The organism is Lysinibacillus boronitolerans JCM 21713 = 10a = NBRC 103108 (assembly GCF_000772935.1).
Taxonomy (GTDB): Bacteria; Bacillota; Bacilli; order Bacillales_A; family Planococcaceae; genus Lysinibacillus; species Lysinibacillus boronitolerans.
Genome location: NZ_JPVR01000054.1, coordinates 1 through 53,204, shown reverse-complemented (window position 1 = coordinate 53,204; position 53,204 = coordinate 1). Strand labels below are relative to the sequence as shown.

General features: G+C 37.2%; 48 protein-coding genes and 2 riboswitches. Of the genes, 13 read left to right on the top strand and 35 right to left on the bottom strand.

The window, feature by feature from the left end:
• The first annotated feature begins 173 nt into the window (after nt 1–173).
• A complete protein-coding gene (locus CD31_RS23205; RefSeq protein ID WP_016993446.1) occupies nt 174–311 on the top strand; it encodes a hypothetical protein in 138 nt (45 codons plus the stop codon).
• 94 nt (nt 312–405) lie between these two features.
• On the opposite strand, the gene CD31_RS02100 is transcribed toward CD31_RS23205, so the two are convergent.
• The 6 genes from CD31_RS02100 to CD31_RS02080 all read right to left on the bottom strand — a co-directional run bounded on the left by CD31_RS02100 (nt 406) and on the right by CD31_RS02080 (nt 4,793).
• A complete protein-coding gene (locus CD31_RS02100) occupies nt 406–1,365 on the bottom strand; it encodes a methyl-accepting chemotaxis protein (protein WP_244905106.1) in 960 nt (319 codons plus the stop codon).
• 131 nt (nt 1,366–1,496) lie between these two features.
• Nucleotides 1,497–2,681: an NAD(P)/FAD-dependent oxidoreductase gene (locus tag CD31_RS02095; RefSeq protein ID WP_036075433.1), complete on the bottom strand. Its 1,185-nt coding sequence runs from the start codon at nt 2,679–2,681 to the stop codon at nt 1,497–1,499.
• Nucleotides 2,682–2,726: 45 nt separating this feature from the next.
• Nucleotides 2,727–3,155, bottom strand: a complete 429-nt coding sequence (locus tag CD31_RS02090) for a helical membrane plugin domain-containing protein (RefSeq protein ID WP_016993443.1) — start codon at nt 3,153–3,155, stop codon at nt 2,727–2,729.
• An 83-nt stretch (nt 3,156–3,238) separates the two neighbouring features.
• Nucleotides 3,239–3,370, bottom strand: coding sequence for a hypothetical protein (locus CD31_RS23925; RefSeq protein ID WP_280522788.1), 132 nt, complete (start codon nt 3,368–3,370; stop codon nt 3,239–3,241).
• A gap of 311 nt (nt 3,371–3,681) precedes the next feature.
• Entirely contained in the window at nt 3,682–3,978 is a 297-nt protein-coding gene (locus CD31_RS02085; RefSeq protein ID WP_016993442.1) for an AraC family ligand binding domain-containing protein, read from the bottom strand.
• 194 nt (nt 3,979–4,172) lie between these two features.
• Nucleotides 4,173–4,793 (bottom strand): TetR/AcrR family transcriptional regulator, encoded by a 621-nt coding sequence (locus CD31_RS02080; RefSeq protein WP_036075431.1) that lies wholly within the window; start codon nt 4,791–4,793, stop codon nt 4,173–4,175.
• A 123-nt stretch (nt 4,794–4,916) separates the two neighbouring features.
• Between CD31_RS02080 and CD31_RS02075 the strand changes: the two genes are divergently transcribed.
• The 3 genes from CD31_RS02075 (at nt 4,917) to CD31_RS02065 (ending at nt 9,294) form a co-directional block, all read left to right on the top strand.
• A complete protein-coding gene (locus CD31_RS02075) occupies nt 4,917–7,103 on the top strand; it encodes an MMPL family transporter (RefSeq protein WP_036075430.1) in 2,187 nt (728 codons plus the stop codon).
• A gap of 140 nt (nt 7,104–7,243) precedes the next feature.
• Complete coding sequence (locus CD31_RS02070; RefSeq protein ID WP_036075428.1) at nt 7,244–8,104, top strand: PucR family transcriptional regulator; 861 nt, start codon at nt 7,244–7,246, stop codon at nt 8,102–8,104.
• A 107-nt stretch (nt 8,105–8,211) separates the two neighbouring features.
• Nucleotides 8,212–9,294: an ABC transporter ATP-binding protein gene (locus tag CD31_RS02065; protein WP_036075425.1), complete on the top strand. Its 1,083-nt coding sequence runs from the start codon at nt 8,212–8,214 to the stop codon at nt 9,292–9,294.
• Between the two features lie 135 nt (nt 9,295–9,429).
• Here the strand turns inward: CD31_RS02065 and CD31_RS23735 are convergent, their stop codons facing one another.
• The 12 genes from CD31_RS23735 to CD31_RS02005 form a co-directional block, all read right to left on the bottom strand.
• Nucleotides 9,430–15,507 (bottom strand): InlB B-repeat-containing protein, encoded by a 6,078-nt coding sequence (locus CD31_RS23735; protein ID WP_081977443.1) that lies wholly within the window; start codon nt 15,505–15,507, stop codon nt 9,430–9,432.
• A 48-nt stretch (nt 15,508–15,555) separates the two neighbouring features.
• Nucleotides 15,556–16,080: a phage tail protein gene (locus CD31_RS02055; protein WP_016991772.1), complete on the bottom strand. Its 525-nt coding sequence runs from the start codon at nt 16,078–16,080 to the stop codon at nt 15,556–15,558.
• Between the two features lie 18 nt (nt 16,081–16,098).
• On the bottom strand, nt 16,099–16,599 hold the full coding sequence (locus CD31_RS02050; protein WP_036075422.1) for a phage tail protein: 501 nt from the start codon (nt 16,597–16,599) through the stop codon (nt 16,099–16,101).
• A gap of 12 nt (nt 16,600–16,611) precedes the next feature.
• Nucleotides 16,612–17,118 carry a phage tail protein gene (locus CD31_RS02045; protein ID WP_016991770.1) on the bottom strand — a complete coding sequence of 169 codons (507 nt, stop codon included), beginning with the start codon at nt 17,116–17,118 and terminating at the stop codon, nt 16,612–16,614.
• A gap of 483 nt (nt 17,119–17,601) precedes the next feature.
• A complete protein-coding gene (locus CD31_RS02040; RefSeq protein ID WP_176408539.1) occupies nt 17,602–18,489 on the bottom strand; it encodes a MurR/RpiR family transcriptional regulator in 888 nt (295 codons plus the stop codon).
• A 51-nt stretch (nt 18,490–18,540) separates the two neighbouring features.
• A complete protein-coding gene (murQ, locus tag CD31_RS02035; RefSeq protein ID WP_016991768.1) occupies nt 18,541–19,446 on the bottom strand; it encodes an N-acetylmuramic acid 6-phosphate etherase in 906 nt (301 codons plus the stop codon).
• A gap of 21 nt (nt 19,447–19,467) precedes the next feature.
• Nucleotides 19,468–20,466 (bottom strand): N-acetylglucosamine kinase, encoded by a 999-nt coding sequence (locus CD31_RS02030; RefSeq protein ID WP_081977442.1) that lies wholly within the window; start codon nt 20,464–20,466, stop codon nt 19,468–19,470.
• Entirely contained in the window at nt 20,453–21,280 is an 828-nt protein-coding gene (locus CD31_RS02025; RefSeq protein WP_052125300.1) for a carbohydrate ABC transporter permease, read from the bottom strand. The genes CD31_RS02030 and CD31_RS02025 overlap by 14 nt, the downstream gene beginning before the upstream one ends.
• 12 nt (nt 21,281–21,292) lie before the next feature.
• Nucleotides 21,293–22,240: a carbohydrate ABC transporter permease gene (locus CD31_RS02020; RefSeq protein ID WP_036075415.1), complete on the bottom strand. Its 948-nt coding sequence runs from the start codon at nt 22,238–22,240 to the stop codon at nt 21,293–21,295.
• An 87-nt stretch (nt 22,241–22,327) separates the two neighbouring features.
• Entirely contained in the window at nt 22,328–23,641 is a 1,314-nt protein-coding gene (locus tag CD31_RS02015; protein ID WP_176408538.1) for an ABC transporter substrate-binding protein, read from the bottom strand.
• Nucleotides 23,638–24,657, bottom strand: a complete 1,020-nt coding sequence (locus CD31_RS02010; protein ID WP_036075413.1) for a serine hydrolase domain-containing protein — start codon at nt 24,655–24,657, stop codon at nt 23,638–23,640. The genes CD31_RS02015 and CD31_RS02010 overlap by 4 nt, the downstream gene beginning before the upstream one ends.
• 161 nt (nt 24,658–24,818) lie before the next feature.
• Nucleotides 24,819–26,333, bottom strand: coding sequence for a DHA2 family efflux MFS transporter permease subunit (locus tag CD31_RS02005; protein WP_036075412.1), 1,515 nt, complete (start codon nt 26,331–26,333; stop codon nt 24,819–24,821).
• A gap of 157 nt (nt 26,334–26,490) precedes the next feature.
• Between CD31_RS02005 and CD31_RS02000 the strand changes: the two genes are divergently transcribed.
• Nucleotides 26,491–27,396, top strand: coding sequence for a TetR/AcrR family transcriptional regulator (locus CD31_RS02000; RefSeq protein ID WP_036075411.1), 906 nt, complete (start codon nt 26,491–26,493; stop codon nt 27,394–27,396).
• A gap of 96 nt (nt 27,397–27,492) precedes the next feature.
• Here the strand turns inward: CD31_RS02000 and CD31_RS01995 are convergent, their stop codons facing one another.
• Both CD31_RS01995 and CD31_RS01990 read right to left on the bottom strand, forming a co-directional pair.
• Entirely contained in the window at nt 27,493–29,136 is a 1,644-nt protein-coding gene (locus CD31_RS01995; RefSeq protein ID WP_036075408.1) for a sensor histidine kinase, read from the bottom strand.
• Nucleotides 29,133–29,834, bottom strand: a complete 702-nt coding sequence (locus CD31_RS01990) for a response regulator transcription factor (protein WP_036075405.1) — start codon at nt 29,832–29,834, stop codon at nt 29,133–29,135. The genes CD31_RS01995 and CD31_RS01990 overlap by 4 nt, the downstream gene beginning before the upstream one ends.
• Before the next feature lie 103 nt (nt 29,835–29,937).
• On the opposite strand from CD31_RS01990, the gene CD31_RS01985 reads away from it, so the two are divergent.
• The 3 genes from CD31_RS01985 to CD31_RS01975 all read left to right on the top strand — a co-directional run bounded on the left by CD31_RS01985 (nt 29,938) and on the right by CD31_RS01975 (nt 32,260).
• Nucleotides 29,938–31,083, top strand: coding sequence for a DUF418 domain-containing protein (locus CD31_RS01985; RefSeq protein ID WP_036075402.1), 1,146 nt, complete (start codon nt 29,938–29,940; stop codon nt 31,081–31,083).
• 223 nt (nt 31,084–31,306) lie between these two features.
• Nucleotides 31,307–31,846, top strand: a complete 540-nt coding sequence (locus CD31_RS01980; protein WP_425319331.1) for an SLOG family protein — start codon at nt 31,307–31,309, stop codon at nt 31,844–31,846.
• Nucleotides 31,847–31,945: 99 nt separating this feature from the next.
• Entirely contained in the window at nt 31,946–32,260 is a 315-nt protein-coding gene (locus tag CD31_RS01975) for a hypothetical protein (RefSeq protein ID WP_036075397.1), read from the top strand.
• 47 nt (nt 32,261–32,307) lie between these two features.
• On the opposite strand, the gene CD31_RS01970 is transcribed toward CD31_RS01975, so the two are convergent.
• The 4 genes from CD31_RS01970 to CD31_RS01955 all read right to left on the bottom strand — a co-directional run bounded on the left by CD31_RS01970 (nt 32,308) and on the right by CD31_RS01955 (nt 36,339).
• A complete protein-coding gene (locus CD31_RS01970; RefSeq protein ID WP_036075395.1) occupies nt 32,308–33,702 on the bottom strand; it encodes an L-cystine transporter in 1,395 nt (464 codons plus the stop codon).
• Between the two features lie 295 nt (nt 33,703–33,997).
• Nucleotides 33,998–34,441 carry a hypothetical protein gene (locus CD31_RS01965; protein ID WP_036075393.1) on the bottom strand — a complete coding sequence of 148 codons (444 nt, stop codon included), beginning with the start codon at nt 34,439–34,441 and terminating at the stop codon, nt 33,998–34,000.
• Nucleotides 34,442–34,529: 88 nt separating this feature from the next.
• Complete coding sequence (locus CD31_RS01960; protein WP_036075391.1) at nt 34,530–35,480, bottom strand: GGDEF domain-containing protein; 951 nt, start codon at nt 35,478–35,480, stop codon at nt 34,530–34,532.
• The gene (locus CD31_RS01955; RefSeq protein WP_036075390.1) at nt 35,458–36,339 is read right to left on the bottom strand and encodes an EAL domain-containing protein; all 882 of its coding nucleotides are present in this window, start codon (nt 36,337–36,339) and stop codon (nt 35,458–35,460) included. The genes CD31_RS01960 and CD31_RS01955 overlap by 23 nt, the downstream gene beginning before the upstream one ends.
• Before the next feature lie 294 nt (nt 36,340–36,633).
• On the opposite strand from CD31_RS01955, the gene CD31_RS01950 reads away from it, so the two are divergent.
• The 4 genes from CD31_RS01950 (at nt 36,634) to CD31_RS01935 (ending at nt 40,535) form a co-directional block, all read left to right on the top strand.
• Nucleotides 36,634–36,819 carry a hypothetical protein gene (locus CD31_RS01950; RefSeq protein WP_009373346.1) on the top strand — a complete coding sequence of 62 codons (186 nt, stop codon included), beginning with the start codon at nt 36,634–36,636 and terminating at the stop codon, nt 36,817–36,819.
• The gene (locus CD31_RS01945; RefSeq protein WP_036075384.1) at nt 36,809–38,227 is read left to right on the top strand and encodes an amidase; all 1,419 of its coding nucleotides are present in this window, start codon (nt 36,809–36,811) and stop codon (nt 38,225–38,227) included. The genes CD31_RS01950 and CD31_RS01945 overlap by 11 nt, the downstream gene beginning before the upstream one ends.
• Nucleotides 38,228–38,374: 147 nt before the next feature.
• Nucleotides 38,375–39,535: a PucR family transcriptional regulator gene (locus CD31_RS01940; RefSeq protein ID WP_036075381.1), complete on the top strand. Its 1,161-nt coding sequence runs from the start codon at nt 38,375–38,377 to the stop codon at nt 39,533–39,535.
• A 103-nt stretch (nt 39,536–39,638) separates the two neighbouring features.
• Nucleotides 39,639–40,535 (top strand): DMT family transporter, encoded by an 897-nt coding sequence (locus tag CD31_RS01935; RefSeq protein ID WP_016991752.1) that lies wholly within the window; start codon nt 39,639–39,641, stop codon nt 40,533–40,535.
• 33 nt (nt 40,536–40,568) lie between these two features.
• On the opposite strand, the gene CD31_RS01930 is transcribed toward CD31_RS01935, so the two are convergent.
• Complete coding sequence (locus tag CD31_RS01930) at nt 40,569–41,138, bottom strand: YitT family protein (RefSeq protein ID WP_016991751.1); 570 nt, start codon at nt 41,136–41,138, stop codon at nt 40,569–40,571.
• 181 nt (nt 41,139–41,319) lie between these two features.
• Here CD31_RS01930 and CD31_RS01925 point away from each other — a divergent pair, with 181 nt between their 5' ends.
• The gene (locus CD31_RS01925; RefSeq protein ID WP_036075376.1) at nt 41,320–42,609 is read left to right on the top strand and encodes a DUF2252 domain-containing protein; all 1,290 of its coding nucleotides are present in this window, start codon (nt 41,320–41,322) and stop codon (nt 42,607–42,609) included.
• Nucleotides 42,610–42,659: 50 nt separating this feature from the next.
• On the opposite strand, the gene CD31_RS01920 is transcribed toward CD31_RS01925, so the two are convergent.
• The 10 genes from CD31_RS01920 to CD31_RS22650 form a co-directional block, all read right to left on the bottom strand.
• Nucleotides 42,660–43,181, bottom strand: a complete 522-nt coding sequence (locus tag CD31_RS01920; protein WP_004227692.1) for a DUF2179 domain-containing protein — start codon at nt 43,179–43,181, stop codon at nt 42,660–42,662.
• 306 nt (nt 43,182–43,487) lie between these two features.
• Complete coding sequence (locus tag CD31_RS01915; protein WP_036075370.1) at nt 43,488–44,786, bottom strand: nucleobase:cation symporter-2 family protein; 1,299 nt, start codon at nt 44,784–44,786, stop codon at nt 43,488–43,490.
• On the bottom strand, nt 44,786–45,370 hold the full coding sequence (locus CD31_RS01910; RefSeq protein ID WP_026023439.1) for a xanthine phosphoribosyltransferase: 585 nt from the start codon (nt 45,368–45,370) through the stop codon (nt 44,786–44,788). Before CD31_RS01910 ends, CD31_RS01915 begins: the two co-directional genes overlap by 1 nt.
• 135 nt (nt 45,371–45,505) lie before the next feature.
• Nucleotides 45,506–45,607: riboswitch (purine riboswitch) on the bottom strand.
• A gap of 164 nt (nt 45,608–45,771) precedes the next feature.
• Nucleotides 45,772–47,595 (bottom strand): APC family permease, encoded by a 1,824-nt coding sequence (locus CD31_RS01905; RefSeq protein ID WP_036075366.1) that lies wholly within the window; start codon nt 47,593–47,595, stop codon nt 45,772–45,774.
• A gap of 118 nt (nt 47,596–47,713) precedes the next feature.
• Nucleotides 47,714–47,863, bottom strand: a riboswitch (cyclic di-AMP (ydaO/yuaA leader).
• A 212-nt stretch (nt 47,864–48,075) separates the two neighbouring features.
• On the bottom strand, nt 48,076–48,600 hold the full coding sequence (locus CD31_RS01900) for a PepSY domain-containing protein (RefSeq protein ID WP_244905105.1): 525 nt from the start codon (nt 48,598–48,600) through the stop codon (nt 48,076–48,078).
• A 90-nt stretch (nt 48,601–48,690) separates the two neighbouring features.
• On the bottom strand, nt 48,691–49,362 hold the full coding sequence (locus CD31_RS01895) for a PepSY domain-containing protein (protein WP_036075364.1): 672 nt from the start codon (nt 49,360–49,362) through the stop codon (nt 48,691–48,693).
• Entirely contained in the window at nt 49,359–50,654 is a 1,296-nt protein-coding gene (locus CD31_RS01890; protein WP_036075363.1) for a sensor histidine kinase, read from the bottom strand. The genes CD31_RS01895 and CD31_RS01890 overlap by 4 nt, the downstream gene beginning before the upstream one ends.
• Entirely contained in the window at nt 50,644–51,339 is a 696-nt protein-coding gene (locus CD31_RS01885) for a response regulator transcription factor (protein WP_016993547.1), read from the bottom strand. Before CD31_RS01885 ends, CD31_RS01890 begins: the two co-directional genes overlap by 11 nt.
• A 117-nt stretch (nt 51,340–51,456) precedes the next feature.
• Complete coding sequence (locus CD31_RS01880) at nt 51,457–51,741, bottom strand: hypothetical protein (protein WP_036075361.1); 285 nt, start codon at nt 51,739–51,741, stop codon at nt 51,457–51,459.
• A 98-nt stretch (nt 51,742–51,839) separates the two neighbouring features.
• Nucleotides 51,840–53,204, bottom strand: a 1,365-nt coding sequence (locus CD31_RS22650; RefSeq protein ID WP_176408537.1) for an InlB B-repeat-containing protein, incomplete at its 5' end; no start/stop codon positions are given.

The following is a 53,204-nucleotide window of genomic DNA, read 5'->3' as shown; positions in this document are numbered from 1 at the left end:
GATTGCATGTGGATAGTGCGTTTAAAGAGATGCCTGTTATGATTGATACATTGATTAAAAGTTTATTTTAAGTAAAAAGGAGCTTTATTCTATAACTGATTTTCACATCCTCCTATTTGTTACCTATTAATCTGGGATGACAAATAGAAAATGTTGTTATGTGGAGTATATCTTTGTATAGGACCGATGCTGCCTATATCGAGTCAGCGTTAGCACAGTGGAGGACCGTTCAAGGTGTTCAAATCATGGAAAGATGCGGTATGAGAGATGGAAAATTGATGAATGAAATGACTGAAGTTGACTTTTTGTAATAATTAAAAGAACCCTGTAGTAGTCACTAAGAAGTTGAAAAGTTGCTGCTATGCAGGGTTCTTTTTAAATTTCCATAGAATGAAGTTAGATTATCTATCTATCAGTTGGGAAATGCTTTACTTGATCAACTGCCTCTAATAATTTTTTCGTTACAATTTCTGATTCATCAATATGGCTTGTTAGAACGCGATTTGTTTCCTCAAATAAGGCTGTCGTCCTATTAAATTTATGCATAACATCTTCGTTTGATAGCTTCTGATCTTTAATTGAAGCTAATAGCTCATTTATTCCCGTTTGCACATTTGTCATAATGTGCAGCAATTGATCCATTTTCACAGATGTTTTAGCACTTTTATCAATGCCTTCCGTTACTAGCTGCATATTATTTTTATTATCCTCGTAAGCAAGTCCAATTTGTTCTTCTATTTTCTTTGTTAAATTAGCAATATCTTCTGTGCTTGTTTTCGTATTTTCAGCTAATTTGCGAACTTCCTCAGCAACAACCGAAAAGCCTTTACCATGCTCCCCTGCTCTTGCTGCCTCAATAGATGCATTCAAAGCTAGTAAATTTGTTTGATTTGAAATTTCCCCAATAACATTTACAATTTCCGCTATTTGCTTTGAGCGCTCACTTAAATTACTCATGCTTAAAGACGTTTTTTGAGACTGCTCTCCTAACGCATCAATCAAATGCTCGACTTCCTGAACAGCCTGCTTGCTTTCAACCGATAATGTCATCATTTGATCCGAGGAAGAGATTAATAAGTTCCCTTTATCTAGGGCATTTTCAGAAATTTTATTGGATTGAATTGTGCTATGCTCAACTTTATTAAACTCTCCTACAATATCTGCGACCATTTCTCCTAAAATAGTATGCTGGTCATTTACCTTGTTATGTTGTTCAATAGTTTCAATGATTTCCTTATGTAACTCGTTTAAAAAAATTTGAAATTCATGATCTTTCTTATCCAGCTTTGCATTCAGTTCATCAATTTTAGCCTTAAATTGCGCTATATCCACTTTTTTTGATTGAAACATTGTTAACACAGCCATCACCTCAGAAAATAGAATATTGAATATGTATTTATTTTACTGGATTTAAAGTAATTAATATACATCTTTAGAAAAAAACAAACACTCACTACTAACAACGACATAGCATGATAGTAGTGAGTGTTTTGTTTTTAATAGGCTAAACCAAATAAAGCTTTAATATGTGTCAAGTAACGAATATTAGAAGCTTCTTTCATTAATGTTGCAGGAAGGCCTTTAAGCTCTGTGTTGCTCGCACCAATTGTAGCAACAGCATCTTTACGACCTAAGCTTGCAAGTGTACCAGAGTTTACAGCTGAGAATGGTTTCATGTCTTGGTTTTTGTATTGTGCAAATACATTATAACCAGCACATTCACCCATTTGCCATGCAACTTGTGCTGTTGGAGCGTATAGTGGACGACCTCCATCAGCTGGTAGTGCAACAGATGCATCACCAATAACAAAGACATCTTCGTGAGATGTAGATTGTAAGAATTCATTAATCGTTGCTTTACCACGATCAGCAGCTAGACCTGACTCGCCTACGATTGGAAGTGGAGCTACCCCACCTGTCCAAACAAGTGTATTTGCAACAATTGGTTCACGGTCTTTTAAAGAAATAACGTTGCCGTCAACACCTGTTACTGGTGTACCTGTAATAAATTCTACACCACGTTTTGTTAAGCTTTCAGTAGCGCGCTGGATAAGTGTATCTGGAAGAACTGGCAAGATTTTCGGACCAGCTTCAACAAGTTTAATTTTAAGATCAGCAAAATTAACACCGTGTTTTGCAGCGATTTTCGGGAAGTTGTCCACAATTTCACCAACAAGCTCAACACCTGTTAAACCGCCACCACCAATAACGATTGTTGCATCTGCTTCATCTTTAGATTGTGCATATGCTTTAATGCGGTCTTCAATATGTTTGTTAATTTTATTAGCATCATTTACTGATTTAAGAACCATAGAGTTTTCTTCTAATCCTGGGATACCAAAGAATCCAGTTTGGCTTCCTAAAGATACTACAAGTGTATCGTAAGTTAATGTATAACCATTATCTAGATCAACTTTTTTAGTATCTACATTGAATTTTGATACTTTCGCAATGTGTAGATCGATATCTAAACCTTTAAAGATTTTTTTTAGTGGTAATGCAACAGCACCTTCTGCAATTGTACCACCTGCTAAACGGTGAAGCTCAGTGATAATTTGGTGTGTTGGGAATTGGTTTACTACAGTAATTTTAGCTTCATCAGCTGATAGATACTTACGTGCTGTTAATGCAGTTAAAACGCCAGCGTAACCTGCACCTAAGATGACGATTTCTTTTGACATGATTAATTAATCCTCCGTCCTAACGAATTGAATTTACCTTGAGTCTTATTTAGCTTTGCGTTCTGCGTTAACTTGTAAGAAAGCATTAACAAAACGGAAAACATTTTGAACTTGAGGGTCTTTTAACATTTTCACAAGACCGAATAAACCAATTACTTCATGGCTTTCAGATGCACGGTCTTTCGCTTCAATTGCAGTTGCTGCAAGGTTTTTCGCAGAGCCAACTACAGGACCAGCGATTTCTGTTACTGCTCCAACAGTATCGTTTTTAAGCACTTCGTCTGTTGCAACAGCTTGAGCAAACTCATATGATTTCGTTAATAATGTCATCATTTCAGTTAACTTCGGTAATTGCTCAACTAAAGTTGTAAGTGATTCTTGAACTTCAGGCTTTAATAATTGATCTAGTACATCTAATTGCTCTTTACTCACAGTTACTTGTTCAGCCTGTGTTTGGTTATTCGTTTCTGACATTTTGAACTCTCCTTTGCCATCACTAGTACTATTTTTTATTGCTTACATGTAAAAAAGACCATTAAGGTAAAACTTAACAGTCGTTACAGCGTATATCTTACACAATCACCAGTCACAAGGGCTGGATAGCGATTCGTATGACTTGTTATTACAATGTTTACTTTAAATCGCAAAAAGCTCATCATAATACCATCCTTATCTTGTCTTGGTGACATTACAACCTTCATTATAAGACTGTTTGTACATTATTTCAATGAGCTATATCACAATTTCGACAATCTTTTCAAAATTCATTGATTTTATCAACTATTAACTGTCTTGCTATAATAAATTTTCCAGCGCATCATAATTTTTAATAGATAATTCTTTTTCCTATCATCTCTATTTACCCTTCTTTTTGGAATAGAGATAAACGACGACTTAAGGTTTCTCTTGTAGTATTCAATAAGAAAGCTAGATTTTTTTAGTGTCAATAGAAATGTGTACTATTGTCTAACGGGGCTTTCCCAAAGCTCAAGATTATTCTTTATTTTAATTTAATTACAATAACACGAGCGTCTGTAATTGCTTCTAAGCTATGCTTTTCAGATGGTTTTAAAGTTAAAATTGTATCTTGTGTTAAAATTTCCTCCACACCTTCTACAAGAAAGCGAACTTCACCAAATTGAACAATAATTAGCACTTCATTGTCCGCATGATGCTCAGGAATTCTTTCACCTGCACGCAATTGAATGTTCAAAATATCTGCACCAGCGATACTCCCTAATTTACCAATATGTTTTGTCTTTTCTTCTAACATTGCTTGAATTGGTATAATTGTCATTGTCATTCCTCCATTACACTGTTGTCCCTAGCTTTAGGCTACTATAGTTTCTTTTTGATTTACGATGTTCCTCTACTTTCTTGGCCACACCTCCACTATAATGAAGAATCGCTCTGATTGCCTGTGACTTACATCACTTAAAAAAAGAAGTATCCCAAATAATGAGATAACTCCTTTTACAAACCTATTTTGTATTAACGTTTTTCAACAGAAAGCCAAAAGAAATTTGTTACTTCCTTTGCCGTCAAATCTACTGAGCCTAGTAAGGTTTTACCATCGCCATCTTTAAAATACCCTACAGTCATCAATGCCATAAAGTTATGAGCGAAAAACTTTGCATTTCCTTTTCGAATTGTGCCCTTTTCCATCTCTTTTTGCATAGCCTGCTCTATTGTTTGATACATACCATTTTCGGATGCTTGAACTTGTCTCAGCTGCATTTCCGATAAATTGATGGTAGCCTCTTTCATAAAATTCTTCATATCAATATCGATAGTGGCTGATAAATGAACTTCAACGAGCTGTTCGAGTCGTTCTTTAAATGGTTTAGGCTGCTCTAAAATTTGTAGAATAGATAGCTTGATACGATCCATCATAGCGATTAAAGCAGAAGTATATAAATCCCCTTTAGTTGGGTAGTAGTAATAGATAGTCGCCTTTGTTACGTTACAAGCTTTTGCTACATCATCCATTGAAATATTTTTGTAGCCCTCTTTAATAAAAAGTCTTGTGGCCGTTTCAAGGACAATATCTTTTGTAGGTTTCGCATTTTCATCATGGCGAGGTCTCCCGAGAACACGCGGTGATTGTTTCAACAAGTTCGCCTCCTTAATTAAGCATTCTTTTTACACATATTATAACATATTAATATTTATGGATTGATTAATTAACCTTCTAGTATATATAATTAAATCACTTACACGAAATGGGGGTCTTTTATGAATAAACATCCACTTGAGCAATGGGGCTCAATGGTTGCAAGTAAAAAGGGACGATTATTAGCACTAGCTTTTTGGGTGTTATTAGTAGTTGTATTGTCATTTGCTTGGCCACAAATCAACAGTATAGAAAGTGAGTCAGGCAAAAACCTACCTGATACAGAAATGTCTGAGCAAGCTGCGTCCATTATTGCAGAGCAATTTCCTAATGATGCCGGAACACCTCTATTGTTGGTTTGGCATCGTGAAAATGGCTTATCACCTGATGATTTTTCGGCTATACAAGGCGTATACAGCGAGCTGCAAGCAAAGCCCTTAGCCCATCAAACAATGGTTCCACCATTTGATCAAATGCCACCTCAGGCTTTAATGGCTTCCGCTTCCGAAAATGGCACAACAATTGTAACGCCTGTGTTTTTTGAAAAAGGTGTCGCAACAGATATGCTACAGGACAGTTTAGATAAGCTGACAAAAATAATGGAAGGCTATCAAGTACAATTAGATGAGAAATTATCTAGCGATGCACTCCATGTGCGCTATTCTGGACCAGTGGGGATTGCCACTGATGCTGTCAGTTTATTTTCACAAGCAGATGTGAAGCTATTGATCGCAACTGTATTACTCGTCTTAGTATTACTTATTATTATTTATCGTTCTCCATTGCTAGCTATTATTCCGTTAATTGTTGTAGGGCTTGCCTATGGTGTGATTAGCCCGACACTTGGTTTTTTTGCTGAACAGGGATGGATAGAAAAAGATTCACAGGCAGTTTCCATTATGACGGTTTTACTTTTTGGTGCAGGTACAGACTATTGTTTATTTTTAATTTCAAAATATAGAGAAATACTTTTTGATGTTGAGGATAAGACGGTCGCTATGAAGCTAGCTGTTAAAGAATCGGGTGGTGCTATTTTAATGAGTGCCCTAACCGTGGTCATAGGTTTAGCTACCCTTAGTCTTGCCCATTATGGCGCATTTCAACGCTTTGCCGTGCCATTTAGCTTTGGCGTGCTTGTCATGGGAATCGCAGCACTTGTTGTCCTACCCGCAATTCTTGTTCTCATTGGGCGAGTAGCATTCTTCCCCTTCACTCCACGCACAGAGGAAATGGCAAACAAAAAGGGCAAGAAACAGCATAAGCCTTCACATAAGGTCAGTCATAAAATTGGTCATTTTGTTACCCATAAACCTTGGGTCGTTATTGCTGTCACTGTTATCTTACTTGGAGGATTAGCAGCATTTGTTCCACGTATTCAATATACCTTTGATTTGCTTTCATCCTTCCCAAAGGATATGCCCTCTAGAGAAGGATTTACATTAATAGAAGAGAATTTTTCGCCTGGAGAGCTAGCACCTGTTCAATTAGTCATTGATACAGAAGGTAGTGATATTAATTTACAGCAACAACTTGAAGCTATCTCTTATATTGATAGTGTGGCAGATGTACAAATTGGCGAAAAAAATAAGAATATACACTTGTATGAGCTCACTCTCAATGCCAACCCTTATGCACAGGAGTCATTAGCTCATATTCCTGAACTACAAACAGAGGTTATAAAAATGCTAGAGGCACAAGGTCTTAATCAAGCTGAGAAACATGTTTGGCTTGGCGGGGAAACAGCTAGTCAATACGATACACAGCAAATAACTAAGCGTGATGAAACAGTAATCATGCCAACCATGATTGCCTTAATCGCATTATTATTATTTGTCTATTTACGCTCTATTACAGCAACCGTTTATCTATTAGCGACTGTGATTATTTCTTACTTTGGGGCATTAGGCGCTGGATGGTTAATCTTACATCATATCATGGGGGCCGAGGCAATTTCTGGAGCTATTCCATTGTATGCCTTTGTGTTCTTGGTAGCTCTCGGAGAGGATTATAATATCTTTATGATCTCAGAAATTTGGAAAAAGCGTAAAACCACTGACCATTTAACAGCTGTAGAAGAAGGTGTTGTCCGAACAGGAAGCGTTATTACATCTGCTGGACTCATCCTAGCAGGTACATTTGCGGTGCTAGCAACATTACCGATTCAAGTGCTTGTTCAATTTGGTGTTGTGACAGCCATTGGTGTATTGCTCGATACATTTATTGTACGACCATTACTCGTACCAGCTATCACAACAGTACTAGGTAAATATGCTTTTTGGCCAGGTAAGTTATTTAAAAAGGATGCCTAAATAAATAGCACGGACATTAGCTAGGTATGATTATCATACATGCTCATGTCCGTGTTTTTTTATATTAATACTATAAGCATTTCATCATATAATTAGTAAATTGACCTTATTACATTCTATTTAAATAAGGAGTGGCATGCATGGATCTTCAAAAATTACAGCAACGTTTCCCATTATTAAGCCCCTTCTCAGGTAGAACTGATGGAAATTATGTATTTAATTTTGACAACCAGCTTTACGAAATTCCAATACACACAATGACACAAAGTGAGTATGAGCTATTGCGGATATTCTCAGGACCCACTGTCTTATTTGATGACTACAATATCGTTTGGCTTGATTATCTAACAGGGAAAAAAGACATTGCCCCAGCTGTCCTTCCTATGCATCGTTTGTTATTTCTTCAATTTGACAAAGACTTTACAGCGCCTACCCTATTGCGTTCAGTCTTCGAGGCTTTACTTGGGAAGGATATTATACTGCTATCACTTCATCCACAATTATTTGTCATAATCGAATGTATCGATAGTGATGAATTATTAGATTTTACTCATTATCTTGATCCCATCATGGCGGACTTAGAGGTATACTTTAAGATTTTTGTTTCTGATGTTATAAACGACCATACCATGACCAAGGAACGATTTAACTGGTTTGTTCACCTCCTACCATCCATTTGGACTTATACATCAAAGCATGTACTCACACAGCAAGAGCTTTTAGTGCCATATCTAACGCAGCATCTAGCCTATCAAGAGAAAGAGATTTTTATCTCCTCTATTCTAAAAAGTGCCACCTCTCAGCCAGCGTTACTCCATACAATCAAGAAATTGATTGTATACGAGGGAAACATTACGTTAGCCTCTAAAAAAATGTATATGCACCGCAATACCTTACAAAATCGCATAGATAAATTTCAACAAATGACGCAAAAGGATATTCGGCAATTTTCCCATCGACTAGAAGTTTATCTCGCCATTATTTTCTTTGAATCACTTTAAGACCAACTGCACAATTTATGGTCACAACACTGTGCACGCTTTCCATATACACTCTACTCTAAAGTCATTTACAATGAAAATATGACTTATAAAGGGGTGTAGTATGTATGGCGGAATTACGGTTAGAGCATATCTATAAGATTTACGATAAAAATATCCAAGCCGTAACTGATTTTAATCTGCATATTCATGATAAGGAATTCATTGTGTTTGTAGGTCCTTCTGGCTGTGGTAAGACAACAACCTTACGTATGATTGCTGGCTTAGAGGATATATCAAAGGGAGAACTATACATTGACGATGTTTTCATGAATGATGTGGAATCAAAAGATCGTAGCATCGCAATGGTATTCCAAAGCTATGCTTTATATCCACATATGACAGTCTATGATAATATGGCATTTAGCTTAAAGCTACGAAGGGTCGATAAAAAGGAAATAGATCGTCGTGTAAAAGAAGCTGCTAAGATTTTAGGGTTAGAGGATTATTTAAAAAGAAAGCCAAAAGCTTTATCAGGTGGACAACGTCAGCGTGTAGCACTTGGCAGGGCCATTGTCAGAGATGCTAAGGTATTTTTAATGGATGAGCCTCTTTCGAATTTGGATGCCAAATTACGTGTGCAAATGCGAGCAGAAATTCAGAAGCTCCATCATCGAATTCAAACGACAACGATCTATGTCACACATGACCAAACAGAAGCTATGACGATGGCTACCCGTCTAGTAGTGATGAAGGATGGGCTTATCCAACAAATTGGGACACCTAAAGAAGTATATAATACACCACATAACATGTTTGTGGCAGGCTTTATTGGTTCACCTTCCATGAACCTCTTCCATTGTCGTCTAACAGATACCGAAATCCTTTTAGGCGAGCAAAGCTTCCCTATTCCCTCCATGTACTTCCCGTTGTTAAAGGAAAAAAATTATTTAGGGAAAGAGATTATTATGGGTATACGACCTGAGGATTTACAAATGACTGATATTATTTCCCCTTACACTTTCACTGCAACGATTGATGTCGCAGAATTACTAGGAGCAGAAACTTATCTCTATTGTTCGTTGGCAAATCAAAGTTTTATAGCTCGAGTACAGGCTGATAACAATTTGCATCCATCTGACAAGGTTTTCCTAGTCATGAAGGAAGAAAAGCTCCATTTCTTCGATCCTCAAACAGAGGAGCGTCTTTGAAGCATGCATTGTTTCGAATCCATAAGTTCGGGGAGAGAAAGCCAGCTATATATATCATTGATGGCAATCGAATTTATTCAAACTACTATATCGAATTAAAAGCACGCTAGGCATTATCCACCTAGCGTGCTTATTCTATTGATCTTTTTTTGCAGCGGCTTGAATCTCAAAGTAAGCCCAATGCTCTTTTGGTATATCCTTGAAGATTTGTTCTGTGTCCTCAGTTGGTATTGGACGATTAAAGATTCGATTCAGTACCTTTACTGCCTGTGCACGTGTTAGTTTTTCTTCAGGTCTAAATTCACCATTGCCTGAGCCAACCATTATACCTATCGCACTTAGGCGATTGATTTCTTTTGCTGCCCAATGTGTGAACGTCACATCACTATATGTTTCGCCACTTGTCGTTATTTCGCAATACGAGGTATCTGTAGACCCTTCTACACATTGCTTATCAATCCATCTCATAGCAATAACCGCCATTTGGGCTCTAGTAATCATATCATTCGGTCCGAATGATCGATCATGACGTCCTTGCATAATTCCTTCTGTACGAATATATTCAATATCATTTTTTGCCCATGAAGTAGCTGTATCCGCATAAAATAGATTAGAGGCTTCTGGTACATGATTGTCACTTAGGTTTCTTGCCAACATCGCTGCCATTTGGGCACGAGTGACATTTGCATTTGGACGGAAAGTGCCATCTGTATAGCCATGAATATAGGAAGCAAATGTGCTGTCTACCTCTATTGGTTCTTTCTCTGGTTGCCCTTCTTCCTGCTCTTGTTCTACATAAAGTAGAGAAAATGTAGAAAAGTGCTCTACATCAAAGGCTATACTTGTTTGTCCTCTCGTAAATTCTGCAAAACGCCCATGTATTATTTCAGCTGTTCCATTACTATGCTCTACATAGACCATCATATTTTCTCGTTGAGCTGATGTGAGATTCCCTGGTAATGGTAGTAGCAATGTTACTTGGCGATTTTGGAGATTTGTGTCGATAGATACTGGCTGACCAACGAGTTTTACATTAGCGCCATCACCCAGTTGTAAAACTATTTCAGCTTTTTTAGCCCGATCCTCGATAGCTTTTTGCTGCAATGCATCCTTAATCGGCACAATTCGGAAGAAAATATCTTCATTAAAATCATTCATTGAAGCAAAAGGAACATCTATTTCGACCATTCCCATAGCTATACTAAAATGTGATTTGCCCTCTATTAATCGTTTCGCAGCCCCTCTATCAAGTATCACCTTTGTTGCACTTGCTGGTGGTTCTATATTAGGGATCACAAGTCGAGATCTTTTATCTTCCTTATTTCCTAATATCCGAAGAAACTCGTTTGCATTTGCAACCGTAAAGTTTACTGTATCTTGAAAGCTACCGTTACTAAATACACGTGTTAACACGGTTTGGAGGACCACATCATCTGGCATATTTTGATCTACAACATTTATCTTTAGCTGATTACTTGGTGCAGCAGGATCAGGTGTTGGTGTAGGACTCGGCGTTGATGATCCTCCATCTCCTGGTACATTGTTTTTAGACCACAAAGCATACAAGATCAAATTCCCTTTGCCCATTTGAATCGTTTGCCCCATTTTATAAGTAACACCTTTTCCATCAGCCTTCGTATTCCATCCGACAAATGTATAGCCTGCTTTTATTAAATTACCTGTATTGCCCAGTATTGTGATAGGGTCCTGATGTTTATACTGCTTTGAATCTGTTGGTACTATCCCTCCATCAGCCCCGTTACTGTCATACGTAACCGTTGCAACAGGATCAGGTGTTGATGATCCTCCATCTCCTGGTACGTTGTTTTTAGACCACAAAGCATACAGGATCAAATTCTCTTTCCCCATTTGAATCGTTTGCCCCATTTTATAAGTAACACCTTTTCCATCAGCCTTCGTATTCCATCCTACAAATGTATAGCCTGCTTTTATTAAATTACCTGTATTACCCAGTATCGTGATAGGGTCCTGATGTTTATACTCCTTTGAATCTGTTGGTACTATCCCCCCATCCGCCCCGTTACTGTCATACGTAACCGTTGCAACAGGATCAGGTGTTGATGATCCTCCATCTCCTGGTACATTGTTTTTAGACCACAAAGCATACAAGATCAAATTCCCTTTGCCCATTTGAATCGTTTGCCCCATTTTATAAGTAACACCTTTTCCATCAGCCTTCGTATTCCATCCGACAAATGTATAGCCTGCTTTTATTAAATTACCTGTATTGCCCAGTATTGTGATAGGGTCCTGATGTTTATACTGCTTTGAATCTGTTGGTACTATCCCCCCATCCGCCCCGTTACTGTCATACGTAACCGTTGCAACAGGATCAGGTGTTGATGATCCTCCATCTCCTGGTACATTGTTTTTAGACCACAAAGCATACAAGATCAAATTCCCTTTGCCCATTTGAATCGTTTGCCCCATTTTATAAGTAACACCTTTTCCATCAGCCTTCGTATTCCATCCTACAAATGTATAGCCTGCTTTTATTAAATTACCTGTATTACCCAGTATCGTGATAGGGTCCTGATGTTTATACTCCTTTGAATCTGTTGGTACTATCCCCCCATCCGCCCCGTTACTGTCATACGTAACCGTTGCAACAGGATCAGGTGTTGATGATCCTCCATCTCCTGGTACATTGTTTTTAGACCACAAAGCATACAAGATCAAATTCCCTTTGCCCATTTGAATCGTTTGCCCCATTTTATAAGTAACACCTTTTCCATCAGCCTTCGTATTCCATCCGACAAATGTATAGCCTGCTTTTATTAAATTACCTGTATTACCCAGTATTGTGATAGGGTCCTGATGTTTATACTGCTTTGAATCTATTGGTACTATCCCCCCATCAGCCCCGTTACTGTCATACGTAACCGTATATGTTTGCAGTGCACTAGTCGTAAAATTCCAGGATGTATTATTAGTAATACCTTTATACGCATTACCTGCTACATCAGTAAATGCACCTGCGTCAATTTGAATGCTGTAAGTGGTGTTATGGGCTAAATCCAACGTAGGATTTACTGTCACAGTTTCATTAGTGATAGAAACATTTGCTTGTGTAACAGCAATTGTTTCGACAATTTGGTTATCTGTAGCATTTCTTATGACAATATTTTTACTAGTTACAGGTAAGACCTTTTCATCAAATGTTAATATAAGATTATCTGCAGGCTGTACATTAGTTGCCTGATGCGCTGGGAAATAGGTTGTTATTTCAGGAGCCTTTTTATCAAACATCACAATTGTTCCTGATGAAATCTCTGTTACCTGTAAGCCGTTATTCCCTGCTAAATCTTGATAATCAATTGTAAAGCTAATTGGTCCCTCTGTGTCTCCGGGCTTCAGCGTATAGCTTGCTTGCCATGTTTTAGCATCCCCATCACCTTTATCATTTACATTTGCTGTTTGTCCTAGGATAGATACATTCGGTGATTGAATGTCCTCACTTGTCTCAAAGTCGATTGTGATTACATCGTCTACCTTAGCAACTGTTGGATTAGCATTGTTTGAAGCCATTGTCACCTTTTTTACAGTTGGCTTTACGCTCTCGACAATGACATAGCTTCCATCAGTTACGTCCGTTACCTCTATTGCTGAATTACCTAGCAGATCTTTAAAGTTAATGGTAAAAGGTGCTGTTCCCTCTAAATCATCATTGGCTATAACATATGTTGCCTGCCAGTTCGTGGATGCTCCTGTTACAATAGCAGCTTTCCCCGAAATGGTAATTATAGGTGCTTGTATATTTTTATCTGTTTTCATTGTTAAGGTAATCGTATCTCCTACCTTAGCCTTTGTAGGATCCAGATTATTCGATTTGATCTTCACCTCTACAGCTTTTGGCAGAGCTTTATCAATCACAAATGTAATGGTTGCCGTATTACCTGCACTATCCGTTACTACCAATGTATAATTTCCGGAGGTACTCACAGTGGATCCACTTGTGAAAATAGCTTCATTCAAGGTTGCCGTTCCTTCATTAAAGCTAATGGTTACGTTGGTGTTGTAAACACCATTATTTGTAACCCCTGTTATGACTGGAGGTGTTGTATCTAGAACAATTGTATCTGAAAATGTATTTGATATATTGCCAGCAGTATCCCTTAGTTGCATATAAACTGTTTTACTACCTTCTCCATGGGACAAAGTCCAACTTTTCGTAGATACTTTTGACTCCCAACTGGACCAAGTAATACCATCATTTGAAAAGCGCATTTCTATCGCTTCTCCTTCTAAATCTGTTGCCGTCAAAGTTAAGGTAACATTTATAGAACTTGTCGAGATTTGTCCACCGTTAACAAGGATAGAACCTGATGGTGCATGATTTTTAGTAATCTGGATTGTAAACTCCTTATCAAACGTATTACCAGCCTCATCAGCTACTCTTATCGTAATCTTATAACTATTTTTCGTATCGTATGCAAACAGTGCATTTGTCTTTAATACATTCCCATCAATCGTAAAGAGGCTTGTATCTCCAGACTGTAATGAATACTTGAATGTTTGTGAGCTTCCTGTATCCACTGCCGCCAATGTTCCAACAGTTGTACCAATGGGTTTCTTTTCTTGTACAGTAGTATTATTGAGCTCAATATCAGTAGGTGGTGTACTATCATAGAATATTTGTAATTCATTTGATGCTTTATTTAATGCACCTTCACTAGTTGCAACAACCTTTTCAGGAATTTTGATTTTCACAGCTCCATCTGCAACAGGTGATATTAGGGCTGTATATGTGTTACCAATTCCAGACAGTGCTGTCACGTTTCCATTTGTAACTTCTATATCTCCAATCGTAAAGCCTGTCACTGACCAACTGAAAACAATAGCTATAAAAATGGGAAAGCTATTTGTTGGACTAGGTTTATTTGTAGTAATGGTCACTGCTGGACGTGCATTGACGATTAGATTCATCGTATAGACACTACTAAAATCATTACCATCGCTTACCTTAAATGTAAAAGATGAATTAGAGCCATTTTCCGTAATATATTTTAAATTACCTGCATCTAAATTAGCCTTACTAATTGTCATACCATTTGTAATCGCTTCCCCACCATCAAATTGCTGGTTATTGTTGTTATCAAGAAAGAGCTGACCGCTATTTGGGATAGTAGAGATTTGAATCTGTTGCAAAGTATCTCCTGCATCTTCATCAGAAAAAGAAAAGGAAGTACTATTAAATGTATATACTTGACCCTCGTTTACATTTATAGTTCCATTACTGGATGTCGGTGGTTTATTTATGGCAAGGGTTGTTACCTCCTGCATCATATATGCACTCTTATTGCCATCGGTATCTTTGACAATGACATTAAAATAATAGGTTGTATTGGCAGCAAGGCCTGTAACATTAAAGGAGTTACTATCTTTGGTATAGCCATCTAATGGTGTCCCATTCAATTCAATGGTACTAACCGTATCAATATTGTTACTACTAGATTGATAGACTTGATATTCTAAATCCTCTTGAGCTGATATATCATCAGATGCTTTAGCCCAGTCCAACTGTACGCCTGAGGTAGTAATATTTGAGGTAGTAATAGTACCATTTGAAATTATTGGCGGATTATTCGGTTTAGTAGGATTAGCTATTGTAAACTGTGTAAATACCAGATCCCATAATCTTGCCCCCATCTCATCTATTTGCTGGACATTGACAGTAATCTCAAAAGAGTTAATATCATCTAAATTAATAGGAACCACATTGATTTGTTCATTGGCTTTACTCCCATATACAATTGGAGATCCTTTCTGAGCACCTGTAATATCAAATCCTTTGATTTCTATAGTAAATAAACTTTCAATGGTATAAGGATTAGTCGTTATAAACGTTAAATTTTTCAAACTAAATATACCATTTTCAAATCCATCTCCAGCAGAAATTCTAATCGACTTTGTTGAAGTATCATCTAAATTGAAAGAATGACCAACAGGGGGAATGTTACTATACTCAAATGAATCTATACCATCATTTCCTGGAACACCAGTCACTTTGAAACCATTTGTTTCATCACTGATCCAGTTAGGCTCTGTTAAATCCTGTATACACTTCGGAAAATTCGGTAAATCGCAAGCAGCTGCCTCCACTTTTAAGGGTAACATGAACCCTATCCCTGCCAATTGACTATAAATCATTAACACTAAACACAAGGTTATTGTTAGTATCTTTTTCCCCATCCTATAATCTCCTTCTTAGTTGTTTCACACCCTTCGCTTCATTAATCCTTAACCTTTAGGGGGCCAATCCCCATATAAACAAATAATAAAGGTAAGTCCTAAATATGGTTGCATATTGTTGTGCGGTTGACTTCCACCAGCAGCATTAACGGTCATTAGATTCATTGGTTTATTTACTTGTGGCATATAAACAGGGACACTGCCTTTCCCTTGCTGATCTGTCCATATCGCACCAGTTGGATCATTATTAGTAGTTTGAAGATTGTTACAATTTGCTAGATGGTTATGGCTAGGTATCTCATTTTCCAACAGCGATACAGAGGATGCACCGCCAGTACTGCCTATAATTCTAGGCGTTAATCCTACACCTGTTCCTTGATGAATAGCTGCTCTACCATTTAAATTTGGTAATGCAAACGTTGTTTTTCCATCTCCTCCATATCTGTTACCCAAAATAGCATATAATGCACTATTCGAGGCAATGTTTATTATCTTGCCATCGCACAAGGCCCAGTCTTTTGGTGCAAAATTACCGCCAAATATTCTAATTTCTCCAATATATGCTTCTGACACTTTCGTCTTCCTCCTTCCCTAGTCTCTTGATGGATAAATTCCTACTAAAGCTATGCAGTAATTCGCTACACTGTAAGGTTGCATATTTTGATGTGGTTGTGAGTTTCCTGCAGATGATAAAGCTTGTATGCTCATTTGTGTATTAAGTTGTGCTGTTTCATAGATGTTTTTAAAAGAAGAACCCCATACGTTTCCAGAAGCCACTTTCAACGTAGCACTTTCTGAACTACCATTAACAATATGTGAATGAGTCGGCATCTCATTAATTGTTAATACATGTACCTCTTCTCCTGCTTTTTGTCCACGTGTGATACTACTACTTACATGAACTGGAACTCTTCCCCTTAAATCAGGTAATGCAAACGTTGAGGAGCCATTACCACCATAAGTTGCTCCTAAAATTGAATACAGCGCTTGGTTTGTATTAATTTGCAATATTTGCCCATCGCATCGTGCCCATCCCCTTGGAACTGTCCCAAAGCCAAATAATCGTATTTCACCTACATATGGTTCACTCATCCTTCATACCTCCTATTCTGTTGGATAAATACCGTAAAGGGCAATAATGTAACTAATTGTTAAGAACGGCATTACATTGTTATGAGGAGCGTTTCCTCCCACACTTGAAACAATGGCGGCATTCATTGTGCTATTTGGTGGTTGTGTCGAATATTGTATATTTTTTGCCCAAACAGCATTTTCTGGACTTGGTGTTGTGCCATCAAGAGAAGATGCCCTTACCTGATGTGTATGTGCAGGAAGCTGTGATGAATTTAAAGTGACGGTTTCCACCCCTCCCATTTGACCATTGACAAAGGTAGTGCCAGTCATTGGATTTTGTCCTTGATGTACTACAACCCTGCCTTGAAAATTTGGTAATGCAAAGGTTGATTGACCATCTCCCCCATAGGTTGTGCCAATCAAAGAAAAAAGTATTTCATTTTCGGAAATAGATAATAGTTGACCATTACAAAGAGCCCAGCCATCTGGGGCATAATCACCAGCAAATAATCGAATTTCTCCGACATATTGATCCATTCTTAAAACCTCCTTACAAAATATTGCTTTACCTAGCACATTACAATAGCAAGGTTAAAATTGGGTTAAAAAATATATTTTTTCCAAAACGGACTAACTCACCTACCATTTAATCCAAAATATCAATACATTGTTGTTGCTTATAAGAAATTTTTAAGAGAGAAATTTATAATAATATTTAACTATATACCTTAAAACAGAATTCATTTTTATTTCGGGTATCACTCATGCAAAAAGATCTTAGAAATACGATTACCTGTAACGTTATTTTTACCTTACTAAGACACTAAATAAGAGTAGATGATTTCGGATAATTTCCCTTCATTGCAACAGAGAAAATGGAAATTTAAATTAATAATAAATTAGTCATGAACTAGGCGTTCCTATTTACTGATTTTTAATATGGGAGAAAAAGAAAAATGACAAAAGCTATCGAGAGAAAACGTCTCGTTTGCTTTTGTCTACAGGCTGAACATACTAATATTAATATGTTTTTATTTTATTTTTTCGTTTAGCCACTTTTTTATGCAACCCTTGAATAACAGAACGTGTTTCATCTAAATAATCCACTGTCTGCTCATAGGCACTCGTCACTACCCCCATAAATAAAATATCAATGACCAGTAACTGTGCTAGACGTGAGGAAGTAGCACCACTTCTAAAAGTTGCTTCAACATTTGGAGATACATATAAACAAATGTCTGCAAGGCTAGACACTAGTGAACTACCATAGCGCGTTAAACTTATTGTAGTAGCTGGTGTTTGGTTAGCTATTTCTAGAATTTTAGCCACTTCATGCGTTTCTCCAGAAAAGGAAATACCCACTACCACATCCCCCTTCTGCGCATTGACAACGGCGGTAGCTCCTAAATGTAAATCCACAAATGCTCTACTATTTTTATTGATTCTTAAAAATTTTTGATCGGCATCCATTGCTGCTATACCCGATGCTCCTACTCCAAAAAATATAATTTTATGGGCAAGTGATAAGGCCGCTACGGCACGCTCTAATTCAGCTATATCTATTAAATTAGCTGTTTGTGACAAAATTTCACTACTTTGCATTGTTACCTTTTCTACAATTGATGGTAATTCCTCATCTGCCTCAATATCTCGATCTACAGTAATTGTATGTTGTAAATCACCAGCAATACGCAATTTCAGCTCTTGAACACCACTAATATTTAACGATTTGCACAGTCGAATAACCGCGGCACTACTTGTTTGACTTGCTTCTCCTAGTTCAACCGCAGTCATTTTAATCGCTCGTGTTGGGTTTTCTAAAATATAGCTAGCTACCTTTTTTTCCGAGGGTGGTAACTTTTCACGCATTTCTGCGAGCATAATTAAACCAGCATTCATTTTTTCCATTTTTCTATCCCCATCCTTCGACAAAAGAAGGTCTTCCATCCATCCCTCTCATCAGTATTTTCTTAATTCCACCGCTCTCCGAACATGCCCTTCTGCTTGAGCAAGTAATTCTGTTGCTTCCTCAATCGTTGTATTCGTCAGTAGCACCACAATTGCGAGCTTTACTTGATAATTGTTTTGCTCAAGAACACTTTCAGCCTGACTATAAGAAGCACCCGTTACCTCACAGACGATATGTTTGGCTCGCTCTCGCAATTTAAAATTACTAGCATGAACGTCCACCATTAAATTTTTATAGACCTTTCCAAGCTTAATCATGGTTGTCGTTGTAATCATATTTAATATTTGTTTATGAGCTGTTGCAGCCTTTAGTCTTGTAGAACCTGTTAAAATTTCTGGTCCTGTAATCACCTCTATTGCAATATCTGCATGCTCACTAATAACAGAATGAGCGTTACTGACTAGGCTGATTGTTTTTGCCCCTAGTTGTTGTGCATAAATTAATGCCCCTTTCACAAAAGGTGTTCGACCACTTGCTGCAATCCCTATCACTACATCACGGTTTGTTAGCTGTTGTTTCTGTAGTTCAACCGCTCCTAATGAAAGATCATCTTCTGCACCTTCTATGGCAATCATTACTGCATTTGCTCCGCCAGCCAATATTGCCTGCACAAGCTTTGGTGACGTACTAAATGTAGGTGGACATTCTACTGCATCTAGCAAACCAATTCGCCCACTTGTTCCTGCGCCTACATAAAATAATCTACCGCCACTCTTTAATGCATGTACAACAGCTGTAATAGCTTGTTCGATTTCAGGTAAAACCTTTGCTATGGCTAACGGTATTTTTTTATCCTCTTCATTCATCAGCTTTATAATTTCAATAGTGGACATTAAATCTAGATTTGTCGTATCTGGATGATAGCCTTCAGTCGTCAGTTTTGTCATTCGTTCCATTGAAATCAAATCCCTCCTACGCTATTTTTCATGGATGCTCACCCAAGTTTCTTTTATCGTTCGTTGTAAAGCCTCCGTCATTGATATTCCTTCACTGAGAAGTCCATTAACGAAGGCTCCTATAACAGGAGGCACTTCTGGCTGTAATAGTCGATTAGGTATTTTAGCAAGCTGTAATTTCTCTCGAAAGCATTGAACAAAATATGAATTTCCGAATAAACCTCCACATAGGACAATAGGATAAACTCGTAGCTGCGGCTCTTTTTTGAACATTGTCTGGATGAATTGAACTAAATGATGAGTAGCCTGTTCAATAATTTTCATTGCCCTATCATTATTTTGTTCTGCTAAACGTAACACCGCTCGAGCTATGGAGGCTATGATTACTCGGGGCTGTGGATGCTCATAAACATACGTAATAATTTCAGTAGGATTTTTTAATGCCAGATGCTCCAAAATAGTCTCAGTAAATAGATTCTCATTTACACCAAATGCATCATAATGTCGTGCAATATAACGCAATGCCTCTTGCCCAATATAGTATCCACTGCCCTCATCTCCTAATAAATAACCCCATCCTCCCACACGACTAATTTGATGATTTTTTCCAACACCATATACGATAGAACCCGTTCCAGCTATCACAACGAGCCCTTGCTGTGTAAATGTACCGCTAGTAAGTGCCGCTATTGCATCATTGGTGATGGTTATCTTACAGGAGCTGGCAGGGAAAAGGAAGCTCATCCATTGCTCCCAGCGTTCTTTATCTACCTGGCGATCGCCTCCTGCCACGCAGAAGAAAACTGTAGAAATATCATTCTTTGTCGCATCTATCTTTTGTAGTAACTTGGCAAGGAGTTGGATAATGTGAAGCCTTACCTTTTCTGGTGGCATTGATTTTATATTCGTTCCAGCTCCTTCAACAAAAGCCAGCACTTCACCTTTTCTGGTCCCAATCACTGCACGGGTTCTCGTCCCGCCACCATCGACCCCAATAATGTATTGTCTATTTAATGGCACCAGCCGTCAGCCCCTCCATAAATTGCTTTGACGCAATCAAGAATAATAGGATCATTGGTAATGAAGCTAATGTTAAACCTGCAAAAAGAGAGCCCCAATCTGCCGAATGCTCCCCAAAAAGCGACATCATTCCAACAGGTATCGTCCGTTTCATTTTTTCTGTAATAAAAATAAGTGGGAAGAAGAAATCATTCCATGCAGCAATAAAATTTATAATTACCACTGTGCCAAGTGCAGGTCTCATTAACGGTAACATCACATGCCAAAGAACCCTTAAGTTTCCCGCCCCATCTATCCGGGCCGCTTCCTCTAGCTCATAAGGCATTGTTTTAAAAAAGCCAGTTAAGATCAGCATGGATAATGGAATCCCTGTCGCGGTATTCATCAAAATTAAAGACCATAAGGAATTGATCAGCCCTAAATCACGCATTAAAATAAAGAGCGGAACAATCCCCAGTTTTATAGGAATCATCATGCCTAATAAAAAAATAAAGAACAATGCATGATTCCAGGAGAATTTAAAGCGGGCAATATAAAATGAAGCAAGTGAACAAACAACCACTATTAGTACAACAGATACAATACTGACAAATAGACTGTTTAGAAAGTACGTTGTAAATGGAATTTTTGATAATAATGTACGGTAAGTATCTAAGCTAAAGCTAGTCGGTAAACCCAATGGATTTTTATAGATGTCCACGCTCTTTTTAAATGAAGATAAAATCATTAACAAAACCGGATATAAACTAATGGTCGCCACCGTAAACACCACAAGATAATAAAATGGTCGAACCCAAATAGCGCCTTGCTTCACTATACTCACCTCTTACATTTGAACATTCTTTTTATTGGCAAAACGTAAAAATAGTGTGGTACAAACTAATATAAATAAGAATAGTACCGTAGCCAATGCCGAACCCAATCCAATAGCTGTTGTGCCAGAAGCGGTAGAGCTACCAAATGCTAAGCGATAGAAAAATACAGCTAACGTATCTGTAGAATAGTACGGCTCTCCCATAGAACCCTGCATTGCATATACTAATTCAAATGCCTCAAACGACTGGATAAATGTTAAAATGCCCATGATCATAATTGATGGCACCATTAAAGGCAAGTAAATCGTACGCAATAAAGTAAAGCCCTTAGCGCCATCTAACTTTGCAGCTTCGACTAACTCACTTGGAATCCCTTGAAAGCCAGCAAGAAAAATTAAGACACCAAAACCTAATCCAAACCAACAATTGACTAAAATAATGGCAATTAACGCCGTTTTGGGATCACCAAGCCAAGCCTTTTGTAAAGTTTCAAGACCTAATTTCTCCAAAATAACATTTAAAGTACCAAAATTAGGATTTAGAATGAGTTTCCATAAGAATCCTACAACAATAACTGATAATAATCGCGGTAAAAAGAAGGCAGCTTTAAAAAACTCCGCTCCTTTAACTTTTTGATAAATAATAAAGGCAAGAAAGAAGGCTAATCCATTCATAACAATCATTTGCACAACAAAATAGAGGACATTATGTTTAAAGGCATTCCAAAACATGGAGCCATAGGGTTCTGTCGTAAAAAGCGTCACAAAATTTTGGAAACCGATAAAATCGCCACGAGCCATCCCTTTCCATTCAAAAAAACTATAGGATAATGCCGCTATTATCGGATAAAGCACAAACAACCCATATACTATCAGTGCAGGTATAGGGAAAAGATGGATAGTCCACCCTGCTCTCGATTTCCTTTTTTTTACTGATGAAGCTGTATATTCTCTCATCATGAGCAGCCTCCTTTTACTAATCCTGAGACAACAAGACCCCTAAACTCCTGTATAGCACTTCAGGGGTCTACTGATTAGATGCTTTCATTATTTTTGAAATGGCGTAAACCAAGTCTTAGCGTTTTCCTGTATTTTTGTGGCCACCTCTTCAGGCGTTACTTGACCTAAATACATGCCTTGTAGCTCACTTTCAAGCAAGCTCTTTGTTGTTGGGTCCCCACCAGTAAAATTAGTTACCCACATATATGGCGTTGCTTCATTTGCAGTCGAATGACTGATATCATTTAACAATACATCGTCAGAAGTTATACCAGGAATGGCGCTGATCATGGAAAACTCCTTCACAAACAACTCACCAAACTCCTTTGTTGTTAAAAACTCTAAAAACACTTTAGCCGCTTCTTTATTTTTCGAATTAGCATTGATCGCAAATGAGCCATCAACCCAGGTCGTTACTGTTTTATTCCCCTCTTTAGATGGAATAGGGAAATAACCTAAATCTAAATCTGGATTCATTTCTAATACAACAGGAATTTCCCAGCTACCTAATGGGAACATAGCTGCGTCTTCCAGCGCAAACAAAGTACGAATATCATCCATTCCTAAGCCTTCCGAGTTGGCTGGAAAATACTTTTTCAAGTCATTCATCACTTGTATTGATTCAATAAACTTCGCATCTGTAAAATCCTTTTCTCCTCCGAGCACTGCTTGATAAAAATCATTGCCCCCATAAACAGCAGGACCGACAATCCCATGTAGCAACGATAACAACCAGCCTTCTTTTGTACCCATTGCAATTGGCGTAATGCCCTTTTCTAATAATTGGTCATTTAATGCCATGAATTCATCCCATGTAGTAGGAATTTCAAGATTATTATCTTTAAAGATCTTTTTATTATAGAAAAATTGTGTAGAGCTTAAGTTTATCGGTACACCGTACTGATTCCCTTGGTCATCGCGAGAAGCCTTTAAAGCTTCCTCAGGAAATACATTCAATCCATTTAAGCCATTTATTTTCTCAACATAACCTGCCTCTGCAAGCTTCAATCCAGCTGCATAAGGACGCAAATGGAAAATATCTGGACCCTCTCCAGCCTGTAATGCCGTATTGAGGACTGTATTATATTCAGTGTTTTTAGTTGGGTTAAATGAAACATGTATATCAGGATGTTGTTCATTAAATAAAGCAATCACTTTTTCATACTTGGCAACATCTTCTGTGCGCCAACTCCCTATTGTTAGCGAAACCTCTTCAGTTTTCGGCTTCTCTTCATTATCAGGTGTTGCTGAGGTCGTTATTTTCTCATTCGTGTTACAGCCTACTAAACCCACAACGAGTAATAAAAGAAGCAGCAATAACCATTTACTCTTTTGTTTCATACCAGCAGATCCACCCTTCATATCAGTAATTTTTCATAAATCATCGTATGAAGCTTCTCTCTAATCCTTCTCATGTTTGTATTTCTCCCATAATGCACAGCATTCGTTAGTAAAATGACAAATGCCTGTTTTACAGGGTCCATCCAAATACTCGTGCCTGTAAATCCTGTATGACCAAATGAGCCCTTGCTCCACCTCCTACCAAAGCAAAATGATGCTTCGTCCCCTCCCCATACTTCAAACCCAAGTCCCCTCGTTTTAAATGTTTTCGTATAGGCGAGCTCTAACTCTTCGTATGGAATCACCGTTTGTTGCTTGATTCCCAACCAAATTTCCGCATACTTTGCTAAATCCTCTGCACATGAAAATAAACCTGCACTCCCAGCAATACCATCTAGTAATAAAGCCTTCTCATCATGGACTATTCCCTGTACAAATTGACCTGCCACCATTTCTGTAGATGCTGCAAGCCTTCTTGTATGCTCAGGCAGTTGAAAACATGTATGATGCATGCCCCATGGCTTAAAAACCTCTTGCTCTACAAAACTTTTTAATGATATGTCTGTAACTTTCTCAATCACCTTTCCTAAAATAATCATACCTAAATCACTATATTGCACTTGTTCATTTGGCTGACATACTACATTACTTGCCAATACCTCCTGCAGGATGTCACGCTTATGATGTCTCTTAACTGCAGGTGTTAAATCTGCTGGCAGTCCTGAGCAATGCTGCAATAAATGCTGGATTGTTATAAGTGGGTATTTAAAATCAGGCAAAAATGTTCGAATTGAATCTGTTATATTAACTTGATTTCGACTTATCAGGAGTAAAATAGCTGGGAGTGTTGCGACAACTTTTGTTAAGGAGGCTAAATCAAACAGCGTATGGCTTAAAATAGCTTGCTCGCTGCCGTCCTCAGCTGTATAGGCTCCATAGCTGCCTGAAAACAGCCTTCTTTCTTGCTGCTGAACAATTAATACAGCCCCTGGAATTTCTCGTTCTTTCACTAAGTCACTTATATATGCATCTACCAAATAAGCACCTCTCAACTTAAATATCTAAATTTTCTGTAAATTAGTATTATCATATAAAATAAAATGATGAAAAATAACAGTAATCCTAAATTTTTTTTTCATATGTGCACAATAAAAAAATCCCTAGCTAGTAAATATTTACTGGCTAGGGACTCTCTAATTTATTTAGTTGGTTTTTTTAAATCCATTGATGCTGCTGCGCTTTCAACTTTTACGCGTTTCAAGAAGAATGCAAGTACCACTGCAATGACTGTTATACCCGTTGCAATTAAGAAGGAGTGTGTAATACCATCTAATAAGGCATTTTGCATAATTTGATCCTGCATTTGTTGCATTTGCTCTGCTGTAGGCACTGCTCCTGATTGTGCAGCATTCGCTTTTGCTTCCGCAATTAATTCTTCCGCTTTAACCTTTGTACGATTATTCATAAATGTTACAAGGATCGCACTACCGATTGCTCCTGATACCTGCTGTAATGTATTGTTAATCGCTGTACCATGTGGATTCATCATTTGTGGCAGTTGATTTAAACCGTTTGTCATAATAGGCATCATGACCATCGACATACCGAACATACGAATCGTGTACATGGATACGATATATGTGTAGCTTGAATCAATTTCTAACTTTGTTAAACCGAAAGTTGCAATAGTTGTAATCGTTAATCCAATAATGGCCAACACGCGGGGACCAAACTTATCGAAAAGCTTACCAGTGATTGGTGACATAATCCCCATGACAAGTGCACCTGGAAGCATCATCAAGCCTGCTTCAAATGGTTCGATACCACGGATAGACTGTACATATGCTGGTGTCAAAATCATCCCTGAGAACATTGCCATAGAGACAATAACAGAGATAACTGACCCTAAAGCAAACATTGGATACTTATAAATACGTAATTCCAGTAATGGCTCATCCATTTTCAGTTGTTTAACAACGAAAATAATTAAAGCAATGAAGCCAATCGTAATTGTGCCATATACCCATGGACTTGACCAACCCTTATCCCCCGCTGTACTAAAGCCGTATAAAATACCACCAAATGCAACAGTTGATAAAAGTACTGAAAGGAAGTCTAAGTGAACTTCACGTGTCTCCATCACGTTTCTTAGTTTCCAAACACCAAATAATAAGCTAATTAAAGCAAATGGAATAATCATTTGGAAAAGCATACGCCAATCATGATGTTCCACGATATACCCTGATAATGTAGGACCAATTGCTGGCGCCATAATCATAACTAAACCAAAGATCCCCATTGCTGTCCCACGCTTCTCTTTCGGGAAGCTTGTTAGCATAACGTTCATTAAAAGTGGCGACATACTAGATGCTCCGGCTGCTTGCACCATACGGCCTGCTAACAGCATGCCAAAGTTAGGAGCGAAGCCTGCCATAATTGTACCTATTGTAAAGATGGACATCGCTGTAATAAATAAATGTCTATTTTTAAAGCGTGTCACAAAGAATGCTGAAGCAGGCACTAAAATACCGCTCACTAGCATATACCCTGTTGCTAACCATTGTACTTTTGAATAGGTGATCCCAAAATCTTTCATGATTGTTGGTAATGCCACATTCAACAATGTGTTGTTTAGAAAAGCAACAAAAGCACCCACAAATAGAATAGCTATCATGCCATAAGGGGGCTTTTTCATTGTTTGCTCACTATTCATTTATATCCCTCAATTCTTTCTTGTGTTTTACGATAAAACTTATTTTATACTCGTAGTCTACTTTTTTCAACAAATAAGTTTATATTTTTTATAATCGTTGATATAAAGGCGTTTTGAGTGTAGAATAAGAGTATAATATTATAAAAAAGGTGAGGTTATGAACAAAAGAAAAAGACAAATTATAACAGCAGCACGTGAACTTTTTATTGAAAAAGGCTTTCTAGATACATCGATTAATGACATCATCAATGCGGCTAAAATCTCTAAAGGTACGTTTTATAATCACTTTACTTCGAAAAATGAATGCTTAATCGCCATTTTAGATGAAGGGCGTGAGGAAGCTAGTAATCGTCGCCATGAGCTTATCTATGGTAAAGATCCTACAGATTTAGAAGTATTGACACAGCAAGTCGCTGTTCTCATGTATGTCAATCGTGAACATAATTTAGTACAGATATTCGAATCCATCTTCCAATCAAGAGATAAAGAACTAAAAAAAATTATTATTAATTACCATTTACAAGAATTAGAATGGCTCGCCAATCGTCTAGTACAAGTCTTTGGCGAAGAGATTAGCCCTATTAGCTATGAATGTGCTGTTCAAACACTCGGAATGATTAACCTCACTCTACGTGCTGTCTTTATTGCCGATTATAAATATATCAATCGAGAAGCTATTGTACGTGTAGCATTGCGCAATATTAGCGTAATTATACCCACTATGCTTGAGTCGAAAGAAATTATCGTAAGTGTTGAAATGATCAATACCATTCAAAATGTCGTGAACTATAAAACTGTTACTAAAGAAATGGTTATTGAACAACTTCAAGGCTTTACAAAGGGATTATCAAATAACGAAACAATGGAAGGTTTGGAGTATGCACAATTCTTATTAGAAGAATTGCAGAAAGAAAAACCAAAGCTTTTTATCATCGAATCACTTCTTACACCTTTCCGTAAGGCCTTCGTCGGCACAGAACATATCGCTGAAGCCCGTGACATCGCCAATAACTTATGGCGTTACGTAAAAATTGAACAGCCCGCTGAACGCTGTAAGAAATAAAAAAAAAAAAGAGGTATCAAATAAACACTTTGATACCTCTTTACGATGTTGAAGGACAGACCTTTGTACAATCTTAAGAAAGCACAGAGATTCCCCCTAATGACATTGAAATTTTAGCACAAAGATTGTTCCATCTTGACCTGAACGAACACTAATTGTGCCATTGTGTAAATCAATGAGCTGCTTCGTAATGGCTAGTCCTAGCCCTGTTCCTGTTATATCGTCTGTTGTATTCGTACCTCGATAATAGCGTTCGAATAGATTATCGAGCACCTCCTGAGGAATGCCAGGTCCTTGATCAGCAATGGTAAGCATCACTTCCTTACCAGTATGTTGTGCTTCTACAATTACCTTCGTGCCTTCAGGGGTATATTTTTTCGCATTGGTAATTAAATTATCCATTATTCGCTTGAGTAAAAGCTCATCTGCTTGTAACAACACATCACCATACACCTTCACACACACCTGTTCGTCTGCAAATTGTGGCAGCCATGTTGCTAGCGGCAGTACCACTTTATCGAGCTGTATGGCTTTATTTTTTAACTGATACGTATACGTCAAATCCTGAATAAGTGCATCCATATAGGTTGCCTTTTCCTGCATGGTCTGTGCAAAAATACGCATCTCATCCTTTGTCCACTCATAATCCTCCGATGCCAGCATTGTTGAATAACCGTAAATTGAGCTTAACGGGGTCTTTAAATCATGCGATAGACCTGTTATCCACTCCTCACGTAGTTGCTCTGCATGCTTGATTTGCCTTTCATTTGAATTAAGTCGCTCCGATAAGTGGTTGAGTGACTCCTCTACAGGTTGGAACAGTTTAAATTTCCTTTTCAGCTTTCCTGTCTTTTTATGATGGATTTTTTTGTCGCTAATCTCACTGTAATCAAATTGGGTAAGTCGCTCAATACGCGAAATAACATAGACGAGCGGACGCACGAATTGACGTGAAATACTAATAGACAAGAAAAGAACGCCCAACAGCAAAATAATATGCCCCCCAAAAAAGATAGAAACAAACAATACCATCGCCTTATTAAAAGGCTCTTCAAATGGCTTATACGATGGGTTAGGCATTCTTACAACAAATGTCTTATCGTTGGATAACGCTGCACTTTGATTCAGCTCCGCATGCTCGAAAATATCGTATTTTTCCTCTAGTAATTGTGGCTTATTTAGCTTCTCATAGCGTTCGCCTATGACCTCAATCCGATTCCATTGCTCATCATAAATTTCAACACTAGCTTTATTTTCTTTTAGACGTTGCTTTGTTACAGCAGAAATGTCCCCTGTTGCTGTCCAGTTTTCAAGTGCCTCCTCAAAAAGTGGTTGCACAGGAGTATTCGGAAGAAATAATAAGTAGTAATTCGGCAGTTCCCATGTATGCATGCCTGGTTGCCGCAATGCCAATATTTCATTATCTGACTTTCCACATAGACCACATGTATCTCCAGTATAGTCAACAATCGTCATGGATGGATCAAATAAATAGAGCTGTCCTACATTTTCCTCGGCTCTCTCCACTAAATAATCAGCAATTTTAGCCGTCTTCCCTTTCTCTACAACTGCATCATCTTCAATTTCAAAGGAGCTCATAACATGAATATTATCACCAACACGATCGTTGATAAAGATAGCAAAAAACACCAAGCTTATAATAAAACCTGAAATAATTAAGAGGTAGAATATGATGAAATACGAAACAAAACGAAGAGTTAATTTTCCAGCAGGCTTCATGCAGAAATATCCCCAACAAGCTTATAACCAATGCCTCTGACAGTGATAATGCATGTCGGCTTTCCAGGATTTTTTTCTATTTTTTCTCGCAGCTTTCTTATATGTACCATCACTGTATTATCATCAAATAAGCAATCACCCCATACGCGCTCATATATTTGCTCTTTTGATAACACTTGCCCTACATTGTCACATAAATATTTTAATAAATGAAACAAGCGACCACTGATTATTTCCTTTACACCGTCTACCTCGATTTCTGCTGCATCAATGTCAAATGTAAAACGGCTACAACTAAATATGTGATTTTCTGGTACACTTTTTTTCTTCATATAACGGACTAGCTGCACCTTTACTCGTGCTACAAGCTCTAAGGGGTTAAATGGTTTTGTAATATAATCATCTGCACCATTCATAAAACCACGAAGCTTATCTGCATCACTACTTTTTGCGGTTAAATAAAAAATAGGGGCGTCACTTTTTTCTCGAATACTATTCGCAATATCCAACCCACTTCCATCTGGTAGCATGATATCTAATAGATAAAAGTCAAATGTTTTAGTATTCATTTCATCTTTTGCTTCGTCAATTGTATTACATAAGGTAATATTGGTAATTCCTTCTTTTCTTAAAATGATTTCAATCATTTCAGCAATGGCACGTTCATCCTCTAACACTAAAATTGATGCTTCCTGCATTTCCTCACCTACTTTTAAGATTACTTTAAGGTAGTCATTATTTCACCATAAGCTTCCCTATTTATTATATGTATAAGATAACCAATTAAGGAGATAAAACGCAATGACAACTAATCGTGTTACTTTCATTGATACAATGCGTGGATTTAGTTTATTTGGCATCTTAATGGCAAATTTGCTAATCTTCCAATTCGGGATGTATGGCAAAGATGAATTAAATAATCTTTCTACCTTAGATAACGGGGCTTTATATTTTGTAAAAGTTGTGATTGAAGGCTCGTTCATGCCCATCTTCACTATTTTATTCGGCTTCTCACTTATTAAATTAATTGAATCCATCCGCAGAAAAAAGACTAAAAGCCGCTGGTCGATTTTACGTCGTGCAACAGGATTAATTGCCCTTGGCTTATTACATTCAATTTTATTGTGGGAAGGCGATATTCTATTTTCCTATGGCTGTATGATGTTATTTTTAATCCCATTTATTAATCGTAAACCAAAAACTTTATTTATTTGGGCTGGAATTCTATTTGTATTAACAACAGCTTTAACATACGGCTCTATGGAAACGTCTAAAAAAGAACAAAAAGAGATAGACACATACATCCAGCAAGCGGATGATGTTTACGCTAACGGCAGCTACTTAGAAATTTTTGATTTTAGAGCTAATGCCGAAGTACCAGGAATGGAGGATTCTTCATTTATTTTCATTATATTAATTTTTGCACCTATGTTCTACGCACCACTATTCCTTTTTGGGATGGCGCTTGCTAAGAAGCAAGCCTTCGTGGAGATGAACAAGGAAATGAAATGGTATAAGCTAGGTGCTCTCCTTGTACCCATTGGACTCGTATGTAAAAGTGTAAGTTTTTTAGAAAGTGAAAGTGCATTTTCTTCTATCTTATTAATGGGTGGCTCCCAGTTATTAGCGATTGGCTATGTTTGCCTCGCAGCATACATTTATAACACACGTCCAGTTCAACAACTGGCTCCTGCTTTTGAGAGCGTTGGCAAACTATCACTAACCAATTATTTACTACAAACTATCATTTGTACAACTGTTTTTTATGGCTATGGCCTTGGCCTATACGGCAAATTAGGAGTCTTTGGCGGAATCCTTTTCGGAATCGTTGTTTATAGCTTGCAATGTGTTTTCAGCCTTGCCTATTTAAAGAAATTTAAACGTGGTCCATTTGAAACAATCTTACGAATATGGACAAATTGGTCTTGGACTGGGCAGGTAAAGTAAAACCCCTCAAACAAGCAAATTAGAAAGGAATTATTTTTTATGAATAGTGACACAAAAGAAGACTTTACAGACTCATGGTGGTTTTTAGGCATTTGTGCAGCTGTAGCAGTAATTTTAACACTATTTGCCTTTTCATAGACAATATCGATATCATTCGCCCCCTTGCTGTATACTAGTATTACAACTATACAGCTTAGGGGGTATTTTGTTGTTACAGCGTATTATGATTACTGGCTATAAACCACATGAGCTTGGTATCTTTAATGATAAACATCCCGGTATTGTCATCATAAAAAAAGCACTGGAAGTTCACCTGCGTACACTGCTTGATGAAGGACTCGAATGGGTTATTATTAGCGGTCAGCAGGGCGTAGAAACTTGGAGTGCTGAAGTTGTTTTAATGTTAAAAAAAGAATTTCCACTTTTAAAATACGCCGTGATCACACCTTTTTTAGAGCAAGAGAAAAATTGGCAAGATCATAAAAAAGAAAAGTATCAAGCATTAATTGCCCAAGCTGATTTTGTCACAAGCGTGACCAAAAAACCGTATGAAGCTCCTTGGCAATTTATTGAGAAGGACAAATTTATTATCCAAAATACAGATGGACTTTTATTAATTTATGATGAAGAAAATGAGGGTTCACCGAAATATATCAAACGGCTTGCAGAAAAATATATGGAGTCCCATGATTATAATCTTTTAACAGTAACTGCCTATGACTTACAACTAATAGCAGAAGAAATTCAACAGCAAAACTGGTAGAAAAATATTGATATAATTTTCTGACAATTATATACTAGAATTAATAAAGCTGATTGTTCTTATGGTTTTTACCTATAATTTGAAAGGAGCTGTCATCATTTGAATAAACATATTGAAATGATTCTTGAAGCTTCTCCCGTAAATGTATCACATGATACGTATCGTAGAGAATGTCGGTATACACGGGGAATTCATATTGAAGAACAAGAATTTCTTGCTATTTTAAATACAATGAGTCATGATTCACGCTTATATTTTGATTTCCATAATCCACGTAAAGAGATTAAAAAGGGAACCTATTTGAATGGACACTCCGGTTTAGCCTACAATATTTATGATTACTATAAACAAAATTATCAAATTGAGCTATCCGAATTAATCAACGGTAAGGATTTTTATGTAAAAATCGTATAAAGCAGAAGCCCCTTTAAAGTTTTACCTTTAAAGGGGCTTTTTTGATCTTATAGGTCTGCTACCTGAGCACCTAATTCTTTATTATTATACATTTCTGTATCTAATTCTTTTGTAATACGTGCTGTTGTAACACCTGCTGTCATTGATCCACTTACATTTAACGCTGTACGACCCATATCAATTAAAGGCTCAACAGAGATTAATACACCTGCTAGAGCAATTGGTAAATCAAGTGCTGATAATACAAGGATAGCTGCAAATGTTGCACCACCACCAACACCTGCCACACCAAACGAGCTTACAGCTACTACTGCAATAACTGTAATAATAAACACAGGGTCAAGTGGATTAATGCCGACTGTTGGTGCAATCATAATGGCTAACATTGCTGGATATACACCTGCACAACCATTTTGACCGATTGATAAACCAAATGAGCCTGAGAAGTTTGCAATCCCCTCAGATACACCAAGACGACCTGTTTGCGTTTTAATATTCATCGGTAAAGTACCCGCACTAGAACGTGATGTAAAGGCGAATAATAATGTTTCTGCTGATTTTTTTAAATACGTAAATGGATTTAAACCACTTAATGTAAGAATTAATAAATGTACGATTAAAACAATAAATAATGCTACATAAGAAGCAATCACAAATTTACCTAAATTGTAGATCGCTCCAAAATCAGATGTTGCGACAGTACGAGCCATAATCGCTAGAATTCCGTATGGCGTTAAGCGTAATACAATTGTTACAACGCCCATTACAAGAGCATAGATAGCATCTAAGCCTTTTTTAATTGTTGCTGCTGTTCCCTCATCCTTACGTGCCACACGTAAATAAGCAAAACCAAGGAATGCAGAGAAAATTACAACCGCAATTGTTGACGTAGAACGAGCACCCGTTAAATCAAGGAATGGATTTGCTGGGAATAACTCAATAATTTGTGTTGGTAGATCAGGAGCTGCTAAGCCCGTTGTTTTTTCTTCAAGGTATTGACCACGTGCAGCTTCTGCATCACCTTGTAAAATTTGTGTTGCATCTAAATCAAAGACTGTTGCAGAAAGAATCCCTACAGCTGCCGAAACGGCTGTTGTACCGATTAAAATGGCTAAAATAAGTGCTGCCATTTTTCCGAAATTTTTTCCAATCCTCATTTTAGTAAATGCAATTAAAATGGATATAAATACCAAAGGCATTGCTACCATTTGGAGCAGTTTCACATACCCAGTACCGATAATATTGTACCAAGATGTTGTTTTGGCTAATACTTCAGAATCGAGACCATAAATAAAATGAAGTCCAAGACCAAGTACAATCCCTAAGCCTAAACCGGCGAAAACACGATTAGAAAACTTAACGTGCTTTTTATTCATAACATATAAAATTCCAACGAACACAAGCAACACTGCTACGTTAAGAATGATTTGTAAATTCGACAATAGAATGCCTCCTAAGATGTTTTATAATAATGTAATCGAATTATATACCCATAATCCCTATAATTCAAGTATGTTTTATTAAGATTAATAAATTCCTATCACAGAATGCTTTCTTGCTAAGGATTATACCCCGAAAAATGGCGTAACAATCATCCTCTGGCAAAGGATTAATCATGGAAAAGCTCATAAAAAATGTTTGTAAATGTATAGCTAGTTTAATCAATGCCACTACATTTGGTGACAAATGAGTAACTGCCCCTATACTGTTAGTTTTTAACAGTGCAGGGGCAGCCTTTTAAGCATTATTTCTAATTACAAATCTTGGTTCGTAGTCACTAATGATGTCAAACACACCGTCATTATAGCAGTAGATATGATGTTCTACGGTAGGAATTTCTTTGCTTCCAATCCACGGGAGTTGATCAAACCATTCTATATAATCTGAATTGCTCATTTTATAAAACCATTCTGCTGAAGAATTTTTAGATTGTTCTTGGGTCATGGCTTCAGTGACCATGTCTACTAAATCAGATCGTGGGATTTCTCCAGTATAGCGAAAAGACCAAACATAATCGTGAATAGGAGACATCTTATCATAGATAATATCAACTTCTGTATTGTTTCGATCTATTAATGTTAAGCAGAGCCCTCGATCTGTATAATTCAATGTGGCATTAACGATTTGGGCTCTTTCTAAGCAAGTGACGGGTTGCCAAATGTGCAGTCTTCTTGAATCCATCTAAACCTCCTGTAACCAAAACATATATCAAATTTATTTAAATTTTCATATATTTTACATATTAGTTCCGTAATTCTAGCATAGTTTGCTAATGAACAAAATAATTTTGTTGTTTATTAATGAGGTAACAACTACCCGCTATTTTTTTACACTGCTTTTTTACATGTGTTACCGCATTGGATAATTGTTCGACGGAGTCAAAATACTGATATTCATTCGTAATTATGGCAATGGATAAGGATGTACATGTTAAAGGCTCCAGTTCGCCAGATCTATTAGCTACCTGAACATATGCTAAATCCTCCAACTCATAAAAACTAAGTATGTTGGCATCAAAGTCATCAATAATTTTTTGACACATCTTTTCTACCTCGTAATAAGGTAGAATAGCTACAAAATCATCTCCACCAATATGTCCTAAAAAATCCTCTACGCCGCAGATATGTCTTTTTAGTATTTCTGTTAAATACCGTAAAATTTTATCGCCTTTATTAAATCCATATGTGTCATTGTAGGATTTAAAGTGATCTAAATCAAAATAGATTAAACTATATTGCGATAGCTGTAATGCTTCCTCTAATTTTTCATCGATTAATTTATTGCCAGGAAGACTACTTAATGGATTCAGGAAGCTTGCAATGGCTACTTGTGTATCAACAAGCTTTAACAATAACTCTCGAATACTAACCATGCCATAATAAAGCTTGTTTTTCGTGACGATGACATCATCATATAAATCCTCAGGAGGTCTAGCCATAGCTAATGTACTGACCTCTGTGATTGGTGTATTACGATCAACGATTAAAGGATTTTTCTTTATCATCAGCTGATTTTGACGTTCCATTAATAAATGATAGCCATACCGAGTACCGATTTTTTGATAGAAATGTGTGCGTGTAATATGTCCAATTGGTTTTTCATCACGCACAACAACAACGCTACGCAACGATGGATTACTTGTAAAAAGTACATCTACTTCTTTATTTTTCACAAATTCATCAATACACGGAACTTTCTCAATGACTTCCCCTATCTTCATGGTCACCCACCCTTATTTTCCCCATATATATTTCCTTTGCAGGCTTTCCTATAGCATAACCCTGTGCATAATGAATGCCGATACGATGCAGATAATCAAGCTCCTCTTGTCGTTCAATCCCTTCAGCGATGATTTTTGTATTGGCTTGTTCGGCATATTTCATTAACAATGTAACAAGCTGCTGTTGTTCACTATTTTTGTCAATGAATTGAATTAATGATCGGTCTAGTTTAATAAATTCTGGCTTTAAATAGATCAGCGTTTTCAAACTATTATAGCCTGATCCTACATCATCTACGGCAATGCGATAGCCCTGTGATCGATAATGCGATAATACTCGTTCAAACTCCACAAAATCTATTACAGCACTCCGTTCAGTTAGTTCAAAAACGACTTGCTGAGGTTTAATTCCAAGCTCCTTCAGTAATTGTAGTGTTTCTCCACTATGATATTTTTTATCTAATAAAACATTCGGATGTATATTAAGAAACACTAAAAAATTTTTATTCGCCAAGTCTTTGTGTAAACGTTCCTTAAAACGTTGCAAGGAAAGATTTCTACAAAAACATTCAAATAAAAAAACGCAATCTGTTTGCCCTACAAACTCATAAAACTGATCCACACTATTAAATAATGTTGAAGGTATAGGTCGATTTAATGCTTCAAATCCTATTGTTTGCTTTGACTGTAAATCTACAATAGGTTGAAAGTATGTATGTAAATCGTTATGCTGAATAATTTGTTTCAATGCTTTTAAACGCTTCATATATAACGAACTGCTTTGATGTTGACTATATAAATATTTAAAAAAAGAAAATAAATTATTTGTTTTTATCCTTTGTCCCACTGCAGACTCCATTCTTGCACCTCTTCATTTGGTTATTATGGTTCATTGTACGCTTTGATTGTAAATAGACTGTGAATCGAATGTAAAAAGAGCGAGTTCCTACATACGATTTAACAAAACATTTGACTAGTAAATATTTCATAATATTAAAACTATTTCAAATAATTTATTTGATATAAACTAATAATAGTGTATGATTGTAATAATAGGTTTATATTACCTATTATATTTTTTTGTGTTTTTACTGTATCGATCTTAATAGGGAAACCTATTTAGATAAAAATTATTCAAGGGAGGATCCTGTTAATGAGCTTGTCTATTCAACAATTACTGGAGAACAAAGGAATTACACCGAAACCTGAACACCTTGAACTATTAAAAACACGCTGGGAAGGTATGCAGTCCCTTCGTAGCAATTTAGAAGGTATTGCGATTGATGATGCAGACATCGCCGTACGTAGTATTCCTGGAGGTGATCACATTGACAACTGATTTACATTTAAAATCTGTTGAAGAGTTGGCACCTTTACTTGCATCAAAGACGCTATCTCCCGTGGAATTAACGAAAGCTATTTTAGATTTTGCTGAGGAAAGTCAGCCTAAAATTAATTCCTATATGGCTTTTTATCGGGAAGAAGCCTTAGCAAGGGCAAAAGAAGTTGAACAGGAAATTCTCCAAGGTCATTACAAGGGTATGTATCATGGGATACCTATGGCCTTAAAGGACAACTTGTATTTTAAAGATAAAATAACAACGATGTCCTCAAAAATTCATAAGGACTTCGTTTCTGATTATGATGCGACAGTAGTTGAAAAGCTTCGTGACGCTGGTGTTATTTTCACTGGCAAGTTAAGCATGCATGAATATGCCTGGGGAATTACCAATAACAACCCTCATTACGGTCCTGTTTGTAACCCATGGGATTTAGATAAAATTCCTGGTGGTTCAAGTGGCGGCTCTGGTGCAGCTGTTGCAGCTGGAGCAAGTGTTGCTTCACTAGGTACAGATACAGCAGGCTCTATTCGAATCCCATCCTCTGCTTGCGGCATTGTTGGTTTAAAACCTACACACGGTCGTGTAAGTAAATATGGCTGCTACCCGCTTGCATGGAGCTTAGACCATATTGGCCCGATGACAAAGACCGTTAAGGATGCAGCGGGCTTGCTCGAAATCATTGCTGGTTTTGATCATCGAGACCCTACTTGCATTGATATTCCAATAGACAACTATGAGAAGCAGATTACTGGCAATATCAAGGATCTAGTAATTGGTATCAATGAAGAATATTTCTTTAAAAATGTTGATGCTGATGTAGAGAAGGCTGTTAGAGCGAGTATTCAAAGCTTAGTGGATCAAGGCGCTAAAGTAGAAGTAGTGCGTATTCCATCCCTACAATATGCAGAATGGGCAGAGCTTGTGACATCCCTTTCAGAGGCAGCAGCTATACACCATTCAGATTTACAAAAGAGACCACAAGATTTTGGTGACGATATTCGTCTGCTATTTGAGCTTGGTGAATTGCCTTCTGCAGTCGATTACTTACAGGCTCAGCAGGTACGTCGTCAAATCAAGCAGGAGTTTACAGAGATTTTTAATGAGGTAGATGTGCTCATTACCCCTACCCTACCTGTTGTAGCTAGTACAATTGGGGATGATTTCGCAGAGTTAAACGGTCAAAAAGTAGATTTAATTGATAATATTATCCGCTTTACAGGCCCTAGTAACCTAACAGGCTTACCTGCCCTTTCAGTTCCTTGTGGCTTTAAAGGAAACTTACCAATAGGTCTACAAATTATTGGTCCAGCCTTTAAAGAAGGACGCATTTTAAATGTTGGCTATGCAGTTGAGCAAGCAAATCCGCAGAGAACTAGAAAGCCAAATATTTTTGCTAATATCTAAACGATAAGTGTTGGAAATCTGCTCACTTCGCGGTATACCGCTGAATGAGCAGATTTTTTTGGTGGATTCATACTAATGGTTTTTTATGAACAAGTAATTTTATAATAGAAGCTAGAAGCTTACTACAGGAAAGGCAATGATCCATTCATGAATGTAGAAAAATTTTTACAACTACCCATTACAAAAGACTTCACTGTTATTGCTGGTCACAACGGCTTAAATAAAGCTGTTCAAAATGTAGAAATATTAGACTTTGAATTTTCACCTGATATCCACCATGTCAGGGATACTATCTTTACCCCCAACAGTGTTGTGTTAAGTAGTTTATTATTTGCAAAGCAAAAGCCTGAGTATTTATTCAATGCTGTTAAAAATCTAATTGAGCTTGGGGCGAGTGCTTTAGCCTATAAGCCTGTTATTTTTAAGGAATTACCTGAAGAAGTTTTGTCGTATGCAGAGCAGCATAATTTCCCTATATTGCGCTTTGGTGGAGATGAGTTTTTTGAAAAAATCATTTTAGAAACGATGGCTTATGCTAAGACACAGGATTATTCCTACTTTTTAGAGACGATTTTACGAAGGTTAATGGAGGAAGATGTAACACAGGAGCAAATAAAATCCATTTTACAACAGCTCAATAAACCCTTTGAAAAATATGTATTTATAGCAAATTTACGAGCAAGTGATCCAATCCACCAGAGCCGGATGCAGTCCTTTCACTCGTTGGAGCCACTATTAAAATCGGGTTTGATTTGTTCTTATAAAAAAAGTCTATTTATTATCATGACACATTCATCTCAGCAGTTCCAATTTGAAAGGGTGTTACGTGAATGGCTAGCATTATATGCCATACCCACTGATACAATCACTTTCGGCTATAGCAGTTGCTATGATACCCAGACAGGATTTCCCATTGCATTACGCGAAGCTTTTTTTGCTAATATTTTCGCTGAAATCGATATGCTCCCTAGCTGTCATTATAAGAATCTCGCGTCCGATTGTTTATTAATCGAGTTGTACCGTAAAGATTCAGTATTCGCAATGGACTATGTTACCTCTTTTTTAGCCCCTTTACTTGATAAAAAGGCTGATCCAGACTTAATGGAGACCGCCATAACCTATATCATTAAAAAAGGAAATATTAAGGAAGTTGCTGTAGCACAATTCTGTCATCCAAATACAATCCGCTATCGCATGGCTAAAATACGTCAGCTAGTAGCACCCGTAGATAATGATTATGTTTTTTATGAACGCCTAGCTGCAGCCGTTAAATTGTACTTATTACATAGCAAAATGAACAGTGACTAATCGCTTTGGAATAAGTACAAAAAAACGCCTGAATATTTAGAAATAAAATTAAATTCTTTTCTTCTCTCTTATGCTATTCTATTGAAGTTAGGAGGAAGAAAACATGAAAACTTACATAGCTGATGGCATGCTATTAGTTACTGCAATCGTGTGGGGTAGTGGATTTGTTGTAACGGCCATTGCTCTAGAATATTTAACAGCTTATCAAGTAATGGCTGGCAGATTTTTATTAGCTTCAATCATATTAACTGTTTTATTTGGCTCCCGATTAAAAAAGGCCTCGAAATCAGTAATTTGGAAGGGAGCTTTATTAGGTACGATTTTGTATATAGCGTTTGCCCTTCAAACTGTCGGACTGCAATATACAACACCATCTAAAAACGCCTTTTTAACCGCAGTAAATGTCATCATTGTCCCTTTAATAGCGTATGCCGTTTATAAACGTCGTATCGATGGCTACGAAATCATTGGTTCGATCATGGCGATTGTAGGCATTGGCTTTCTATCATTACAAGGCTCATTGACAATGAATATAGGTGATGCCCTATCATTAGCTTGTGCCGTTGCTTTTGCCTTTGATATCTTTTGTACAAACCTTTTTGTTCAAAAAGAAGATGCCATTGCGCTAACCATTATTCAGTTTCTCACAGCATCCTTTATAGGTGTTCTAGTTATCATTAGTCAAGGTGAAATTCCTACGTCGCTTGAAAAAGAGGCAATTTACTCTCTTGTTTATTTAGGGATTTTTTCAACGACAATAGCTTATCTTTTCCAGAATGTGGCCAATCAATATACAACTGCCACAAAGGCTGCGATTATACTATCAACTGAATCTTTTTTCGGCATGGTTTTATCCGTTATCTTCTTGCATGAAATGCTAACAAGCCGTATGGTCGTTGGTGCCGTACTTATTTTACTAGCTATACTAATTGCCGAAGTGAAACCTGCACATCCAAAAAAGAAGCTAATGAAAGCACTTGATAATCAGACCCCCAAATAGTTTCAGTTTATACTGGAACTTTTTTTATGTTTATCAAACTCGACTAGTAATAATGCTTGTCGTAATCCCCACAACTAGCACTGTAATTATAGATAATAGCAAGGTTGAGGTGGATAGGAGGAAGCCGCCTATAACAATCACGATGGAATCAATAAAAAATATTAATATCCCAACATTGATACCCGTTTTATCACAGATAAATTGTGCAATTAAGTCAGTCCCCCCTGTGCTTGTCTGAAAACGCAGCATTAGACCAATACCAAAGCCTACAAGTATTCCTCCAAGAATGGCACTATAAAGCGCATCAATTTGCACAAGATTGCGGACAGGCTTTAAAAAATCGATAATGAAGGAAGATGTTATTAATCCATGTATACTATTGTAAAAATAGGTTTTATATTTAAACCACGCAATAATAAAAATTGGAATACTAATGATAATAATCATTAAACCAATTTGGAGCTTATATAAATAATGTAATATTAGCGCTAACCCCACTACTCCCCCATCTAAAATTTCATAAGGCGTTAAAAATAAGTTTATTCCTAACGACAATGAAATACTTCCTATTAGAATGACAAGACTTTTTGTAAAGAAATACATACAACCCCCCTCCGTGTCTATGCATGTCTTATAGTATGAAAATAGGCTATTGAACATGTTATGAAATAACCTTAGATGATTAGCCATTTTTATCGAGTACATTTGCTAAATTTCTTAGAAACTTATTCAATTTATTTCCGTATATACAGATAAATTTTAAATTAACAAAGGGGATTATGATATGGAGCATGCTTTATTGGAGCAAGTTAAACATACTAGAACTTTTTTAAGACAAGAACAATTAAAAACAATCTTTGATGAGTTCGATGTTCAACGAATGCGTTTAACAGAGGGACAGCGCTTGGAGAAATACCGTAAAATGCTTGAAAGCCCATTTCGCTTTTTCCGTGGAAGTGCCTATCTCTTTTATTTTGATATGACAAAATCCGCCTCAATCTTCCATACTCCTGATAGAAAACCAACTTGGATTCAAGGTGACATGCATATGGATAACTTCGGTGCTTTTCAAAATGAAGCTGGCTCCATTGTTTTTGATGTCAATGATTTCGATGAGGGCTATGTAGGCTCTTATTTATACGATATTGTTCGAATGAGTGTTAGTATTGCACTTTATTTAGAGGAGCAGGGCTTACATAAAACAACTCAAGAAACAGCTATTCAACATTTCCTTAACAGTTATATCGATCAGCTAAAACGATTTGAGCGTAAACAGGATGATCCTCTAACACTCATATTCACAAAAGATAATACAAAGGGACCTGCAAAGAGGTTATTAAAAAAGCTTGAGAAACGCCCAAGATCTTACTTTTTACAGGATATTACGTATCTGAATGAAGATGGAGAACGATCTTTCTTATGGAATGAAGAAATTCAACCCGTCACTGCTGAAGAATACAATTCCATTTCAAACGCACTTTCCACTTATAAAATTAGGGACATAGCTTATAAGTATGGCTCTGGAACAGCTTCAATCGGTTTAAAACGTTACTATATTTTAGTGGAAGATGAAAAGGGTGCATCAGGGGTTGAAAATTTAGTGTTAGAAATGAAAGAAGTACGCACAGCCATTCCTGCCTACTTTCTTCCCTATCAGGATCTATTTTGGGCTCATTATGAGCACCAAGGAGCACGAGTAGTTGGAACTCAAAAAGCCATGCACCACTTAGAGGATCCACATTTAGCCTTTATTACAATGAATGGTCAGGAATTTTATATTCGAGAACGTTCTCCTTATAAAAAGAAGATTAAGCCTAAAAACTATAAGGATGTAGAGGATTACTTTACAACAACATCACTTATAGGGAAAATTGCCGCTAAAATACATGCACGAGCTGACATCGATTATTCTCATGTTTTTACCTATCACAGCGAGGAGGAGATTTTAAAAGCAATCGGTAAAGAACAGAATGTATTTATAGAACATACAATTTTACAAGCAATGAGCTACAAAGAAACCGTCTATACAGATTATGACTTATTCAAAAACTGGGTTGAAACAAAATTTATGTAATATGTAAAAATGGACCTTCGCTTTTAGCGAGGGTCCTCTCATATTGAATATTATTTCTGCTTGGCCTTCATACGAGCAAGTAAAAAGCCGCCCTTGAATGATTTAGGCTCATACGAGATAATAAACGCATTCGGCTCAAATTGCTCTACTATTTGAAAGAGCTCTCCTTCACGATTCCTCTTCGTTAAGATCTCATATTTATAGCGGTTACTATCTCGCCCTTCTCCGATATAAATCGTGACCGCAAACCCTTCGTTACGAAGAAATTTCACAAGCTCCTCATTCTTATTTTGCGTATTAATGGTTGTATAAACATAGCCTATCGCTAGCTTTCGTTCTATTTTTGCTCCTAAAAATATACCCAAGCCAAACCCAACAGCATAGACAACCATAGATAACATACTTTGCTTCCCGCTGAAAACAAGTGAAAGGCCAAATACATATACTAACATCTCCAGCATCCCAAATATCGCAGCAAGGAACGTGATATTCTTTACTAAAAATATTGTTCGTAATGTTAAAAAAGGTACATATACTAATTGTAGGATTAAAATTAAAACGATACTTTGCATTTGTGCTAGACCTTTCTGAGAGTAGTTTTATATAAGTATATGTTGAAAGAGAGAGTTACATGCGATTTCAACAACTCTATTTTAAATTCCCTTTTAATCTAATGTTAAACATTCCATATGACTGCCTAGAGTTATTTTAAGGAACAAATTTTAACTAAAACCTCTATCAATAGTTAAAAACATACAATCCATAACGACAAAAAAGTGGCACCTCCTGAAATCTAAATCAATAGATAAAAGTAGGTGACACTATTCTATTCATCAAAATATGTAGGATATTTAGATGAATGTTATTTAATTATCTTTTTACACTTCCCCATGCATCGGGTCTTTTTTATGCTTTGGCCCAATCATGTTGAATAAAATATTTAGAATAATCGCTGTGACTGAACCACAAACAATACCATTTGACGTTAAGATTGAAACGCTTGTTGGCAGTGCATCAAAAATGCCAGGAACCACTGATACACCGACACCTAAACTTACTGCAATCGCAGCAATCATCGCGTTTTCTGCTGATTCATTCATAACAGGTACTAGCATCCCCATACCTTGTGTAATTACCATACCGAACATCGCTAGCATTGCCGCACCCAGTACAGACGTTGGAATAATCGTTGTTAATGCTGCGATTTTTGGCAGGAAGCCAAGTGCTACAAGTAGACCACCTGTAATGTAAATGACTTTGCGGTCTTTTACGCCTGACATACGCGTTAGTCCCACGTTTTGTGAGAATGTTGTGTATGGGAAGGCATTGAAAATACCACCGATTACTGAAGCTAGACCTTCTGAACGGTAGCCACGAGCTAAATCTTTTGAATCTAATTTTTTATTACAAATATCACTTAGCGCAAAATAGACACCAGATGATTCTACTAAAGATACCATTGCTACAAGTGTCATAGTAATAATTGCCGTTACATCAAATGTTGGCATGCCAAAGTAGAAAGGTTGTACCATGTGAAATACATTAGCATCTGCTACTGGCGTGAAATCCACTTTGTCCATGAAGGCACCTAAAACGGTACCTACTACTAATCCAATCAGAATAGAAATAGCACGAACAAAGCCTGTAGAAAAGCGATAAACGACTAAAATGATAACCAATGTAATAAAGGCTAAAGCTACATTAGAAGCAGAGGCAAAGTCCTCAGCACCTTGTCCACCCGCCATATTGTTTAACGCTACTGGTAATAAGGAAATACCGATAATTGAAACAACTGACCCTGTTACGACTGGTGGGAAGAATTTTACAAGCTTTCCGAAGAAGCCTGCAATTATCATTACAATTACACCAGAGGCAATAATAGAACCATAAATGTCTGTAATACCCTGCTCTGGGTTTGTACCAATTGCAATAATTGGACTTACCGCTGTGAATGTACAGCCAAGTACTACAGGCAAGCCGATACCAATGAATTTACCTGAATAAACTTGTAAAAGTGTAGCGATCCCGCACATCATAATATCAATCGCTACTAAATACGTCATTTGTGTTGAATCGAAGCCAATTGCTCCACCAATAATCAGTGGCACTAAGATGGCTCCAGCATACATTGCAAGTAAATGTTGAATCGCTAGCGCAGTCGATTTAAAGGTATTCATTACGCGCGAGCCTCCGTAGCAAATGTTACTTTGCCATCTTCAAGAGAATCTACAATCGCTAATGACTCAACGCGAACACCTTGCTCACGTAATAATTTTCCGCCATCTTGGAAGCCCTTTTCAATAACAATTCCAACTCCCACAACATTCGCACCCGCTTGTGCAGCTATATCAAGTAAGCCTTTGACAGCTTCACCATTTGCTAAGAAATCATCTACAATTAAAATATTGTCGTCTTCACTTAAAAAATTACGTGATACAGAAATATCATTTGTTTCATTTTTTGTAAATGAATGTACTTTTGATGTGTAAAGGTTATCTGAAAGTGTTAATGATTTACGTTTACGAGCGAACACTACCGGTGCACCGATTTCTAGTCCTAACATGACAGAAGGAGCGATACCTGAAGATTCAATTGTTAAAATCTTTGTAATCACTTGATCAGAGAAGCGATTTGCGAATTCATGACCAATTTCCTTCATAAGCATCGGATCAATTTGATGGTTTAAAAATGAATCAACTTTTAATACGGATGAAGATAATACTTTACCCTCTTGCATGATTTTGTCTTGTAATAACTTCATTTCTTTCATATCCTTCTTTCGTAAAAAATTATAAAAAAACGCTGAATACTTTGATTCCATTCTGCTACGAGTGGAGCAAAGCATTCAGCGCAAAAACGTCGAAATGAATAGAAAACATCATTAAAATTGAAGTTCTCTAAAAGCATTGCTACCCATAGTCGATTCATTTACGGTAAATCGGTAGAAACTTGCGAGCCCTATTCTCGCTATTATATGAGTGGATTTGTATGAAACTATCAGAATAACCAATTTATCACTTTATTCGGTAAGGGCTACTATCTCTCACCAAAAAAAGTTTGATTTTTCGGAATTTAATGGTATTCTGGAACTTTTTAATTGTAAACGTTCGTGTTTTCAATCAACGTACTGATTATAGCAGACTATTTTCTAGCTTGCTAGCATTATTTTGATAAATGGAACGGTACTGTCATAATGACGACATTTCTGTGAAATAACAGGGATGTACGAATGAGAAGACTCGATTGGTTGTGTAGCATATGATGCCACCCTTTTTTCGGTAAGAATTGAGGGATAACAACCGTTACTTTATGACCTGTCTTTGTACATTGATGTTCTACTTTATCAATAAATTTAATTAATGGCTGTGTAATGCTTCGATATGGTGAATAGTAAGTAACTAATCGTACATCAGGTTGCCATGAATTCCATTTCTCTTCAAAAGCTTTCGCTTCTGCTTGATCGAAAGCTACATAAAAGGCGATTACTTTATCAACCTTGAGCGATTTAGCATAATGTAGGGAGTTTTCGACCACCTTTGTTATACCAGCTACTGGCACAATGAAAACATTCCCCTCAATAGTAGCCAGTTCCTCATGATTTAATCTTAACTGTTCTCCAACAGCTTGATAATGGTGCTTAATGCGATGGAATACAAAAATAATAATTGGTAAAAAGATAAACACTGGCCAAACTTGAGGCATTTTTGTCACAAAAAACATCATTGCTACGATGAAAGAGATAGCTGCCCCAATCGTATTGATCGTAAATCTCGCTACCCAACCTTTAGGTTTTTCGCGCCACCATTTTCGCATCATTCCTGTTTGCGCTAATGTAAAGGGAATAAATACACCTACTGCATAAAGAGGAATCAAATGCTCTGTGGCCCCGTCAAATAAGATAATTAAAACAATGGCTGCAACACCTAGCATTAAAATGCCATTTGAATAGCCAAGACGGTCCCCTCGAATTTGGAAGATTCTCGGAATAAAACCATCCTTCGATAAATTCACAGCAAGCAATGGAAATGCTGAGTATCCTGTGTTTGCGGCAAGTACTAAAATCATTGCCGTAGTCCCCTGTACAATATAATAAAGGAAATTCCGACCAACACTAGCTTCTGCAAGTTGGGAAACAACTGTTGCTTCTGCTGTTGGTGCAATCCCATAAAAATAAGCTAGACTAACAATTCCGATGAATAAAACGGCTAAAATGCCGCCCATTGCTAAAAGCGTTTTAGCAGCATTATTAGGAGCAGGATTTCTAAAATTAGGTATGGCGTTAGAAATAGCCTCTACCCCTGTTAACGCTGAGCTTCCTGATGCAAATGCCTTTAATAAAATAAATAGGCTAATCCCTGCCACTGGTGTACCAATCTTTGGATGCAATTCTGCAGGCACCTGTCCAGTTGCTACATTATAGAGCCCAACCCCGATTAGCAATAGCATAATGCCTACAAATAGATAAACTGGATACGCCAAGATAGATGCCAACTCTGTTACACCTCGCAGGTTTAAAATTGTTAAGAAAATCACAAATATAATAGCAATGGGTACATTGTAAGGGTGAAGACTTGGAAATGCAGATGTAATGGCATCTGTCCCAGCTGACACACTTACTGCTACCGTTAAAATATAATCAACAAGCAAAGAACCCCCAGCCACAAGACCTGCATTCACGCCTAAATTTTCTCGTGATACGACATAGGCGCCTCCCCCATGTGGATAGGCGAAGATAACTTGACGATAGGATAAAATTAGTGCCACGAGTAGAATAACCACTCCAGCGGCAATAGGTAAGGAATACCAAAACGCCATTGTACCTACCGTCATCAGGACAATTAAAATTTGTTCTGGTCCATAGGCTACTGACGACAACGCATCGGACGATAATATGGCCAATGCCTTTGTTTTACTTAGCTTTTGTTCCCCTAACGCATCGGATCTTAATGGTTTGCCGATTACATAACGTTTGAATGAGGATTTCATTGATAAACACCTTCTGGTTTCATAGAATGTGTTTCGCCTTTCTAAATAACATCAAAAAACGTCTACAAGTCATCACTAAATAAGACTTGTAGACGCTCATCCGTCTGCCAAGCTCCACTTTTCTGCTCTTAACGCTTACGAGGTTAGCTGTCGGATTCGGGCCTGAGTTGCCCTACTCCTCCAAAAGGAAGAGATTCACCCCAAGAATGGCTATGCCATCCGTCAAAATTGGTTCCCCCGCGTCTAGTTGCTTCAGCGATTTAGAAATTTGAAACTTTTATAATGATGTCATATTACGCCTGCTAATTGAAAAAGTAAAGAAGAAAATTTTTCTTTTTTTTGAGTATAAGCATAGGCTTTTTTGAACATTTAAATAACTGCCTCTTAAATAAAATTTCCTGAATACCTAGTATATACCCACAATACAAACAATAAAAACTGCCTTAAAGGGATGTTCTACCTTTAAGACAGCTCATTAAATTAGTCATCGTAGCCTTGTTCAAAGTCTATTATGCTCCCAGAGACTGCATCCACGTCTACTTCGTATTCATTTTGACCGTCTTTCAATTCAATTTCATATACACCATCATCGAGCTTAATTTTTGTCACTTTACCGTTTGCTTTTGTTTGGGCTGTCTTGATAGCCTGCTCTTTTGTAATTATTTTTGTTGTAGCAGGAATATGATCATCCCAATCATCTCCATCAAGAGGTTCCTTTTTCTGCTTGAGTAATTTTCCACTATAAGCATCAAATTTCAAATCATATTCTTCTGTATCTGTATGCACCTCTACTTCATAAATAGAGCTAAACTGATTTTGATCAAATTCGATCTTTGCAACTGTTCCATCCACTACCGCGAGCGCTTTCTTCTCAATTTCCTGCATGGATAAGACCTTTTTTTCTTGGGCATTTCCTGATAATAAAGTCGTCGAGCCAATCGCTACTCCCACTCCAAGAGTAATTACTAGTGCTGGAATCATTATCATTTTTTTCATGTTTTTCATGTTCATCTCTCCTTTGTTTTATCTAAACTTAGCTTACCAAGTGAAGATGATAGAACTATAAGAGGAACATTAGAATTTCATGAGAATGATTTAATGATCGTCATCCCATGTCACAGACAGTACTTTTCCTGAAACAGCATGAATTTGAAATGTAGCTTCGTCCTCCTGCGTTTCAATCTCGACTAAATAGTAACCACCCTCTGAGGTTTCTTCAAAATCAACTGAATCCACTTCACCCTTTAATTGCTTAAGGGCTATTTGAATGGCCTGTTGCTCAGTAATAATAGGCTCTTCGATAGGTTGTTCTTGTGGCTCAACCTTTTTCTCTGCCAGTAGTTCGCCAGTATAACCATCAAGTGTTAAATCCTTCTGCATTTTCTCATTATCAACACGCACAGTGTAAATGGAGCCTGTAAGCATAACGCTTTCTACATCTCCATATTCCTTTTTAACCATTTGTCTAATCTGCTTTTCAGTTAACAGTAATTTACTTTGTCCTTCTTTCATGATTAGATCAGTCACCTGTTGTGTCGTAACATCAAGTATAGCTGCATACTTAACATCCTCTCGCGTAAAAAGCATTTCAAAGGTATTCCCTTGTTTTTCCACATGTGTAACATGACCATTATAGATAGTCTCAATATGGCGAATAGCCTCCGCTTCACTAAGAGGTTGAACGTAAAAATAACGATGTTGAACAAACCAAATTACTCCACTACAAAGAAGGATAATAACAACAATTATCAACATCCACTTTTTCATTGCTGCCCCTCCTTTTGAATACATAAAGTAAAGCTTGAGCCTTCCCCTAGCTTACTTTTCACATCTATCGTTATACCTAATTTTTGTGCCAGCTCATGTGCTATTGCTAGTCCAAGGCCTGAACCACCTGTTTTACGATTACGATCCTCTGTTACACGATAAAAACGTTCAAACAAATGAGGAATATGCTCTGCAGGAATACCCATACCAAAATCTTGGATGGTAATACGTACTTGATTAGTTGTTTCTGTGGCTAGAATATGGACTTCATCCTCACTATACTTCCTAGCATTATCAAGCAAAATAAAGAGGAGCTGCTTCAATATTTTTTCATCACTATAAATAAATTTTGGAATCTGCGCATCAATTCTAAATGTTCGATGATAAGCCTGTTCCATTTGTGAAGCTACTTTATTTAAGAACGGGACAAGCTCTAGTTGTTCGAAATGAACGTCCAATTGCTCTTTGTTTTTAGCTAGTTCTAGCAATTGCAACACCATTTCATGCATACGAGATGATTCATTGGCAATGGCTTGTAAGGATTCCTGAGCAACCTCCCGATTATCAAAACCTCTTCTTAGGAGTAGTTTTGCATAACTTTCAATAACAGTTATAGGCGTTTTTAACTCATGGGAGGCATTTGATACAAATTCTTGTTGTTTTTGATAATGCTGTTCAAGCTTCTCCATCATCATATTAAAAGTGCGGTTAATGTTTGTTAACTCGTCCCCACCTTTTTCTGTGGTATCTATTTTTTCATATTTCCCAGTAGATGCACTTTTGCGCATGGTCTCATTTAAACGTTCTAGCGGTAATAAAATAAGTCGCCCAAGTACCAAGCTCGCTAGGAAAATTGGAATCGTTGCCACGAAAGATACAACAACTAAGATGACCTTTAACAAATCTAAAGTCCGCTCTACTTCTTCCATAGATTGCTGTAATGTAATGTCCACCACCGTTCCGTCTATCCAAATAGCAGGCAATGTGTAGGTAATGGAAGGTGCCTTTTGCATTTCAAGTGTAGCCTGAACCTTCGTTTTCAAACGTTCACCTTCATAAATATAAACAGCACCATCTGTTGGCATATATGCTCTTAATACTTGCTGTAGGTTGGTTTGTGCATTTAACTGACTCAGTGTGGAGCTTAACTCATTTGCCCGTGACTGGAGCTGATTATATTCCGTATCATAGGCAAATTTCTCATATAACAAATAAATTCCACTATTTGTTGCCACTACTATAACTAGCATAAGCAATGTTGTTAGTAGATGAATTTTTGTTTTAAGTCTCATAACTATGTTCCTTTAGCACATACCCCACACCTCGAACTGTTTGGATAAGAGGTGTGGGATTAGCAGCTTCAAGCTTTTGTCGTACATAACGTATATAAACATCCACAACATTTGTATCCCCATAATAATCATAGCCCCACACAGCCTCTAATATTTGCTCCCTTGTCAGTACTTGTTTAGGATGCTTCAGTAAATAGAACAACAAATCGTATTCACGAGGTGTCAACTGAATTTCCTTATCAAAATATACAACTTCCCTTGTTTGCTCGTTTATCGATAAATGGCCAAATGTAAGAGCAACTTGCTTTGGGCTGACCTTCTGCGAAAATCGTAGTGCATTGCGTATGCGTGCCAGCAGCTCCTCAATTTCAAAAGGCTTTGTCACGTAATCATTGGCTCCTAAATCCAAGCCCTTTACCTTATCCTCTACCTCACTTTTGGCAGTTAGCATGATAACAGGTGTTTGGGATTCTGTTGCACGAATACGCTTTAGCACATCAATACCGCTCATCTCAGGTAGCATGATATCAAGTAAAATTAAATCCCATTGCTGCTCACGGTATTGTAATAAGCCTTCTGCTCCTGTATGAGCCATTGCTGCCTCATATCCTTCAAATTGAAGCTCCAGTTGTAGTACTCTCGCAATATTTTCTTCATCTTCTATAATTAAAATTCGATGTGTCATGTCGAATCCGTCCTTCGCCTTTTCTTTTCATCGTATACGATACAAGTGGTGAAAGTCTAATTAGAAAATGATGAGAAAGACAATACATTTCTTTTTTGACACAGGGTATTTCTTTAACTAATAAACTTTCGGTAAAAAGCTGTAAATATCTCGTTTCTCAAAAATTCCTGAGCTTACCTTAGCAACTTTTTTGCCATTTAAACGGCTTGGAAAGGGAAACTCCAGATGCGGACCATTGTAATGAATAATTGTCACTGTACCATCAGAGTTATTACGCCAATCATAATTCCTTTCATCTGTTTTAATTGAAATTTTAATCGATACAAAAGCTAAACTTATGAATAGTATGAAGAAGGTAAGACGAACGATTTTCAATAGAAACACTTCCTTTTCTATTAGCATAATAATTTACATCCTTACGCACTATTGAGTAATGTTAATAATTTGAACAAAAAAATCTCACCAAAAGCTTTATGGATAGCCATTGGTGAGTTTTTTTATTATTGATGCAAAGCTCTATACAAAAATGCTACAAACTCCGCACGTGTTACAGGATCATTTGGTCTAAAGTTGCCATTATCTCCAATTGTGACCCCATTTCCTGCGAGTATAGCGATAAAGTTGTGTGCCCAGTGTGTTTTTGGCACATCCTTGAAAGTATCTTTATTCGATGAAGTTAAATTAAAGGCAAGAACTAATACTTTTGCCATTTGAGCGCGTGTCATATTAGTAGTTGGCTGGAAGTTCCCATCTATGCCTTCAAACAGACCTGCTTGTTGCACCTGATCGATTACCTCAAAATAGAGATGGCTTTTAGGTATATCGTTAAATTCTTGCGCATCTTTTTTCGGTTCTAGCTCTAATGCTCTTGTCAATATCAGGGCAGCATGCTGGCGCTGAATTGGTGCATTTGGCTTGAAGGTGCCATCTTCATAGCCTGTAATAATGCTCTGCTTTGCCATCTCCTGAATCATCGCCCAGGCCCAATGTCCTTGAGAAATATCTGAAAAGATGATATCTGGCTCTTGTAGGGGTGTTGGCTCTGTTGGTTGTGGATCAATTGGTTCTTCAGGTTTAGGTTTTTGTTCTTCAGGTTTAGGTTCTTGTTTTTCAGGTATGTTTGGCTCTGGTTTTGGTGATGGATTCGGAGATATACTTCCTCCACCACCCGATGAACCGTCTGTTACCCAATGGGCATATAAGGTGATATTGGACTTCACTACATCCTTAGAAAAATCCCATGGTATCGTCAGTACAATATCCTTATACCAGCCTGTAAATATATAACCTGCCTTTGTTGGATCTACTGGCCTTGTTGCCAAGGTATCATTAGTTACCTTCTGTGATGTTACTGTGCTACCTCCATTCGTTTCAAAATCTACTGTATATTGCATGGATAGCTTTTCCCATTTGGCATACAAAGTTAAATTTTCTGTTATCACGTCTATATCAAAATCCCATGGGATATTCAACGTTTCATCTTTATACCACCCTATCAATATATAACCTGCCTTTGTTGGGTTTGTTGGCTTAGTCACTTTAGCTTTGTCAGTAACTTTTTGAGACGGAATCGCACTTCCCCCGTTCGTTTCAAAATTCACTGTATACTGTGCGACTATCTTTTCCCATTTGGCATACAAGATTGTATTTTTAGTTACCTTATCCGTTGTAAAATTCCATGGTTTACTGAATGCGGGATCCATATACCAATCTGCAAATTCATAGCCTACCTTTGTTGGGTTTGCTGGCTTTATTGCTAAGGTATCTTTAGTTACCTTCTGTGATACTACTGCGCTACCTCCATTTGTTTCGAAACCCAGCGTATATTGTACGGCTACCTTTTCCCATTTGGCATACAAGATTGT

Bases quoted from the DNA above. Each gene is read 5' to 3' on its own strand.
- CD31_RS01895 (WP_036075364.1), bottom strand. From the start codon at position 49,362: ATGAAAAAGTGGATGTTGATAATTGTTGTTATTATCCTTCTTTGTAGT.
- CD31_RS01920 (WP_004227692.1), bottom strand. From the start codon at position 43,181: ATGCAAAGTATCGTTTTAATTTTAATCCTACAATTAGTATATGTACCT.
- CD31_RS02095 (WP_036075433.1), bottom strand. From the start codon at position 2,681: ATGTCAAAAGAAATCGTCATCTTAGGTGCAGGTTACGCTGGCGTTTTA.
- murQ (WP_016991768.1), bottom strand. From the start codon at position 19,446: ATGGAACGAATGACAAAACTGACGACTGAAGGCTATCATCCAGATACG.
- CD31_RS01890 (WP_036075363.1), bottom strand. From the start codon at position 50,654: ATGAGACTTAAAACAAAAATTCATCTACTAACAACATTGCTTATGCTA.
- CD31_RS02015 (WP_176408538.1), bottom strand. From the start codon at position 23,641: ATGAAGGGTGGATCTGCTGGTATGAAACAAAAGAGTAAATGGTTATTG.
- CD31_RS01880 (WP_036075361.1), bottom strand. From the start codon at position 51,741: ATGCTAATAGAAAAGGAAGTGTTTCTATTGAAAATCGTTCGTCTTACC.
- CD31_RS01910 (WP_026023439.1), bottom strand. From the start codon at position 45,370: ATGAAGTTATTACAAGACAAAATCATGCAAGAGGGTAAAGTATTATCT.
- CD31_RS02005 (WP_036075412.1), bottom strand. From the start codon at position 26,333: ATGAATAGTGAGCAAACAATGAAAAAGCCCCCTTATGGCATGATAGCT.
- CD31_RS02050 (WP_036075422.1), bottom strand. From the start codon at position 16,599: ATGAGTGAACCATATGTAGGTGAAATACGATTATTTGGCTTTGGGACA.
- CD31_RS01935 (WP_016991752.1), top strand. From the start codon at position 39,639: ATGAAAACTTACATAGCTGATGGCATGCTATTAGTTACTGCAATCGTG.
- CD31_RS02000 (WP_036075411.1), top strand. From the start codon at position 26,491: ATGAACAAAAGAAAAAGACAAATTATAACAGCAGCACGTGAACTTTTT.
- CD31_RS01985 (WP_036075402.1), top strand. From the start codon at position 29,938: ATGACAACTAATCGTGTTACTTTCATTGATACAATGCGTGGATTTAGT.
- CD31_RS02070 (WP_036075428.1), top strand. From the start codon at position 7,244: ATGGATCTTCAAAAATTACAGCAACGTTTCCCATTATTAAGCCCCTTC.
- CD31_RS01930 (WP_016991751.1), bottom strand. From the start codon at position 41,138: ATGTATTTCTTTACAAAAAGTCTTGTCATTCTAATAGGAAGTATTTCA.
- CD31_RS01885 (WP_016993547.1), bottom strand. From the start codon at position 51,339: ATGACACATCGAATTTTAATTATAGAAGATGAAGAAAATATTGCGAGA.
- CD31_RS01925 (WP_036075376.1), top strand. From the start codon at position 41,320: ATGGAGCATGCTTTATTGGAGCAAGTTAAACATACTAGAACTTTTTTA.
- CD31_RS01915 (WP_036075370.1), bottom strand. From the start codon at position 44,786: ATGAATACCTTTAAATCGACTGCGCTAGCGATTCAACATTTACTTGCA.
- CD31_RS02045 (WP_016991770.1), bottom strand. From the start codon at position 17,118: ATGGATCAATATGTCGGAGAAATTCGATTATTTGCTGGTGATTATGCC.
- CD31_RS01900 (WP_244905105.1), bottom strand. From the start codon at position 48,600: ATGAAAAACATGAAAAAAATGATAATGATTCCAGCACTAGTAATTACT.
- CD31_RS02085 (WP_016993442.1), bottom strand. From the start codon at position 3,978: ATGACAATTATACCAATTCAAGCAATGTTAGAAGAAAAGACAAAACAT.
- CD31_RS02075 (WP_036075430.1), top strand. From the start codon at position 4,917: ATGAATAAACATCCACTTGAGCAATGGGGCTCAATGGTTGCAAGTAAA.
- CD31_RS01950 (WP_009373346.1), top strand. From the start codon at position 36,634: ATGAGCTTGTCTATTCAACAATTACTGGAGAACAAAGGAATTACACCG.
- CD31_RS01955 (WP_036075390.1), bottom strand. From the start codon at position 36,339: ATGGAGTCTGCAGTGGGACAAAGGATAAAAACAAATAATTTATTTTCT.
- CD31_RS23735 (WP_081977443.1), bottom strand. From the start codon at position 15,507: ATGGGGAAAAAGATACTAACAATAACCTTGTGTTTAGTGTTAATGATT.
- CD31_RS01995 (WP_036075408.1), bottom strand. From the start codon at position 29,136: ATGAAGCCTGCTGGAAAATTAACTCTTCGTTTTGTTTCGTATTTCATC.
- CD31_RS02090 (WP_016993443.1), bottom strand. From the start codon at position 3,155: ATGTCAGAAACGAATAACCAAACACAGGCTGAACAAGTAACTGTGAGT.
- CD31_RS01960 (WP_036075391.1), bottom strand. From the start codon at position 35,480: ATGAAGATAGGGGAAGTCATTGAGAAAGTTCCGTGTATTGATGAATTT.
- CD31_RS23925 (WP_280522788.1), bottom strand. From the start codon at position 3,370: ATGTCACCAAGACAAGATAAGGATGGTATTATGATGAGCTTTTTGCGA.
- CD31_RS01940 (WP_036075381.1), top strand. From the start codon at position 38,375: ATGAATGTAGAAAAATTTTTACAACTACCCATTACAAAAGACTTCACT.
- CD31_RS02020 (WP_036075415.1), bottom strand. From the start codon at position 22,240: ATGATGAGAGAATATACAGCTTCATCAGTAAAAAAAAGGAAATCGAGA.
- CD31_RS02100 (WP_244905106.1), bottom strand. From the start codon at position 1,365: ATGGCTGTGTTAACAATGTTTCAATCAAAAAAAGTGGATATAGCGCAA.
- CD31_RS02040 (WP_176408539.1), bottom strand. From the start codon at position 18,489: ATGGAAAAAATGAATGCTGGTTTAATTATGCTCGCAGAAATGCGTGAA.
- CD31_RS01965 (WP_036075393.1), bottom strand. From the start codon at position 34,441: ATGGATTCAAGAAGACTGCACATTTGGCAACCCGTCACTTGCTTAGAA.
- CD31_RS01905 (WP_036075366.1), bottom strand. From the start codon at position 47,595: ATGAAATCCTCATTCAAACGTTATGTAATCGGCAAACCATTAAGATCC.
- CD31_RS01980 (WP_425319331.1), top strand. From the start codon at position 31,307: ATGATTACTGGCTATAAACCACATGAGCTTGGTATCTTTAATGATAAA.
- CD31_RS02065 (WP_036075425.1), top strand. From the start codon at position 8,212: ATGGCGGAATTACGGTTAGAGCATATCTATAAGATTTACGATAAAAAT.
- CD31_RS01990 (WP_036075405.1), bottom strand. From the start codon at position 29,834: ATGCAGGAAGCATCAATTTTAGTGTTAGAGGATGAACGTGCCATTGCT.